General features: G+C 66.5%; 28 protein-coding genes and 1 tRNA gene. 7 read left to right on the top strand and 22 right to left on the bottom strand.

Going from position 1 to position 41,609, the window contains the following annotated elements; all coding sequences use genetic code 11:
- Positions 1-198 precede the first annotated feature (198 nt).
- On the bottom strand, positions 199-1,119 hold the full coding sequence (locus AC07UW_RS20535) for a LysR family transcriptional regulator (protein WP_495212763.1): 921 nt from the start codon (positions 1,117-1,119) through the stop codon (positions 199-201).
- Between the two features lie 140 nt (positions 1,120-1,259).
- Between AC07UW_RS20535 and AC07UW_RS20530 the strand changes: the two genes are divergently transcribed.
- Positions 1,260-1,961, top strand: coding sequence for a pirin family protein (locus AC07UW_RS20530; protein ID WP_025878940.1), 702 nt, complete (start codon positions 1,260-1,262; stop codon positions 1,959-1,961).
- Positions 1,962-2,015: 54 nt separating this feature from the next.
- Here AC07UW_RS20530 and AC07UW_RS20525 read toward each other — a convergent pair whose 3' ends face one another.
- Complete coding sequence (locus AC07UW_RS20525) at positions 2,016-4,211, bottom strand: TonB-dependent siderophore receptor (protein WP_025878939.1); 2,196 nt, start codon at positions 4,209-4,211, stop codon at positions 2,016-2,018.
- A 155-nt stretch (positions 4,212-4,366) separates the two neighbouring features.
- Positions 4,367-5,062: an alpha/beta hydrolase gene (locus AC07UW_RS20520; protein WP_312786421.1), complete on the bottom strand. Its 696-nt coding sequence runs from the start codon at positions 5,060-5,062 to the stop codon at positions 4,367-4,369.
- A 187-nt stretch (positions 5,063-5,249) separates the two neighbouring features.
- On the opposite strand from AC07UW_RS20520, the gene AC07UW_RS20515 reads away from it, so the two are divergent.
- Positions 5,250-6,389: an MFS transporter gene (locus AC07UW_RS20515; RefSeq protein ID WP_032976527.1), complete on the top strand. Its 1,140-nt coding sequence runs from the start codon at positions 5,250-5,252 to the stop codon at positions 6,387-6,389.
- 3 nt (positions 6,390-6,392) lie between these two features.
- Here AC07UW_RS20515 and AC07UW_RS20510 read toward each other — a convergent pair whose 3' ends face one another.
- The gene (locus tag AC07UW_RS20510) at positions 6,393-7,544 is read right to left on the bottom strand and encodes an alpha/beta fold hydrolase (RefSeq protein ID WP_495212762.1); all 1,152 of its coding nucleotides are present in this window, start codon (positions 7,542-7,544) and stop codon (positions 6,393-6,395) included.
- Between the two features lie 183 nt (positions 7,545-7,727).
- Here AC07UW_RS20510 and AC07UW_RS20505 point away from each other — a divergent pair, with 183 nt between their 5' ends.
- From AC07UW_RS20505 to AC07UW_RS20490, 4 genes are all read left to right on the top strand, one after another.
- Positions 7,728-9,074, top strand: coding sequence for a c-type cytochrome (locus tag AC07UW_RS20505; RefSeq protein ID WP_032976535.1), 1,347 nt, complete (start codon positions 7,728-7,730; stop codon positions 9,072-9,074).
- On the top strand, positions 9,071-9,997 hold the full coding sequence (locus AC07UW_RS20500) for a c-type cytochrome (RefSeq protein ID WP_495212761.1): 927 nt from the start codon (positions 9,071-9,073) through the stop codon (positions 9,995-9,997). Before AC07UW_RS20505 ends, AC07UW_RS20500 begins: the two co-directional genes overlap by 4 nt.
- Before the next feature lie 117 nt (positions 9,998-10,114).
- Positions 10,115-12,493, top strand: coding sequence for a TonB-dependent receptor domain-containing protein (locus AC07UW_RS20495; RefSeq protein ID WP_088101371.1), 2,379 nt, complete (start codon positions 10,115-10,117; stop codon positions 12,491-12,493).
- 10 nt (positions 12,494-12,503) lie between these two features.
- Complete coding sequence (locus AC07UW_RS20490) at positions 12,504-14,612, top strand: phosphocholine-specific phospholipase C (RefSeq protein WP_495212760.1); 2,109 nt, start codon at positions 12,504-12,506, stop codon at positions 14,610-14,612.
- Positions 14,613-14,667: 55 nt separating this feature from the next.
- Here the strand turns inward: AC07UW_RS20490 and AC07UW_RS20485 are convergent, their stop codons facing one another.
- The 4 genes from AC07UW_RS20485 to AC07UW_RS20470 form a co-directional block, all read right to left on the bottom strand.
- A complete protein-coding gene (locus AC07UW_RS20485) occupies positions 14,668-16,263 on the bottom strand; it encodes an alkaline phosphatase D family protein (RefSeq protein WP_495212759.1) in 1,596 nt (531 codons plus the stop codon).
- Positions 16,264-16,274: 11 nt separating this feature from the next.
- Positions 16,275-19,208 carry a TonB-dependent receptor gene (locus tag AC07UW_RS20480; protein ID WP_495212758.1) on the bottom strand — a complete coding sequence of 978 codons (2,934 nt, stop codon included), beginning with the start codon at positions 19,206-19,208 and terminating at the stop codon, positions 16,275-16,277.
- Between the two features lie 141 nt (positions 19,209-19,349).
- Positions 19,350-20,387: a FecR family protein gene (locus AC07UW_RS20475; protein WP_223494790.1), complete on the bottom strand. Its 1,038-nt coding sequence runs from the start codon at positions 20,385-20,387 to the stop codon at positions 19,350-19,352.
- Entirely contained in the window at positions 20,384-20,899 is a 516-nt protein-coding gene (locus AC07UW_RS20470) for an RNA polymerase sigma factor (RefSeq protein WP_025878928.1), read from the bottom strand. The genes AC07UW_RS20475 and AC07UW_RS20470 overlap by 4 nt, the downstream gene beginning before the upstream one ends.
- A gap of 272 nt (positions 20,900-21,171) precedes the next feature.
- Between AC07UW_RS20470 and aceE the strand changes: the two genes are divergently transcribed.
- Positions 21,172-23,844: a pyruvate dehydrogenase (acetyl-transferring), homodimeric type gene (aceE, locus tag AC07UW_RS20465; protein WP_495212757.1), complete on the top strand. Its 2,673-nt coding sequence runs from the start codon at positions 21,172-21,174 to the stop codon at positions 23,842-23,844.
- 57 nt (positions 23,845-23,901) lie between these two features.
- Here aceE and AC07UW_RS20460 read toward each other — a convergent pair whose 3' ends face one another.
- The 14 genes from AC07UW_RS20460 to folP all read right to left on the bottom strand — a co-directional run bounded on the left by AC07UW_RS20460 (position 23,902) and on the right by folP (position 41,394).
- Complete coding sequence (locus AC07UW_RS20460; protein ID WP_223494788.1) at positions 23,902-24,384, bottom strand: LuxR family transcriptional regulator; 483 nt, start codon at positions 24,382-24,384, stop codon at positions 23,902-23,904.
- A 171-nt stretch (positions 24,385-24,555) separates the two neighbouring features.
- The gene (locus tag AC07UW_RS20455; protein ID WP_495212756.1) at positions 24,556-29,286 is read right to left on the bottom strand and encodes an ATP-dependent helicase; all 4,731 of its coding nucleotides are present in this window, start codon (positions 29,284-29,286) and stop codon (positions 24,556-24,558) included.
- 288 nt (positions 29,287-29,574) lie between these two features.
- A tRNA-Ser gene (locus AC07UW_RS20450) sits at positions 29,575-29,667 on the bottom strand.
- A gap of 78 nt (positions 29,668-29,745) precedes the next feature.
- Positions 29,746-29,949, bottom strand: coding sequence for a carbon storage regulator CsrA (gene csrA / locus AC07UW_RS20445; protein WP_025878924.1), 204 nt, complete (start codon positions 29,947-29,949; stop codon positions 29,746-29,748).
- Positions 29,950-30,097: 148 nt separating this feature from the next.
- On the bottom strand, positions 30,098-32,746 hold the full coding sequence (gene alaS, locus AC07UW_RS20440) for an alanine--tRNA ligase (RefSeq protein WP_313116228.1): 2,649 nt from the start codon (positions 32,744-32,746) through the stop codon (positions 30,098-30,100).
- A 105-nt stretch (positions 32,747-32,851) separates the two neighbouring features.
- Positions 32,852-33,343 (bottom strand): recombination regulator RecX, encoded by a 492-nt coding sequence (gene recX, locus AC07UW_RS20435; protein ID WP_025878922.1) that lies wholly within the window; start codon positions 33,341-33,343, stop codon positions 32,852-32,854.
- A 110-nt stretch (positions 33,344-33,453) separates the two neighbouring features.
- Positions 33,454-34,491 carry a recombinase RecA gene (gene recA, locus AC07UW_RS20430; RefSeq protein ID WP_025878921.1) on the bottom strand — a complete coding sequence of 346 codons (1,038 nt, stop codon included), beginning with the start codon at positions 34,489-34,491 and terminating at the stop codon, positions 33,454-33,456.
- A gap of 201 nt (positions 34,492-34,692) precedes the next feature.
- Positions 34,693-35,328, bottom strand: coding sequence for a transcriptional repressor LexA (gene lexA / locus AC07UW_RS20425; RefSeq protein ID WP_025878920.1), 636 nt, complete (start codon positions 35,326-35,328; stop codon positions 34,693-34,695).
- A gap of 211 nt (positions 35,329-35,539) precedes the next feature.
- A complete protein-coding gene (gene ubiB / locus AC07UW_RS20420) occupies positions 35,540-37,222 on the bottom strand; it encodes a 2-polyprenylphenol 6-hydroxylase (RefSeq protein WP_495212755.1) in 1,683 nt (560 codons plus the stop codon).
- A gap of 35 nt (positions 37,223-37,257) precedes the next feature.
- Entirely contained in the window at positions 37,258-37,752 is a 495-nt protein-coding gene (locus AC07UW_RS20415) for a CinA family protein (RefSeq protein ID WP_088101362.1), read from the bottom strand.
- A 96-nt stretch (positions 37,753-37,848) separates the two neighbouring features.
- The gene (gene hflX, locus AC07UW_RS20410) at positions 37,849-39,159 is read right to left on the bottom strand and encodes a ribosome rescue GTPase HflX (RefSeq protein WP_140225894.1); all 1,311 of its coding nucleotides are present in this window, start codon (positions 39,157-39,159) and stop codon (positions 37,849-37,851) included.
- A gap of 14 nt (positions 39,160-39,173) precedes the next feature.
- Positions 39,174-39,449 (bottom strand): RNA chaperone Hfq, encoded by a 276-nt coding sequence (gene hfq / locus AC07UW_RS20405; protein WP_025878916.1) that lies wholly within the window; start codon positions 39,447-39,449, stop codon positions 39,174-39,176.
- Positions 39,450-39,544: 95 nt separating this feature from the next.
- Positions 39,545-40,498, bottom strand: a complete 954-nt coding sequence (gene miaA / locus AC07UW_RS20400; protein WP_495212754.1) for a tRNA (adenosine(37)-N6)-dimethylallyltransferase MiaA — start codon at positions 40,496-40,498, stop codon at positions 39,545-39,547.
- Positions 40,498-41,394 (bottom strand): dihydropteroate synthase, encoded by an 897-nt coding sequence (folP, locus tag AC07UW_RS20395; RefSeq protein WP_495212753.1) that lies wholly within the window; start codon positions 41,392-41,394, stop codon positions 40,498-40,500. Before folP ends, miaA begins: the two co-directional genes overlap by 1 nt.
- Positions 41,395-41,609: the final 215 nt, after the last annotated feature.

Here is a 41,609-nt window from a genome sequence, read left to right as displayed (position 1 = left end):
GTTGCGGGGGTGTAAGCGCCATGGATGGCGCGCCCAAGCCTCCATGGACGGATTCACGGCGTCCCCCGCAACCGGACCCACCCCGCCATCCCACGGAATGCCCGCTGTTGCTTTGGCTTTGGCTTTGGCTTTGGCTGTTGCCGTTGCCGTTGCCGTTGCCGTCGATTCGGCGGGTGCAGGGCGCAGCCCTGCCGAATCCTACCCCTCTGCCATCGCATGCCACCATTGCGCCAGCAGCTCCGGCCGCCGCAGGCGCTCGCGCCACCAGCGCAGGGCCGCGCCATCTTCGCCGGTGCGCCAGGCCAACCAGAAGGTCTCTTCCGGCTTGTGCTCCTCGACCTCGCGGATCACCAGCTGGCCGCGCGCCACCGCCGCGCGCGCGCAGGGCTCGGGCAGGAAGCCGAATCCCAGCCCCTGGCACTGCAGCTTCAACTTGCTGGCCATGTCCGGCACGGTCAACGTCTCCTGGCCCATCAACAGCCCCACCGTTCGTGGCAGCAGCCGCCGCGCCGAGTCGGACACGGCGATCGCGCAGTACGGCGCCAACTGCTCGCGGCCCAGCACACCCGGTACGGACGCCAGCGGATGCCCGGGTGCCACCGCAAACACAAAATCAACGCTGCCCAGCGGCTCGACCACGTAGCCCCCGCCACTGGGACCCTCACCGGGAGCCGCGACCAACAGGTCGGCGCGCCGGTCCAGCAGCGCTTCCCAGGTACCGGACAGTGCTTCGCCAAACAGGCGCAGCCGGGTGGGCGCCGCCACCTCGCGGAACGCGGCGATATCCGGCCCCAACAGCCAGGTCGGGAACACCGAATCCACCGCCAGGGTCAATTCCGCCTCCCAGCCCGACGCCACCCGCCGCACCCGCAGTTCGAGCTCCCGGGCCGCACGCAGCAGGTGCCTGCCCTCCTCCAGCAGCGCGCGCCCGGCCTCGGTCGGCTCCGCCCGCGGCCCGATCCGGTCGAACAGCTGCACCCCAAGGTCCTCTTCCAGCTTGGCCACGGTGTAGGAAATGGTCGAAGGCACCTTGTGCAGGGCCTTGCCGGCGCCGGCAAAGGAGCCTCGGCGGTCGATCGCGTCCAGGATCTGCAGGGCATCGAGGCTGAGCTTGAGCATTCGAAATTTTCGATGATGGCTGTCAAAACTATCCGTTTTTCAAACCCAAGGTGCAAGCGGATACTTCTCTTCAACGGGGAAACACAGCGGCTACCCGCCCACCCCGCCCCATCGAAACCATCGAACAAGGAGATTCCATCATGCTGCAGATCCGCAAGAGCGCTACCCGTGGCCTGGCCGAGCATGGCTGGCTGTCCTCGCGCCATACCTTCTCGTTCGCCAGCTACTACGACCCCCGCTATGTGAGCTTCGGCCCGCTGCGGGTCATCAACGAAGACAAGGTGATCGGCGGCCAGGGTTTCGGCACCCACAGCCACAGCAACATGGAGATCGTCTCCTACGTGCTGGGCGGCGCGCTGGAACACAAGGACTCGATGGGCACCGGTTCGGTGCTGCGCTACGGCGACGTGCAGCGCATGAGCGCAGGCAGCGGCGTCAGCCACAGCGAGTTCAATCATTCGGCCAGCGATCCGGTGCATTTCCTGCAGATCTGGATCTTCCCGGAGGCCGAGAACATCGCGCCGTCGTATGAGGAGACCCACTTCACGCCGGAGAGCAAGCGTGGCCAGCTGCGCCTGATCGCCTCGCCGGATGGCGCCGATGGTTCGCTGCATATCCATCAGGATGCGCGCATCTTCGCCACCATCCTCGATGGCGAGCAGAAGCTGCACCACGCCCTGGCTGCCGGCCGCGGCGCGTATGTGCAGGTGGCGCGTGGCCAGCTGCAGGTCAACGGCATCACCCTGGAAGCGGGTGACGCACTGCAGGTCAGCGACGAGGCACAGCTGACCTTGGAAAACGGCAACGACGCCGAAGTGCTGGTGTTCGACCTGAAGCTGTAACCAGCATGCCCGCGATGCCATCCGGCATCGCGGGCATGTCCTGTTGCAACGCGATCAGAACTTGTACGTCACTGCCAGCCGCACGTTGCGCGGCTCGCCCCAGGTGTAGGTGCTGTACCAGCTGAAGATCGTGTAATAGCGCTTGTCCAGCAGGTTGTTGACGTTGACCGTGGCCGACAGGCGATCGTTGAACTGGTACCGGGCCATGGCATCCAGCAGCCAGTACGGCTGGGTGCGATGAACCACCGACGTGCCACTGGCCGGGTTGGTGATGTCGCCGAACGTGGAGTCCTGCCAGCGCGCACCGCCACCGACGGTCAGGCCCTGCCAGTCACCGCGCAGGCGGTAGCTGGTGTGCAGGCTGAACTGGTTTTCCGGCTCCAGCGTGGTCACCTTGCTGCCGGCCTGGCGGGCGATCTTGTGCGCAAAGCCACCCTGCACCTGCCAGCCCTCGGCCAACTGCCCGGACATCTCCAGTTCGTAGCCCTTGGTGCGTACGCCCATCAGTGCGCGATAGGCGTCTTCTCCGTTGGGCGTTTTGCCGCCTGTAGGCTGGGCGAAATTGTCCTGGTCGAGCTGGAACAGTGCCGCGCTGGCATTGAAGCGGCCGTCGAGGAACTCCGCCTTCAGGCCCATTTCATAGCTGCGGCCTTCCAGCGGATCCAGTGCCTTGCCCTGTTCGTCGCGTTCGCTGTGCGGCTTGAAGATGGTGCTGTAGCTGGCATACACCGAATAGTGCTGGCCAAGGTCGTAGACCACGCCGGCATAAGGCACGAACACGCCCGTCTCGCGCGTCTGCGGCGAACGGTAGCTGGCCAGGCGGCTGCCGACGATCACCTTCAACGGGTCGGCCACGTCGAAGCGACCGACCACGTACAGGCCGTTCTCGCGGGTCACTTCATTGTTGCCATAACCGCGCTGCCATTCCGGCTCCGGGATGTCGCCCTTCCAGCTGTTGTAATCGGCAACGGCGGTCGGGTACCCGGGCTGCGGCGAATAGCCGGTGTTGGTCCAGCGCTTGCGCGAGGCACTGCCGCCGACCACCAGTTCATGCTGGCGACCGAACAGGCCGAAATTGCCGCTCAGATAGAAGTCGGCCGCGTTGCTGACCGTCTTGCCGACGTACTTGCCCAGCCACAACGAGACGCCTTCGCCGGTGACCGGATCGGGATTGCCACCGGCCGCACCGGCCAGTGCCGCATCGTAGCCGTTGACCTGATGGTTGAGCTGCAGCTTGGCTACCCAGTCGTTGTCGAAGGTATGTTCCAGCGTGGCAAAGCCGGTGCGCACGTATTGCCGCCAACCGCTCCAGTGGGTGCCGTTGTTGAACGAGCGCGGCATGTCGTTGAAATTGCCTTGGCTGTCCAGCAGCGGGATGCCGCCCCAGGTCGAGCCCTTGGGATCGCTCTCCAGCACGTCGCCACCGACTGTCAGCAGCGTGCGTTCGCCCAGATCGGCTTCCAGCACGGCATAGCCGACCTTGCTGGTGCGCTGGTAGAAGTCCAGATTGGAATGCTTGTCCTGCCAGGCACCTACCGCGCGCCCACGCACGCGGCCATCGGCAGTCAGCGGTCCGCCGACATCGACTTCGGCACGGTAATCGTCCCAGCGGCCGACGCCCAGCGTCGCACTGCCGGCAAATTCCTTGCCCGGCTTCTTGCGCACCAGGTTGATGGTCGCGCCGGGGTCGCCCATGCCGGTCAGCAGGCCGGTGGCACCCTTGAGCACTTCGATGCGGTCGTAGATCGCGGTATCGCTGAGCGTATTGCCGGCCGAGTACGCCGAGTCGCGTGACATCGGAATGCCGTCGTACTGGAAGTTCTGCACGGCAAAACCACGTGCGTAGTACTCGGTGCGCTCACTGTCGTAGGTGACGATGCTGATGCCCGGGGTCACCCGCATCACGTCATCGATGCCATCCAGACCGAAGTCGTCCATCTGCGCGCGGGTGATCACGCTGATGGTCTGCGGGGTCTGCCGCGGGGTCAGTACCAGGCGGGTGGCGGTGGCGATGGTGCCCGGCGTGTAGGCACCGCTGCCTTCGGTGATGGTGCCCAGCTGGTTGGCGGTGACCTGCACGGTCTGCAGCGTCTGCGAGGGCGTCCTGCCCTCTTCTTCAGCCGGCGCCGATTGCGCCGAGGCGGCGCCGGCAGTGGCCACTGTGGTCAGCAGAAGACCATTGGCAAGGGCCCTCGCCAATGGGCGGCGACGCAGGGACAGCACGGAAAAACGAACAGGCACAGACGACACGACGGGACCTCCACGAAGGGGTGGGATCCTCTGGCGGCGGCTCGAGGGGAAGGGGGGAATGCGGCCAAGGGCGGCCGGCGCAGGAGTTTACTCTCCTGCGCCCCCGCTGTCGTGGTGGCGCCAGTGCCTGACCAGGGACTGCTGCCTGGCGCTAGTCAGCCGTCGACGGCAGCCACGGCCTCCAGGATCAGTGCTGCCACTTCGGCCGGATGCGAGGCCAGCGAGGCATGGCTTGCCTCCAGCTGCAGCAGGCGCTTGGGCTGCATCCGTTCGGCCATGGCCTTCTGGTTCTGTGGCGCGATCATCCGGTCCTGGCTGGAAAGCTGGTACCAGCTCGGCTTGTGCTTCCACGCCGGATCGCTGATCGCATCGCCGAAGGTGCTGGCCAGCGGCGCCTTCTGGGTCACCGCCATCACCCAGCCTTCGTCGGCACTGAGGTCCTGGCAGAAGCTCTCATGGAACTTGTCGGCACGCAGCCACAGATAGCCATCGCTGTCCGGAGCGAGGTTCGGTGCTGCTTCGGGCAGGTGCTGCTGGGTGATGCCACCGGGGCTCTCACCACTGTCCGGCGCGAATGCGGCGATGTAGACCAGCGCCTGCACATTCGGTTGGTTGCCGGCTTCGGTGATCACCGCGCCTCCGTAGGAGTGCCCGACCAGTACGACCGGGCCATCGATCTGGCGGATCATCCTGCGCGTCCGCTCGGCGTCGTTGACCAGCGAGGTCAGCGGCAGTTCGACCGCCTTCACCTGGTCGTGGCCCTTGCGGTGCAGCTCCAGGATGACCTTGCCCCAGTGTGCGGCCCCGCCCCAGAACCCATGGACGAGGAGGATGGTCGGTGTGGTGCTCATGCGCTGATCTCCGGCGGCGGCCGGGCGGAATGCCGACCGTCGGGCTACTTTGCGCTGGCGACGTTAATCAACGGTGACGCATCCGGACCACTGCATTCGTATGCGTCGCCCGATGTCATCCATGGCACTTGCCGATGGCTTCTGAAAACGTTTTCATGAAGAGGATCTTCTGGAGCCTTCCTCGCGCATGACGCCCTCTTCTCCCCGCGCCCAGCAGCACGCGACCCGCGCTGCGTTCTTCATTCCCGGCTTTGCCACCGCTGCCTGGGCACCGATGGTGCCCTTCGCCAAGGCCAAGGCTGGGTTGTCCGACGCCAGCCTGGGCGGGCTGCTGCTGTGCCTTGGCCTCGGCTCGCTGCTGGCGATGCCACTGGCCGGTGCGTTGACCGCGCGCCTGGGCTCGCGCCGCTTGATGATTGCGACCACGGCCTTGATCCTGCTCGCCCTGCCACTGCTGACGCTCGCCCCCACGCCGCTGGCACTGGGAGCAACGCTGTTCGTGTTCGGCGCGGGTGTGGGGGCGATGGACTGCACGATGAACATGCAAGCGGTGGCCGTCGAGCGCGATGCAGGGCGGCCGATGATGTCCGGCTTCCACGCGTTCTACAGCATCGGCGGCTTCATCGGCGCCGGCTGCATGACCGGCCTGCTGGTTCTCGGCACGCCCCTGTGGCTGGCGTCATTGGTTGCCGTGGCGGCGATGCTGCTGGTGGCCCTGTTGTCGGCACCGCACTGGCGCCCGCAGCGCATTCTGCATGACGGCCCGATGCTGGCCCTGCCGCACGGCGTGGTGCTGTTCATCAGCGTGCTCGCCTTCGTGGTGTTCCTGGCCGAGGGTTCGATGCTGGACTGGAGCGCGGTGTTCCTGGCCGAAATACGCCACGTGCCGCGCGACCAGGCCGGTGCCGGTTTTGCCGTGTTCACGCTGGCGATGACGGCGATGCGCCTGTTCGGCGATGGCATCGTCGAGCGCCTTGGCCGCACCCGTACCATCGTCATTGGCGGCATCACCGCTGCGGCCGGTTTCGCGCTGGCCACGCTGGTGCCCTCCTTCGCCATGGCGCTGGTCGGCTACGTGCTGGTGGGCCTGGGCTGCGCCAACATCGTGCCCGCCCTGTTCTCGATGGCCGGCCAGCAGCGCGCGATGCCGGAGAGCATTGCGATCACCGCAGTCACCACGCTGGGCTATGCCGGCATTCTTGCAGGCCCCGCAGCGATCGGCGCGCTCGCCCATGCCACCAGCCTGGGCTTTGCCTTCCTGTGCGTGGCAGCGATGCTGCTGGGTGTAGCGGCATCTGCACGTTCGCTGGCCCGCCGCCTGCCCTGAAGCTCAGCCGCGTGCTGGGGTTTTTGCGGGTGTATCGACGCCATGCACCAGCCATTCGGCCTGGGCCGGCAACTGCGGTGCCGGACACGCGGCTTTCGGATGGTGCTCGTCGCGCGCCATCCAGTCATCGACCACCCCGGCCAGCAGGTCCAGCCGCAGCGGCAGGGTGATGTGATCTTCGCCGCGCATCTCGATGTAGTGCGCACGCGGATTGGCCTGCGCCAACGCGCGGCCTTGGCTGACCGGAATGTGCTGGTCGCCCTGCCCGTGCAGCAGCAGCACGCAGGCACGGGTATCGGCCAGCGCGCGGGCAACATCCACCTTGTCCAGATCCACGTCGATGCGGCGGCTGGCGGCGGCCACCACCTGGTTGATGTCCTGGCTGCCGTAGCGCCAGCGTGCATACGAAGCGATGGCCTGTGCCTTCAACCCTTCCGGCTGCAGGCCCATCAGATGCGGAATCATGGTGCGGATCGCAACCCCGGCATTGGCGAACGATTCCATCGCCACCACGCCGGCGACCTGGTCGCCCAGCTTGTCGGCGGTGAACAATGCGGTGGCAGCGCCGTAGGAAACACCGAACAGGTACAGCGGGCCGGTCACTTCGCCGCGCGCGCGCAGTTCGGCGATGACATCCACAACATCGTCCGACTCATAGGTGCCGTAGCCGGAGGTACCGGCGCCGGACTGGCCATGGTTGCGCAGGTCCAGGGTGATCACGCGGTAGCCCGACTCGGCCAGCTGCAGCGACCATGGCAGCATCGAATCACCGTTCATCATCCAGCCGTGCAGCAGCACCACGGTGCCGCGCGGTGCCTGCGCGCGGAACGGCTGCGGTACGGACAGGCTCAACCCGGTATCCAGCGGCAGGCCGTTCTGGTGCTGCTGCGGCAGGTAGTGGTAGCGCGCACCGTAGTCGCCCGGATCGAAAGCACGCCAGAAGATCGGCACGCCATCACGGCCCGGGGCGAAGCCATGCCGGTTCGGCAGCGCGGCCACAGCTGCGGCGATACGCGGTTGATCAAGCAGGGTCGAGACGCCACCGGGCGCGATCAGACGATCGCTGAGCGAGGTGGACGAGGCCGTCATCGAAGAAGAGCATGCAGCCAGCCACAGGCCGGCGCACGCCAGCAAAAGCAGCAGCAGGCGCTTCATGGGCAGTCAGGGGAAAAGTGCGACAGCGTGGCAGGTTAGCGGCCACGCCCGGCGCCATCTATCGCAGCTGGATGACGGGTTGATGACAGCGCAGGATCGATTCAGCTTGTCACAATGTCGCGACCGGCCAAAGCATTGATCCGGATCAATGAACGCCATCGCACGAATGGCCACAGTGCCGGCATGCGCACCCCGTTCAAGCTCGCCATTGCCCTGGCCGCCACCTTGGCCGCCGCTTACGGCATCGCCCGCAGTACACCGTACTGGTTCGCCCCACCGCAACAGGCCGAGGTCGACATCCACGACCCGGCCCTGATCGAACAGGGCCGGTACCTGTCGCGTGCTGCCGACTGCGCCGCCTGCCATACCGCACCGGGCGGCAGGCCGTTCGCCGGCGGCCTTGGCATGCAGACCCCGATGGGCACGCTGTACTCGACCAACATCACACCGGACACGGAGACCGGCATCGGCGCATACGACTACGCCGATTTCGAGCGCGCGGTGCGGCGTGGCATCCGCCATGACGGCCAGCCGCTGTATCCGGCCATGCCCTACGCCTCGTACGTGATCGCCAGCGATGCCGAGATCAAGGCGCTGTACGCCTACTTCATGGGTGCGGTGCAGCCGGTCCGGCAGGACAACGCCGACAGCACGATTCCGTGGCCGGCAAACATGCGCTGGCCGCTTGCCTGGTGGCAGCTGTTGTTCGCACGCCCGCGCAGCTTCAGCCCTGATCCCACCCTGGATGCCGGCCAGCAGCGCGGCGCCGAACTGGTTGAAGGCCTGGCCCATTGCGGCGCGTGCCATACCCCGCGCGGGCTGGCCTTCCAGGAAAAGGCGATGGCCGACGATGGCAGCCGCCAGTTCCTGTCCGGCTCGGTGCTGGAAGGCTGGTACGCGAAGAACCTGCGCAATGAACAGACCGGCCTGGCCAGCTGGAGCGAAGCTGAGATCGTCGAGTTCCTGCGTACCGGCCGCACCGATCGCTCCGCAGCTTTTGGCGGCATGGCCGATGTGGTCGAGCACAGCACGCAGTACCTGTCCGACGCCGATCTGCTGGCGATGGCGCGGTACCTGAAGCAGCTGCCGGCCCGCGAAGGGCGCAGCGCGCAGTGGACGCCGGGCACCGACACCACCACCGCCGCACTGCGCGGTGGCGACTACCGGGTGGCCGGTTCGCTGGCCTACGCCGAACACTGCCAGGCCTGCCATCGCGCAGATGGCCGCGGCATGCCACGGGTCTACCCAGCCCTGGCGGGCAACTCCATCGTCTTCGCCGATGATCCCAGCTCGCTGGTGCAGGTAACCCTGACCGGCGGGCGCACGCCACATACCGCGCATGACCGCATGGCATTCACCATGCCGGGCTTCGAGCAGCTGCCCAATGCGCAGCTCGCCGACATCCTCACCTTCATCCGCAACAGCTGGGGCAACCAGGCCAGCGCGGTCACTGAACTGGACGTAGCACGCATGCGCCGGGTGGTGCGTGACAAGCCGGCGCATGTGGTCCCGCAGGAGACGGCGCAATGAGGCGTTCGAAGAAGCGTTCGACAGCGTTGATCGCCAGCGCGGTCGTTGCGGTGTTGCTGGCCGGTGCTGGCACGCTGCTGTACCAGCACCTGTACCCGGACCTGGACGCGGAAGTCGCGAGGACCCTGGACATCCTCGACAGCCACGGCCAGGTGGTGGGCCAGTACCACGTGCCCAGTGCCGAGGAGATCGCCAGCCTCGGCAACGCCGACGCGGTGATGTTCGGCCGTCGCCTGCTCAACGAGACCGCACGCCTGCTGCCGGACAACGTCGGCAACGATCTGAACTGCAATTCGTGCCACATGGCCGAGGGCAAGCGACCGTTCGGCAACCACTACTTGAACACCGGAGGCGGCAGCTACCCGCGCTACATGCCGCGACCGGGCAGGGAAATCGGCCTGGCCGAGCGCATCAACGGTTGCCTGCAGCGATCGATGAACGGCAAACCGCTGACCAAGGACGCGCCGGAGATGCGTGCGATGCTGGAATACATGGCGTGGCTGAGCCGCCCGGTACCGGAGGGTGCGCGCGTGGCCGCGCCCAGCGAAGGGCCGATCGACAGCACGCTGACACCGGACCCGATACGTGGACAGGCGCTGTATGGCGCGCAGTGCGCCGCCTGCCACGGCGACAACGGCGAAGGCCGGCGCGATGCCAGCGGCGATATCGCCTTCCCGCCGTTGTGGGGCGAGCGCAGCTTCAACATCGGTGCCGGCATGGCGCGGCTGTACAAGGCCGCAGGCTTCGTCAAGCACAACATGCCGCCGGCAATGACCCGTGAACCGCCACTGGGCCAGCAGGTGATGCCCGACCAGGACGCGGTCGATATCGCCAGCTACTTCATCAACCAGCCGCGCCCGGACTTCGCCGGCAAGGCCAAGGACTGGCCGCGCGATCCTAAACCCAAGGACGCGCGCTACTGAGCAATTCCCCGGTCTTGCCGGCCGTCACACAACACACTCCCTGCATCTGCGCGTCACCGCCATGTCATCGGCGCTGCCGACACTCCCGGACTTTCCTCCCTTGAAGGTCCGGTTTCGATGCGAACGATTGCGCGCTTTCCCCGTATCTCGCTGCTTGCCCTGCTGATTGCTCCCGCACTGGATGCCCTGGCTGAAGCACCGCAGGGCGATGTGGCCGATACGCGAAGCGCCGACGCGCGGACCCTGGACCAGGTGCAGGTGATCGGCCAGGCCACCAGCTATGCCAAGACCTCGGTGCGCCAGGAAACGTTGAACCGGCAGACCGTGTTGAGCAGCGTCAATGGCGCGCTCAACGAAGTGCCCGGCGTGGTCGTCAGCGAAGCCGATGCCACCGGTTCGTCGGTGTGGGGCACGCAGATCAGCATGCGCGGCTTTGTCACCAACCGCGACACCCAGCAGATCGGCACCACCATCGATGGCCTGCCCAATGGTGGTTCCGGCTATGGCGGCGGCTCGCTGGCCAACCGCTACATCGACACGCTCGACCTGGAAACGGTGGAAGTGAGCCAGGGCACGGCCGATATCTCCTCGCGCTCGAACGAAGCACTCGGTGGCACGCTGAACTTCCTCACCAGCGACCCACTGCAGGAGCAGCGACTGCGCATGGTGGTGGGTGCCGGTGACAATGAAGCGCGCAAGTACTACGTACGCTACGACACCGGCCTGCTTGCAGGACACACCCGCGCGTGGATCAGCGCATCGTCGGCGCGCGTGCACGACTGGATCGATGGCACCGGCCACACCAGCAACGACAACATCGCCGGCAAGTTCATCACCGAGCTGGACCGCTGGACCCTGACCGGCTACCTGTCCTACAACGATGCCGACGAGCCGGAGTACACCAGTGTTTCGCCGAAGGGGTTCGCCACCAACCCCGACCGCGACGGCCTGGTCGGCACCCTGACCGGCATTCCGTATCTGGACCAGAACTACCGCTCCGGTTCGCGCGCACTGCGCGAGAACACGTTCGGCTACCTGCGCGCGGCCTTCGATGGCGGCAACGGTTTCAAGGCCTCGATGGCCGCCTACGGGCACCGCATGCAAGGCCGCGGTGACTGGCTGCCGCCGTACCTGGCCGACGTCAACGACGACGGTGCCGGTCGCCCGCAGTCGGAGTACCTCGGCGGCAGGACGGTCTACGGTGGCAGCAATCGCGGCCAGATCTACTTCGTGAACCCCGACGGCAGTTCCGCCCAGCGCCTGGCCAGCTGCACGCCGCGACTCGGCTTCAGCGCCGAGTACGACCCCAACTGCTACGCCGGCAACGTGCAGGGCGCGCAGTCCTACCGCCACTCCCACTACGACAACGATCGCGTGGGCGTGACCGCCGACGTTGAATGGCGGCAGACCTTCGGCGCCATCGACAACACCGTACGCGGCGGGCTGTGGGTGGAGAAGCTGGACCGTTCCGTGCGCCGCGACTGGCACCGCCTGCTCAACGTCGGCCAGGACATCGCCTTCGACCACCAGCCCTACTGGGTGCAGTTCGAGGACAAGTACAAGGTCGACGAGCAGATGTACTACGTCGAGGACGTGGCCCGCTTCGGCCCGTTCAGCGCGCGCCTGGGCGTAAAGCAGTTCTTCGTCGACCAGTCCCGCCGCCGCGTGATCGGCGCCGCCGAGAATGTGAAGTCCGACTCAAAGTCCGATCCGCTGCTGTCCACCGGCTTCACCTGGGCCCCGGGTGTGGAGGGTATGGAACTGTTCGCCGGCTACTCGCAGAATTTCGCCGCTATCCCGTCCGGGGTGCTGGGTGAAACCGATCCCCAGCGCTTCCGCAACGTCGAACCGGAGACCGCCGACAACATCGAACTGGGCATGCGCATCAGCCGCTGGCCGCTGACCGCCTCGGTCACCCTGTACAACATCAAGTTCGACAACCGCATCGTCTATCTGCCGGCCGGCCTGGTCAGCGGCATCGACTACCTCGGCGAGACCGATGGCGTCTACGAGAACTTCGGCGGTGTGGAGAGCAACGGCCTGGAAGCGGCCTTCGGCTACGGCTGGGACAATGGCTGGCGCATCAATGCGGCCTACACCTACAACCGTTCCAAGTACCTGGGCAGCGGCAACGACGCGCGCGACACGCAGCTGGGCATCGTCGATGGCGCCAAGGTGATCGGCCAGCCGGAGCAGATCCTGGTGGTGTCGGCCGACTGGCAGGGCGAGAACTGGAACTTCGGCCTGTCCGGCCGCTACCTGGGCGAACGCTACCTGGATGCGGCCAACGTCAACAAGCTGCCCTCGGCCACCGTGTTCAACGCCAACATCGGCTTCGACCTGCAGGGCCTGTCGCCGCGCCTGAAGGGCATGGGCGCCAACCTGGTGGTGAGCAACCTGACCGACAAGCGTTATCTTGCGGGGGTGGACGGCCGCGACAACGCCTTCATCGGCGCCCCGCGCACCGTCGGCATCTCCTTCCGCGTGGACCTGTGAGTGTGACCCTGTGACTGATACCGGCCGACGCCGACTGTTGCAGGCCGGCGTCGCCGCCGGCCTTTCGCCGCTGCTGCCCAGCATCGCCCGGGCAGCAGCGATCGCCCCTGCTTCGCGCACGCGCAGCCTGCAGGACCTGCAGCACATCGTGGTGTTCATGCAGGAGAACCGCTCGTTCGACCACTACTTCGGCACGTTGCCGGGCGTGCGTGGCTTCGGTGACCGTTTCGTTGCCCCGGCATCGCCGCTGCCCGGTGGCGACCGCCCGCGCAGCCTGTGGCTGCAGCCCGACGCCAGCGGACAACGCGCCATCGCCCCCTTCCCGTTGGATACCGCTGCGCACTTCGGCTACATGCGGGTGGAAGGCACGCCCCACACCTGGCCTGATGCACAGCAGGCGTGGGACCACGGGCGCATGGCGCACTGGCCCAAGGCCAAGCAGAACCATTCGATGGGCTACTTCCAGCGCAGCGACATGCCGTTCCAGTTCGCCCTGGCCGATGCGTTCACGCTGTGCGATGCCTACCACTGCGCGATGCAGGCCGGCACCAACCCGAACCGCGTGTTCCTGTGGACCGGCCACAACGACGCCCAGGGCCAGGCAGGCGGCCCGGTGATCGCCAATTCGCACGACAATTTCCCCGAGCTGGGCGGCCATCCGGACTCGTACCGCTGGGCCAGCTATGTCGAGCGGCTGCAGCAGGCCGGCGTGTCCTGGCAGATCTACCAGGACATGGCCGACAACTTCACCGACAACCCGCTTGCCGGGTTCGAGACCTTCCGCCAGGCGTACCGCGGCGCCCCGGGGCATGACCCGGAGCTGCGCGCGCGCGGCGTCAGTACCCGTGGCCTGGCGCAGCTGCGCGAGGACGCGATCAGCGGCCGCCTGCCGCAGGTCAGTTTCATCATCGCCGACGCAGCCGGCAGCGAGCACCCCGGTCCGTCCAGCCCCGCGCAGGGCGCCGCCTATACTGCGCGCCTGCTGGATGCATTGACCGCCGATCCAGAGGTGTGGAGCCGTACCGCCCTGCTGCTGATGTTCGATGAGAACGATGGCTTCTTCGACCATGTGCCGCCACCGGCACCGCCCTCCCCGCTTGGTGCCGGCTGGGCCGGTGCGTCGGCGGTCAGCACCGAGGGCGAATACCACCGCCACCCGGCACCAGGCGACGAAAAATACGATGCCGCCGAGCTGCGTGGGCGCCCCTATGGGCTTGGCCCGCGCGTACCGTTGTATGTGATTTCACCGTGGAGCCGCGGCGGCTGGGTCGACTCGCAGGTGTACGACCACACGTCGGTGCTGCGTCTGATCGAGCGCCGCTTCGGCGTCGCCGCGCCGGACATCTCGCCGTGGCGGCGTGCGGTCTGCGGTGATCTGAGCAACGCCTTCGACTTCGCCCAGCGCGACACCCGCCCCTTCGCCAAGGCGCTGCCCGATGTCAGCGCTGTCGCCGCGCGCGCCGCCGCCCTGCCCGGCCGTACCGTGCCCGCGCTGCCCGATGGCCTGCATCCGGCCCGCCAGGAGCCAGGCGTACGTCCTGCACGGGCACTGCCCTATCGGCCGCAGGTGCAGGCCACATCGGTGGATGGCGCTGGTCTCACCCTGCAGCTGGCCAGCGATGGCGCCGCGGCCGTGCTGCATGTCTACGACCGCCTGCGCCTGGACGCCGTTCCGCGCCGTTACACCGTGGTACCGGGTGCCCCGCTGCAGGATCGCTGGCCGCTGGATGCGCAGGGTCGTTACGATCTCTGGCTGCTGGGACCGAATGGATTCCATCGCCATTATCGCGGCGATGGCACGCTCGCGCCGCTGCACGGGCACGTGGAGCGCACGGACGGCCAGATGCGCCTGACACTGCGCAATCCATCGCCTTCGGCGCGGAAGGTCCAGGTGCAGGCCGGCGCCTACGTCGGCCACATGCCCACCCGCGAACTGCAGCTGGTGGCCGGCGCGGAAACCGTACTGGCCTGGGATCCCGCACCAACCGCAGGCTGGTACGACCTGATCGTGCGCTCGCAGGGCGTCGAGCAACGCCTCGCCGGACGCGCCGAAGACGGCCGGCCTGGCACCAGCGACCCTGCCATGGGCAGCGAACCACTGCGCTTCGATCACGGCTGAAAGTGATTCTGTGGAGCCGGGCGCGTGCTCGGCTCCACAGCGTGGAACATCCCGCTCAGGCCTCCTGCAACCCCGGCCGGCCGTGCTCCACGGCATAGCGCTTCCAGCTCTGCAGCGCGCCGTTCGGCTGCATGACGGTATCGAGCGTCTTCATGTCACCGATCCAGGCATCACGGGTGACCTCGCACAGCACATAACCACGCTTGTCCGTCGTCGCCTTCAGGTGCGGACTGTGCCGCAGCTGGTTCTCTGCATAGGCATCCACGCCCTGCCCGTCCGCACCCGACGTGATCGAGGTGGCCAGGAACTCACTGGAAATCACCCCGGAATCGGCGTTGTCCTGCACCAGGTCGCTGGCATAGTGGCGGTGCGCATCGCCACAGGCGGTTACCACGTTGCCGAAGCCCACCTTCTGGATGTGATCGAGCAGGCGCCGGCGGCTGGATAGATAACCGGACCACTGGTCGTCGGAGGCCTGCACCACGCCGTCCTTCTCGCGCAGGTAGTTGCCCAGCGAAACCTGGTGGGCGATGGTGTGCCAGCGCGGCGCGGCATCGACCAGGCCGTCGAACAGCCATTGCTCCTGCTTTGCGCCAACAATGCTGCGTTCGGGAGATTCCACCTGCCCGCGCTGCGCGATGTCCACCTGCTTGCTGCGGTACTGGCGGGTATCGAGCAGGTGCAGGTCCAGCAGCGTGCCATAGCGCGCGCGCCGGTACATCTGCATATGACCATCGCGCGGGAACGACGACGCGCGCAACGGCATGTTCTCGTAATACGCCTGGAACGCCTGTGCGCGGCGCAGCAGGAACACTTCACTGGGCGTGCCGTCCTGGTCCTCGGCGCCGGCCCAGTTGTTGTCCACTTCGTGGTCGTCGAACGTGACGAACCACGGCGACGCGGCGTGCGCGGCCTGCAGGTCCGTATCGGTCCTGTACTGCGCGTAGCGCCGGCGATAGTCGTCGAGCGTGTAGGTCTGCGGGCCAACATGGTTGCGCAGGTTGGTGAACGGCTGGCCGTTCATCCTGCGCACGCCAGGCTGGCTTTCGCCCTCGTAGATGTAATCGCCGTAATGGAACACGAAGTCGAGCGGCTCCTCGGCAATGTGCCGCCATGCACTGTAGTGCCCCTCCTCGTAGTGCTGGCAACCGGCCACAGCGAAGCGCACGCGGTCGACCCGTGCGTTGGCCGCAGGCAGGGTGCGGGTGCGGCCAATCGCACTGGCATGGCCTCCCACGGTGAAGCGGTACCAGTACGGTCGCCCCGGCAGCAGGCCGTCCAGTTCCACGTGCAGCGCATGGCCAAGCTCGGGGTGGGCCAGCGCGGTGCCCTGCCGCACCACGGTGCGCATGCTCTCGTCGGCGGCCAGCTGCCATGCCACCGCCATCGGCCGGGTTGGCATGCCGCCGCCGAACACCAGTGGCTCGGTGGCCAGCCGCGTCCACAGCACCACGCCGTCGGCCGACGGATCACCCGACGCCACGCCGAGAGTGAACGGCGTACTGGCAAAGCGCGGCGATGCGAGCAGATTGCGCGGATTCAGCGCTGCCACATCGTTCTGCGCGGCCAGCGCGCGGGCCGTTCCGGCCCACGCACCCAATGCGGAAAGTCCGGACAGGGCAAGGAAACGCCTGCGATTGATCGTATCCAAGACGGTCGCCTTCAGTTGTAGATGATGTGGAAGTAGAAGAAGCGGCCGTAGTCATCGATCTCGGTGCGGAAGCGCCCGTTCGGACCGGTGCTGTAGGTCGGCTGGGTATTGAACAGGTTCTTGGCCTCGTACTTCAGCGTCACGTGCTTGCTGACCTTGTGGCTGAAGGCCAGGTTGAAGGTCATGTACGGGTCGTAGTACGAATCCAGCCACTGGGTATCGCCGAAGTCGACCAGCATCCGGCTGCGGTAGGTGCCGGATACGCGCAGCTGCGAGCTCTTCCATGGCATGCGCCAGATCACCGAGCCGTTCACCGACCAGTCCGGCTGGTACAGCAGGCGGTCCAGGCGGCGCTCGCTGCCGTCGCTGATGCGGTAGTGGGTCTGCCCGTCCAGGCGGGTGGCATTGAGGTACATGTCGAAGCGGTGGCGGCCCCACTGCAGGTTGCGGTTGGCTACCGCGAACTCGACACCGCGCAGCGTCGACTCATCGGTGTTCATCGGCTGGGTGATCCGGTAGCGGATGTCGCCGACGTTCTCGAACGTGGTCAGGGTATAGATGTCGTCCTTGATGACCTTGTCGAACAACGCCACCGAGACCAGGCCGTTGTTGCCGTTGAAGTACAGGTCCCAGGCAAGATCGAGGTTGGTCGAGCGGCGCGGCTGCAGCGAGGCATTGCCCTGCTTGATGGTGCAGAAGCCTCCGCCCAACTCGTCGTCGCCGCAGCTGGTGCTGGTGGCCTGGGCGATGTTGCTGGGCGTCGGCCGGCCCAGCGTGCGGCTGGCGGAGAACCTCAGGCGCTGGTCTTCGCTCAGCTTGAAGGTGGCGTTCAGCGACGGCAGCAGGTTGTTGTAACCGCCACTGCTCTTGCGGAACGCCGACGTGTAGGTGGTGCCACCATCATCACTGAACGGGCTGAACGCATCGAAGGTGGTGTGGTCGTAGCGCAGGCCGCCGATCAGCAGCAGCCGGTCCCAGGCGTAATGCGCCGACACGTAGGCGTTGGCAATGTCTTCCACGTACTTGTAATCGCTGGTGAAGTCGGCATTCGGGTAGGCCGCATCGTTGTTGCCCAGCTTCGGGTAAAGCTCGTCATGCCACTTGCGGTTGTCGATCAACGGGAAACCGGGAACGCTGCCAAGCAGGGTCGAACCCGGGTACAGATAGTCATTCAAGGTCGCGCTGGTCTTGTAGTAATCGAAATCGATGTCCTGCCAGATCTTCAGGTGGCGATACTCGGCACCGGCGGCCAGACCGAAACCGCGCGCGTCGGCATCGATGTTGTAGCTGAAGTCGGCGCGCAGGTTGTCGATGCTTTCCTTGGCGTCGCGCGGCGAGATATAGGCCTGCGCCGGATTGAGCTTGAAGGCCGAGCTGGTCAGCAGGCTGGAATCGGAAACACCCACGGCGTTCGGAAAACCATGGCTGTCGTTGGCATAGTCAACGAACAGGTTGCTCGGGTAGGCGCGCACGCCCCAGTAGACCTGGTTGTTGTGGAAGGTCTCTTCGGTGTGGCCGGCACGCAGGGTCAGCCGCGAGAGGTCACCGATATCCCAGTTGAAACTGGCGATCGCGCCGCGGTTGCTGCGGTCCCAGCGGTCGTGGCGGTTCTTGATGTAGATGCTGTTGATCTGGGTGGTGCCACCATCCTCGCTCTGGTTGCGTATCGGGAACTTGGCGTTGCCATACAGATCGGTCTTGTTCATCGTCGAGTTCTCGTAGAACCGGTACGAGTACAGCAGCAGCGAGGCATAGAACGGGGCGTCCGATGGCTTCCATTCCAGCTTGGCCGAGCCACCGAAGTTGGTGATGTAGTTGGTGTAGGTGCCGGTGCTGAAGTTTCCCGGCGCGCGCAGGCCGTTCCAGCCTTTCGCCTCGTCGGGGCCAGTGGTTCCATCGGTGAGGTACTTGCCGGCATCGTTGTAGTAGTAGTTCGATTCCACCCAGCGCTTGACGCTGTTGCGCGAGCGCTGTTCGTAGCGCGCGACCGCGACGATGCCGAACTGATCGTCGCCGCCGAACTGGTTGGAGAACACTGCCTTGGCGCTCTTGCCGAAGTGGCCCAGGGTCTTGTGGTCGCCACCCGCGCTGCGCCCCACATTGGTCTCGGCCGTGGAATAGATGCCGGCCACATCGGCGAACACGTACTTGCCGGAGCGGTCAAAGGCGCTGCGGCTGATAATGTCGATCACACCACCGATGGCATCCGGTGCCTGCTCGGCGCTGAAGCTCTTGTAGATGTCGGTGCGGGTGCCGATGTCGCTGGGAATCAGCTGCAGGTTGTTCATGCGCTCGCCGGAGCCACTGCCGCCCACGCTTGCGATCGCGATGCCGTCGATGGTCGTGTAGTTGAGATTGGCCTGCACGCCGCGCACGGTCACGTAACGCGGTTCGCCCGCATCTTCCACCGCACTCAGGCCGGGCGCGGCCATCAGGCTCTCGGCCAGCGTCTCATCGCCATAGCTGTCCATCTCGTCGTAGATCACCGAATCCTTGATCACCGGCGAGGTCTTCTTCTGGTCGATGACCTCATGGGCGGCGATCACCTTGACCGTGCCCAGGGTCGGGGCCACCACCGCTTCCGGTGGGCGCGATGCAGGTGCGGCCGGCCGGCTTTCCCGCGAGACCGGTGCCGCGTCGATGGCGATCACGTTGCCGTCCACCACCGTGTAGCGCAGGCCGGTGCCGGCCAGAAGCGTGTCCAGCGCCTGCTTGACGGTGGCTCCTCGCGGTACCGCGCCCGCCATGGGTGCAGCGCCCGCGCCGGCATACAGGAACTGCACGCCCGAACCGCGTGACAGCTGCTCCAGCGCCTGGCTCAGCGGCTGCGCGGCGATCGCTGCGGTGATCCGGGTCTCAAGCCCATTGGCCGACGCCACCTGTGCATGCGCACCCAGACAGGGAGACAAGGCCAGTACCACCGACAGATAGAGCTTCTTGCGCATCACGGTTCCTTGGAGGAGAGAGGACTGCTGGTACCGCGTCGGCATGCGACAGCGGCTTCTCCCAAGTAAGAGCCGGCATCGGCGGAAGTGGAGAACGCCGATTCGATGAATTTTTTCTGACAGCCGTTCGCCGAACCGCGATCAGCGGCTGGACACCCATACCGTGTCCGCTTCGCGGCGGATGACGAAGCGTGCGTCCCGCTGCAGGAATGCCTGCAGCGCGGCGACCCGGTGCGCCTCCAGGCTGCCGGACAGGCGCGCCGCCCGCGCCGCGTCATCGGTCAGCCGCACCTGTACCTGGTTGTGGCGGTTGAACGCAGCCGCCACCTCGTCCAGCCGCTCATCGCGGAACGACACCCGGCGCTGCTGCCAGTCCAGCAGCATGGACACCGGTATTTCCAATGGCTGCACCGCATGGCTGCGGTGATCGACCTGGACCACCTTCCCGGCAGGCAACTGCGCCAGCCGTCGTTGCCCGCTGCCGGCGGTCCAGACCTCCACTTCGCCCGACACCACGCCGATGCGCGTGCTCTGCAAACGGCGCGACACATCGAACACGGTGCCAATGTCGCGGATCTGCAGATCGCCAACCTGCACCTCGAACGGCCGGCGATCCGCTGCGATATCAAACGTGGCCTCGCCGCTCAGCAGTTCAACCCGACGGCTGAACCAGCCGATGTTCACCCGCAGACGGCTGTCTGCGTTCAGGCGCACCTGCGTCCGGTCAGCCAGCACCACCTCACGCAGTTGCCCGTGGCCGGCGATCAGCATCTGTTCGCGAGGCATCAGCCACGGCACCAGTCCGGCCACCAGCAACAGGCAGCAGGCCACCGCAGCCACCCGCCTCCAGAGTGGCCGGCGTGATCGCGATGCGACCACGGCGCGCGGCACGGGCACCGGTACGGCAAACAACGGCACGACTTTCGCCGTTGCCGGCAGCTCCGGCAATGCGGCCCTGTCCCCCTGCTCCTGTCCGTACGCCACCATCACCGCGCCTACCTGCCGGTGCACGTGCAGGACATGCAGGTACGCGCGTATGTGTTCGGGAGAGCGCTTCATCCATGCCATGAACTCGATGCGCTGAGCGGCGCTCAGGTCACCCTCGCGGTTGCACAGGAACCAGTGCGCGGCCTGCTCGGCCACCTCGTCATCCATCGCTGCAGGCTCCTGCCGGTTCATCCATCCTTCCCGGCGCCGAGCGCCTTCCTGCAGGCATCCAGTCCCTTGCCGATGTGCTTGCGCACCATGTGCACCGACACATCCAGCTGTGCCCCCACCTGCCGGCAATCCAGCCCATCGCGATAGTGCAGCTCCATCACCCGCCGCGTCGTCGGCGGCAGTTGCGCGATGGCGCCGCGGATTCCGCTCCAGCGCTGCGCCCGCTCGAAATCAGCTTCGATGTCCTCCTCGCTGCGGAGCACCTCGGCCAGCAGGTCGACGTCCTCGATCTGCGGCAGGCCGGAGCGCGAGCGTGCCTGTTCACGCGCCAGGTTGGCCGCCACCGCGAACAGATAGGCTTCGGGATTCTCGATCGCCTGGGCATCTTCGCCGGTACTGCGCAGCAGCCGCAGGTAGACCTCCTGGGCCAGGTCCTCGGCATCGGCAGCCTGTGAACCACGCCGAAGGAAGAAGCCACGCAGCAGGCGGCGCCGCAAGGCGTAGCTCTTCTCCCAGATCCTGACGCTGTTCACAACCGACCAACCACCCCGAGGCTGGAAAACCCAGCAGGGTGCACACCAACGATGACATCCGCATTGCAGCGCTGCATGGCCAAGCGAAGGTTCGCGCAGACCCAATCGTCGCCCGTCTACCCGCCAGCCGATACGGCGCCTACGCTTGTCTCCTCGGCAGCCACCACGGCCGCCCCCGCGCCACGGACCTGCCGGCGCGACTCCGCTCCAGAGCTGTCGCCCTGCCGGCGGTGCCGTGCAGGTGCAGAACCGGCGCTCTCTGGAGACGCAGCATGAACCAGGCACACTTCCCTCTCGACGCCGATCCGCAGGAAACCCGCGAATGGCGCGAGTCCCTGCAGGCGGTGATCGAGGCCGGCGGCCGCCCCCGCGCGCACTATCTGCTGGACCAGCTCGATGCACTCGATGTGCAGCAGCATGGCGACCTGCACACCCGCGCGTGGACCGCCTACACCAACACGATTCCCCCCGAACGCCAGCCCGCCTACCCGGGTGACCTGGCCATCGAGCGGCGGTTGAACGCGATGATCCGCTGGAACGCCATGGTGATGGTGCTGCGTGCCGGCAGGCATTCCAATGTCGGCGGCCACATCGCCACCTACCAATCCGCAGCAGTCATGTATGACGTGGGCTTCGATCACTTCTTCCGTGGACGGACCGAAACCTTCGACGGCGACATGATCTACATCCAGGGTCATTCGGCCCCGGGCATCTACGGCCGGGCGTACGTGGAAGGCCGCATCAGTGCCGAGCAGATGGACAACTTCCGCCGCGAAGCCGGACGCGAGGGCCTGTCCTCGTATCCGCACCCGCGGCTGATGCCCGGATTCTGGCAGTTTCCCACCGTGTCGATGGGCCTGGGCCCGCTGACGGCGGCCTATCAGGCCCGCTACATGCGCTACCTGGAATACCGGGGGCTGAAACAGCACCAGGGTCGCAAGGTCTGGGCCTTCCTCGGTGATGGCGAAATGGACCAGCCCGAATCGCTGGCGGCCATTTCGCTGGCCGGGCGCGAGCGCCTGGACAACCTGGTGTTTGTGGTCAACTGCAACCTGCAACGCCTGGACGGACCGGTGCGTGGCAACGCCAAGGTGATTCAGGAACTGGAAGGCACCTTCCGCGCCGCCGGCTGGAACGTGATCAAGGTGATCTGGGGCAGCGGCTGGGACGAGCTGCTGGCACGCGATCACAGCGGGCTGCTGCGCCAGCGCATGATGGAGTGCGTGGATGGCGACTACCAGACCTTCAAGTCGCAGAGTGGCGCCTACGTGCGCGAACACTTCTTCGGGCGCTATCCGGAACTGCTGGCGCTGGTGGCGGACATGAGCGACGACGAGATCTGGGCACTGGCACGCGGCGGCCACGATCCGCAGAAGGTATTTGCCGCCTACCAGCAGGCGGTGAACACCAGCGGTCGCCCGAGCGTGGTGCTGGCCAAGACGGTGAAGGGCTTCGGCATGGGCGAGGCCGGCGAAGGCCAGAACATCAACCACCAGCTGAAGAAGATGAGCGCCGACGCGCTGCGTGCGTTCCGTGACCGCTTCGACCTGCCGGTCAGCGACGGGCAGCTGGAAGAGATGCCCTACCTGCGCCCGCAACCGGGCAGCGCCGAGGCGCTCTACTTCGCGCAGCGTCGCCAGGCGCAGGGCGGCCAGCTGCCGGCACGGCTGACCCAGGTGGATCCGTTGCCGCTGCCGCCGCTGTCCACGTTCAACGTGCAGTTGCAGGGCAGCGGTGATCGTGGCCAATCCACCACCATGGGCTTCGTACGCATCCTCACCACCCTGCTCAAGGATCCCGAACTGGGCAGGCTGGTGATCCCGATCGTGCCCGATGAATCGCGTACCTTCGGCATGGAAGGGCTGTTCCGCCAGATCGGCATCCATTCCTTCCTGGGCCAGCTGTACACCCCGCAGGACGCCGGCCAGCTGAGCTATTACAAGGAGTCCAAGGACGGCCAGATCCTGCAGGAAGGCATCAACGAATCCGGCGCGATCTGTTCGTGGATCGCAGCGGGCACCGCGTACAGCAACCACGGCCTGGCCACGATTCCGTTCTACATCTTCTATTCGATGTTCGGCCTGCAGCGCGTCGGCGACCTGGCCTGGGCAGCGGCCGACGCGCGCACCCGTGGCTTCCTGCTTGGCGCCACCTCCGGCCGCACTACCCTGATGGGCGAAGGCCTGCAGCACGACGATGGCCACAGCCACGTGCTGTCCTCGGTGATTCCAAGCTGCGTGTCCTACGACCCGACCTACAACTTCGAACTGGCAGTAATCATCCACGACGGCCTGCGCCGCATGTATGTGGACCAGGAAGACATCTACTACTACATCACCCTGCTCAACGAGAACTACCCGCACCCTGCACTGCCTGACGGCGCCGAAGCCGGCATCCTGAAGGGACTCCATCTGCTGCGTCCCGCCGCTGCCGACAGCACGGCACAGCCTCGCGTGCAGCTGATGGGCAGTGGCTCGATCCTGCGCGAGGTGCTGGCCGCCGCCGATCTGCTGCAGCAGGATTTCGCCATCGCAAGCGATGTCTGGAGTGCCACCAGCCTGACCGAACTGCGCCGTGATGGCCTGGCTGCCGAGCGCTGGAACCTGCTGCATCCGGCCGACGAGCCGCGCGTTCCCTACGTGCAGCAGTGCCTGCAGGACCATGCCGGCCCGGTGGTGGTGGCGACCGACTACATGAAGATCGTCGGCGACCAGATCCGCCCCTTCATCAACGACCGGCGCTTCATCGCACTCGGCACCGATGGCTTTGGCCGCTCGGACACTCGCGAATCGCTGCGCACGTTCTTCGAAGTCGATCGCCACTTCATCGTACTGGCGGCACTGAAGGCCCTGGCCGACGACGGGCATGTGGAACGGGGCCTGCTGCAGCAGGCGATCGACCGGTACGGCATCGACACCGGCAAGCGCGATCCCGCCGCGGCATGACAGAACAGCAACGGCACCCGCAGAGCAAGCTTCTGTGGGTGCCGTTGCATCACATCACTACGGCAGCCGCTTGAACAGGTTCGTCTGCAGGATCGGCGTGCCGTCATGGCCGAAGAAGGCCTTGGTTTCGGTCATCGTTGAACGATCGGCGGCCACCGTGTACACGCGGGTGGACGCCGGCGCGCCGTGATCGACCAGCTGCATCACCAGCGTATTCGGCGCCGGCAGTTTCAGCGTTGCCTGGTTGGCGCCGTAGCTGCCGGTCAACGCCGCAGGCGTACCGTCCAGCGCCAGCGTACCGTCGGATTTCATGGTCTTGCCGTCATGCAGGACGATATCCACGTGCGAGCTCCACCTGCCCGCACCGGCATCCTTGAATTCCAGTACGACCTGTTGCGGCCGCTGTGCCTCAGGGAGTGCGGAAGTGGCGATCTCCAGCGACCAGCGGCCGAGCAGGGGCGAAGGCGGAGCGTCGGCTGCCTGCGCCGTCGATGCCTGCAGCGAAAGAAGGGACAGCAGCACAGCAGAAAACAGCTTCATGTGAGTCTCCTGTCGAGTGAAGAACCGTCTGCGCAACGTGCACGATGGCCACACTACCCGGACTCTGCAGCCACCGGGGCAGGCGCGTAACGAACTGCATCACAGTCCGGCAATCCGATCCGGGGCCAGGCCCCACGGGGGTGAGCATTCATCGAGGTGATTCCGCCGCGCTCAGCCGTTCCATCCCAGCCCGCGCGGCTCGTTGCTGAAGCCTGCGGCCCGCAGCGCGTCCACCAGCGCACCGCGATGCACCGGCACATCATTGATCCGTTCCAGGGTGAAGGACAGGCGCCGCCCCCGGCGCAATGCCACGGCCAGGGCCTGTGCAGCGGCAACCAGAGTATTGGCCGCATCCCCTGCTCCGCCCTCGATCCAGCTGGACAGTTGCCGCCCGCCCTGCGCCAGGTACAGCAGCAACCGGCCGTTGCCGATCACCACCATCGCACCGGAACGCCGCAGCGGACGTGCACCGGCCACCGGCTGCGGCCACGGCAGCAGGCTGCCGAAGGGATTGGCCGGATCCAGCGCTGACAGCGCGACGACCGACAGCTCACGCGGCACACGCTCGGACAGCTCGCGCAGATGGTCGATGGTGCCGCGCTCTGCAAACTGTGCTCCGCCCAGCCCCGCCACGAAGCGGCCGCGCAGGACCTGCCCGGCATCTTCCATGCCTCGATAGACAGGCTGCAGTGCAGGGAACCCACCGGTTACCGCTTCGGTCATTGCCGCCGCCCGGGTCACCACCCGGTAGCGATCAAGCAGGCCTTCGCCCAGCGCCAGCGCGCGCACCGTGTCGTTGCTGCGATCGCGGGGCAGCAACGACCATCGCCCCGCCAAGGTCGGCCCGCTGGCAATGGCCGGGTCCAGCGCCGTGGCCCGCGCGTCCAGCGTCGGCATGAAACGGAAACCCCGCGTGCGCCGCGAGGCCGACGCAACGCGCGCCCGCTGCTGGCGCACACCGGCCAGGGCCCGCAACGGCGACCACAGGTCGCTGCTCACTTCGCCCCTCCAGGCCAGCTGCCATAGCGCCAGCTGGAAGTCCTCGGCCGCCGCCGCACTACCGGCCAGGCGTGACTGCACCTGCGTGGCCAGCTGCCGCGCGAAGTAGGCGCCTCCATCGGCCAGGACCTGCACGATCGCGTCCTGCATCGGTGTACGTAGCGCCGGATCCGCTTCCGGCAGCAGCGGCAACGTTTCGGCGGCATGTTCCTGCAGGTGCAGCGACACCAGACCGTCGTCGTCACCCAGCCGCCCGTGCCCTGCCCACAGCACCCTGCCGGTGGCCAGCAGCTCATCAAGCAGGGCCGGTGCGTAGTCGCGCACCCGGGCCGGCAGGACCTGGTGTTCCCACACCGAAACCGGCAGCGGCAACCCCGCCAGCTGCTCGACCACACGGGCAACGCCGTCGCTGCCCTCAAGCATGGCCGCAACGGCACCATTGCGGGCACGCCCGGCGCCGCCTTCCAGCAACACCCCCTGCCCCTCCAGCAGCAGGCGCACATAGGCTGCCGGTGGCACCGGCCGGGTGGCTTCACGTGCGGCCTGCAGCGAACGCAGGCGCAGACGCTGCAACACATCTTCGCTGACCCATTCGTGCACTACATCCGGCGACGGATGCCCCCCCTCATTTCCCTGCTGTCGCCGCGCTGCGCCGAAATTGCCACGCAGCACCCGCCCCTGCTCCTGCAGCCTTTCCAGCGCGCCGTCGACCACCGCCACACCCAGCCCGAACCGCTTGGCCAGCGCGCTGCTGGTGAAGGGCGCATGCGTACGTGCGTGGCGGGCCAGCAGATCGCCGAGGGGATCGGGCATGCCTGCAAGAAACACCTCGGGCAGCCCGCCCGGCAGCGCCGTACCCAACGCATCGCGCACACGTGCGGCGTCCTCCGCGGCGACCCACTGCATGTGGCCGGCAATTGAAGCCGGGATGGCGCGCTGCTGCGCCTGCAGCGCTGCCAGGTGCACTTCCACGCATTCCGGATCGGACAGTCGCAGCGCCAGGTCCGATGCAGGCAACGGCCCAAGCTCGCGCAGCAGGTCGGACACGCCTTCCATGCCGTGGGCCCTGCGCGCAGGTTCCAGCCGCTGCAGTTCACGTTCAACCTGATCGACCACCCCTGCATCCAGCAGTTCGCCCAGGTCTACCTGGCCCAGCAGCTCGGCAAGCAGGCCACTGTCCAGTGACAGCACCGAAGCGCGGCGCTCGGCCAGCGGCACGTCCGCCTCGTACATGAACTCGGCGACATAGCCGAACAGCAGATTGGCCGCGAACGGCGAAGGCACCTCGGTCGCGACGTCCAGCAACTGCACCTGGCCGCGTTGAACGCGTTGCATCAGCGCGTCCAGCGCATCCAGGTCGTAGACATCCTGCAGGCACTCGCGGGCGGTCTCGATCAGGATCGGGAACTCCGCATGGGCCTGCGCGATTTCCAGCAACTGGCCGGCGCGCAGGCGCTGCTGCCACAGCGGCGATCGACGCCCCGGCGTGCGTCGCGGCAACAGCAGTGCGCGCGAGGCACACTCGCGGAAGCGCGCCGCGAACAGTGCCGAATGACCGACGGCCGCGGTGATCGTGCGGCGCAACCGTTCCGGTTCGAACACGAACATGTCCGCCCCCGGAACGCGCCCGGTACTGTCGGGAATCCGCGCGATGATGCCATCGTCGCTGGCGACCACGGCCGGGTCGATGCCCCAGCGCTCGCGCAATCGTGCTGCCACCGCCAATGCCCACGGATCATGCACGCGGCGGCCATACGGCGAATGCAGCATCACCCGCCAGTCGCCCAGCTCGTCGCGGCAGCGTTCCACCACCAGGCGCAGATCGGTGGGCAGCACGCCCGTCGCCTGCCGCTGCTCGGCAACCAGGCCGAGCATGTTGCTGATCGCGTTGGCGTCCAGGCCACTGGCCTGCAGGCGTGCGTGCAGTGCCGGCGTCGGGATGTCACTGCTATCGATGTGCGCCTCCAACGCGGCGAGAAACGCGCCGACGGCCTGTCCCAGTTCGGCAGGGCGGCCGACACCTTCGCCACGCCAGAACGGCAGGCGCGCCGAACGTCCGGGTGCGGGCGTCACCACCACCTGATCGTGGGTGATCTGGTCGATCCGCCATGAGGTCGCGCCCAGCGTGATCACATCATTCACCCGCGACTCGTGGACCATCTCCTCGTCCAGCTCACCGACGCGACGCGATCCGGCCCGCTCTTCTCCTTCAGGCAGCACCACGCTGTACATGCCACGGTCGGGAATGGTGCCGCCGCTGGTAACCGCCAGTTGCTTCGCACCAGGGCGAGCGCTGAGCTCACCGCTCTGCCGGTTCCATACCAGCCGCGGCCGGAAGCCGGCGAAATCCTCGGACGGATAGCGGCCGGAAAGCATGTCCAGCACGGCGTCGAAAGCACTGCGCGGGAGTGAGCGGTACGGCGCGGCACGGCGTACCCGCGCATACCAGGCATCGGCCTGCCACGGCTCCATCGCCACCGCCGCCACCGTCTGCTGGGCCAGCACATCAAGCGGGTTGCGCGGCGGAGCGATGGCCTCGATGCGTCCGGCCAGCATGCTGTCCACCACCACGGCGGCATCGATCAGGTCGCGCCGCGTACGCGGATACACCAGACCGCGGGACATGCCGCCCACCTGGTGGCCGGCGCGACCAACGCGCTGCAGGGCGCTGGCCACCGACGGCGGTGCGGCCACCTGTATCACCAGGTCAACCAGCCCCATGTCGATCCCCAGCTCCAGGCTGGACGTGGCCACCACGCAGCGCAGTGCACCCGATTTCAGCGCCTGCTCGATCTCGCCGCGCTGCTCCTTGGAGACCGATCCGTGATGCGCGCGTGCAATCAGTGCCGGCGCAGCGGAGACCCGGTTGACCGTACTGCCGGTGAAAGAGCCATAGGCCAACCCGTTACCCGAATCGCCACGGATTGCGCCGTCTTCGCCACTGCGTCCGGCGTGCAGCTCGTTCAGGCGCGCGGTCAACTTTTCGGCTACGCCACGCGAATTGGCAAAGACAATCGTCGAGCGATGGCGCAGCACATTGTCGAGAATGCTTGCCTCCACGTGCGGCCAGATCGAGCCGATCCGCGCGCCGCCGTCGCGCTCTCCGGGCGTGCCCTGCGTAGTCAGGCTGGACATGTCTTCCACCGGTACCACGATGCGCATCTGCAGCTGCCGCGCCGAGCCGGGTTGGACCACGCTCACCGCGCGGTCGCCGCCCAGGAACGCCGCCACCTCGTCGACCGGCCGCACCGTGGCCGACAGGCCGATGCGCTGCGCCGGCTCGTGCAGCAGCGCATCCAGCCGTTCCAGGCTCAGCGCCAGATGCGAACCGCGTTTGCCACCGGCCACTGCATGGATTTCATCGAGAATGACGGTATGCACATCGCGCAGGATCTCGCGTGCCTGCGAGGTCAACATCAGGTACAGCGACTCGGGCGTAGTGATCAGGATGTCCGGCGGCCGCCGCACCAGGCCTGCACGTTCACTGCTGGAGGTATCGCCGGTACGCAATGCGACTGTCAGCTGCACCGCCGGCTCGCCGCGTCGGGCGCGCTCGTCGATGATGCCCTGCAGCGGCACCTGCAGGTTGCGCTGCACGTCGCTGCCCAGCGCCTTGATCGGGGACAGGTAAAGCACGCGGGTGCGCCGCACCGGCTTGGCCGACGGCGCTGCACGCGCTTGCCGATCACGCTCGGCGAACAGCTGGTCGATGGCATGCAGGAATGCGGCAAGTGTCTTGCCCGATCCGGTTGGCGCGATGACCAGGGTATGTTGACCGGCACCGATCGACGACCAGGCCTGATCCTGCACCTGCGTGGAGGCGTCGAACGCGGCACGGAACCACGCCTGCGTCGCCGGACGGAAGCGCTGCAGCGGGTCCTGCGGGGAATCAGGCGGCGTCATGATGCGTCGATCATACCCAGCTGCGGCCCGTTGGCCGGACCTTCGCAGGCGCTGGCTGCATCAGGCAGCTGATCCGGGGTCGACAACAAAGGCCCGGAGCGTAGCCATCCTGCCGTCACGGAAACGCCAGACGTCGCTGCAGGAAGGTGGCCTTCTTCGCACTGGTCATCGCGTGCTCCGCTCGGCGGTCATGCTGCGAACCTAGCACCGCGATCGTCGGCCGCAGGTCAACGCTACGCACAAAGAAAACGCCCGCAGATCCAGGATCTGCGGGCGTTCTTTTGCATCTGGCGGAGCGAGAGGGATTCGAACCCTCGATAGAGCTTTTGACCCTATACTCCCTTAGCAGGGGAGCCCCTTCAGCCGCTCGGGCATCGCTCCGGGGTTTTCTCCGCGTCTGGTGCGTTGCACCTCAGCGGGGCGTGAATCATAACGTTAATCACGCGCGAAGGTAAAGCCTTATTCCGCAGAATTTTCACCACCGGTGCTGCCGGCTTCGTCACCACGCTGGATGCGCTGGTAGATCTCTTCGCGATGCACGGCGACGTCCTTCGGCGCAGTGATGCCGATACGCACCTGGTTACCCTTGACGCCAAGCACGGTGACGCTCACCGAGTCACCGATCATCAGGGTTTCGCCGACGCGGCGAGTCAGGATCAACATTTTTTTAAGTCTCCATGGAACCGTGTGGAAGGGTATCCCCCACCGGCTTGACGCTCCGTCAAGAAGCGCGCCCACGACAAAGGGAAAAGATTCGCAATGGTACCGTCAGCCGTCCCGCTCCTACAAGGAGGGGGACGGCAGGGATTCATCACAGGCGGGGGCTGACCCATTCGACGACCGCAGCCAGCGCGGTAGCAAGGGCGGGCCCGTCCTCGCCACCACCCTGGGCGAGGTCCGGGCGTCCGCCGCCCTTGCCCCCGATCTGACCGGCGATATGGGACAACAGTTCCCCGGCCTTGACCTTGCCCATTGCACTGCCGTTCACGCCCGCGACCAGCGCCGCCTTGCCGTCCTGGGCACCGGCCAGCACGATCACCGCGTCGCCGAGCTGCTGCTTCAGGCGGTCCATGGCATCGCGCAGGGCCTTGGCGTCGAAGCCTTCCAGGCGGACAGCCAGAACCTTCACACCGGCGACCTCGACGGCCTGGCCGGACAGGTCGGCGGTGGCGCCAGCGGCGACCTTGGCCTTCACGGCCTCCAGCTCCCGCTCCAGCTGCTTCTGGCGCAGGCCCAGCGCACGGATCTTTTCGACCACGTCGGCAGCACTGCCACCCAGCAGCTCGGCGGCCTCGGCCAGACGGGCCTCCTCGGCATCCACGTAGTCCAGTGCGCCCTGGCCGGTGACGGCCTCGATACGACGCACACCGGCCGAGACACCGCCTTCGGAGGTGATCTTGAACAGACCGATGTCACCGGTCCGGTTGACGTGGGTGCCACCACACAGCTCGGTGGAGTAGTCGCCCATCTTCAGCACGCGCACGTTCTCGCCGTACTTCTCGCCGAACAGGGCCATCGCGCCGAAGTCCAGCGCTTCCTGCATGCCCATGTTGTGCACTTCGGCGGCGTTGTTGGCGCGCACCTGCTGGTTGACCTTGCGCTCGATGATCGCCAGTTCCTCGGCGCTGATCGGCTGGAAATGCGAGAAGTCGAAGCGCAGGCGATCCGGCGCCACCAGCGAGCCCTTCTGCTGCACGTGGGTGCCAAGCACTTCGCGCAGGGCAGCATGCAGCAGGTGGGTCGCCGAGTGGTTGAGGATGGTGGCGCCACGGCGCTCGCCATCGACCTGGCCGGACAGCACGTCACCGATCTTCAGGCTGCCCTGGGTGAGCTTGCCGACGTGGCCATGGAACTGGCCCGCGAACTTCTGGGTGTCACTCACCTGCAGCTGTACGCCGGCAGCGGACAAGGTGCCGGTGTCGCCGACCTGGCCACCGGACTCGGCGTAGAACGGGGTCTGGTTGGTCAGCACGATGACCTCGTCACCGGCCTGGGCAGCTTCCACCGGGCGGCCATCCTTGAGGATCGCCACCACGCCGAGGCCGTCGGCCTGCAGGCGGTCATAGCCCAGGAAGACAGTCGGCTTGAGCGTGGCGACCAGATCGGCCGACAGCGTCACGCCACCGCCGAACTTGCCGGCGGCACGCGCGGTCTCGCGCTGCGTCTCCATCGCGGCGTTGAAGCCGTCAATGTCCACGGTCAGGTCACGCTCGCGGGCGATGTCCTGGGTCAGGTCGAGCGGGAAGCCGTAGGTGTCGTACAGGCGGAACGCGTCCACGCCCGGGATCACGCCATTGCTGACCTTGGCCGCAACGTCGTCGAAGATCTTCATGCCCGAGTCAAGCGTCTCGGCGAAACGCTCTTCTTCTGCCTGCAGGGCACGCACCACGGTATCGGCCTGTGCCGGCAGTTCCGGGTAGGCCTCGCCCATCTGCTCGACCAGGGTCGGCACCAGCTTGCTGAAGAACGGCTGGCGCACGCCCAACATCCAGCCGTGCCGCAGTGCGCGGCGGATGATCCGGCGCAGCACGTAGCCGCGGCCTTCGTTGGACGGCAGAACGCCATCGACGATCAGGAACGAACAGGCGCGGATGTGGTCGGCGATCACGCGCAGCGACTTGTTTTCCAGATCAGCGGTGCCGGTCAGCTCCGATGCCTTGCGGATCAGCGCCTGGAACAGGTCGATCTCGTAGTTGGTATGTACGTGCTGCAGGATCGCGGCCAGGCGTTCCAGGCCCATGCCGGTGTCCACGCACGGTGCCGGCAGCGGCATCAGCGTGCCGTCCTGCTGGCGATCGAACTGCATGAAGACCAGGTTCCAGATCTCGATGAAACGGTCACCGTCCTCGTCCGGCGAGCCCGGCGGACCACCGGCGATATGGTCACCGTGATCGTAGAAGATCTCGGTGCACGGACCGCACGGACCGGTATCGGCCATCTGCCAGAAGTTGTCCGAGGCGAACGGCGCGCCCTTGTTGTCGCCGATGCGGACGATCCGGTCTTCCGGAATGCCGATCATGTCGCGCCACAGTGCGTAGGCCTCGTCGTCGGTCTGGTAGACCGTCACCAGCAGGCGCTCGGCCGGCAGCTTCCAGACCTGGGTCAGCAGCTCCCAGGCCCAGGCGATCGCATCCTTCTTGAAGTAATCGCCGAAGGACCAGTTGCCCAGCATTTCGAAGAAGGTGTGATGGCGGGCGGTGTAACCCACCTGGTCGAGATCGTTGTGCTTGCCACCGGCACGCAGGCAGCGCTGGACGTCGGCCGCGCGCACGTAGCTGCGCTTTTCCGCGCCCAGGAAAACGTCCTTGAACTGCACCATGCCGGAGTTGGTGAACAGCAGGGTCGGATCGTTGCCCGGCACCAGCGGCGCCGACGGCACGATGGTGTGGCCTTTGCCCTTGAAGAATTCAAGGAAGTCGCTGCGGATCTGGGATGTCGTGAATTTGGCGGATGCGTTCATGGGGGCTGGCAGTCTGCGGGCCGGGGCCCGTGCCGCCGGCCGCAGTGGCCAGGGTCGAACGGACCGCCGAAACCCCAAAGGGTATCAGGCCCGGCGCCATCAGTCTCAGTCGTCCGGATCGTAGCGGGTCGCGCGGCGGATGCTGTCGCCATCGAAGCCCCGGCGGGCCAGCAGATCGGCGGCCTTGCGGCGCTGCGCGAGGTCCTGCGGACCGGCCTCACCAAAGCGGCGGCGGACCAGATCCCGGGCATTCTCCGTCCAGTCGCCCTCGAAGGTATCCATCGCGGCAGTGATCTGCTCGCTGTCCAGCCCGTGGGTTCCCAGCTCGGCACGTACATGGATGGGGCCATAACCCGTATTGGCGCGCATGCGCACCAGATTCTCGGCAAACCGGGTGTCGTCCTGCCAACCTGCCTCGGTCAGCTTGTCGACCGCCGCCTGCGCAGCCTCGTCCTCGATGCCCCGGGACGTCAGCTTGCGGGTCAGCTCCTTGCGCGAGTGCTCACGACGGACCAGCAGGCCCAAGGCGCGCTGGACAGGCGTCTGTTCGCGTACGCGGCGCTTACGGCCGGGTGCCGGGGCGTCGGAATCGTTCATTCTCGCCTTCAATCAAATGCGCCGTCCCTGGCGCGTCCCCCGTCGGGGAAACCGAATCTGCAGGACAGGGCGACGTCACTGACGGCGCCGCCCTGCCCCACAGCAAGCCTTTACTCGTCGTCGCCTTCGTCTTCGCCTTCCTCACGGACGGCTTCGGTCGGCTGGAACTTCTCGCGCAGCTCAGCCTCAAGCTTGGCGGCAACCTGCGGGTTGTCGCGCAGATAGCCACGGGCGTTGTCCTTGCCCTGGCCGATGCGCTCTTCACCGTAGCTGTACCAAGCACCGGCCTTCTCGACCAGCTTGGCTTCGACACCCATATCGATCAGCTCGCCTTCGCGGCTGATGCCTTCGCCGTACAGGATCTCGGTGATGACCTGCTTGAACGGGGGCGCCAGCTTGTTCTTGACGACCTTGATCTTGGTCTGGTTGCCGATGATCTCGTCGCCCTTCTTGATCGCGCCGATACGGCGGATGTCCAGGCGCACCGAGGCATAGAACTTCAGCGCGTTGCCGCCGGTGGTCACTTCCGGGCTCTGGCCCGGCATCATCACGCCGATCTTCATGCGCAGCTGGTTGATGAACACCACCAGGGTGTTCGAGCGCTTGATGTTGCCGGTCAGCTTGCGCAGCGCCTGGCTCATCAGACGCGCCTGCAGACCCGGCAACTGGTCGCCCATCTCACCTTCGATTTCAGCCTTGGGAGTCAACGCGGCGACCGAGTCGACCACCAGGATGTCCACCGAACCGGAGCGCACCAGCATGTCGGCGATTTCAAGCGCCTGCTCACCGGTATCCGGCTGCGACAGCAGCAGATCGTCGACATTGACGCCCAGCTTGCCTGCGTAGATCGGGTCCAGCGCGTGCTCGGCATCGATGAAGGCGGCGGTTCCACCCAGCTTCTGGCACTCGGCGATGGCCTGCAGGGTCAAGGTGGTCTTGCCGGAGGATTCCGGACCGTAGATTTCCACCACGCGGCCCTTGGGCAGGCCACCAATGCCCAATGCGATATCCAGCATCAGAGACCCGGTCGGGATCGCCTCGACGGGCTCGACCACGCGGTCGCCCATGCGCATCACCGAGCCCTTGCCGAACTGCTTTTCGATCTGGCCCAGAGCTGCAGCGAGGGCGCGCTTCTTGTTCTCGTCCATCGGATTGGTCCTTGCAGAGGTCACGTCGTTGGAGGTGCTGTCTTTGGAAGTCTTCTTGGCCATGGGTTCACTTTAAGGCTGGCGTATCGCACAGGCTGAGATTCTGCCCGGCGTTCGGAAAAAAATTATCGGACATCCGTACCAACCTCAGCAGAACCAGAGAATCGCCACAAAAGACCGCGGGAATTGCAGGATGAATCGTCAACGGTTCGGTCGCAGCAGCCCGCAGTACAGGCCCTCGATCGAGAAATCCTGGTCCGGAAGCACGTCAATCGGCTTGTAATCGGGATTGCGCGGCAGCAGGCGGATGCGATCCTTGGCGATCTTCAGCAGCTTGACGGTGATCTCGTCATCGATGCGGGCCACCACGATCTGCCCGGAATGGGCATCGCGGGTGCGGTGCACACCGATCAGGTCGCCATCGAAGATGCCTTCGTCGATCATCGAATCGCCCTGCACTTTCAGCAGGTAGTCCGGTGCCGGCGAGAAGAACACCCGGTCCAGCACAACGAAATCATCCGAGCCGATGTCGGCGCCGATCGGCAGACCCGCAGCAACCCGACCCAGGATCGGCAGACGCAGGACGCTGTCGGGCAGGCCTGGCTCGGCGAGCTTCTCCACCGGCGGCGCCTGCACCAGACGGATGCCGCGGGCCTGGCCCGGCACGCGACGGATCGCCCCGGCCTGCTCCAGCGCCTCCAGGTGATACTGCGCTGCGCGTACGCCCTTGAAGCCGAAGGCACGCGCGATTTCAGTCTGCGAAGGGGGTGCGCCTTCGCTCTCGATACGCTCGGCGATCAACTGCAGGATCGCCTGCTGGGTGTCTGTCAGGTCCATGGTTAGTAGTATTACTACTAACACCCGGGACTGCAAGTGCCGAGGGCGATTCCGGCAGGAGCGAAAGCCGCCGGGCATGGCCCGGCGCTACCGGGAATGCGGCGTGGCTGGTTGGGGGCGGCAAAGGCAGAAGCAGCCGACCAGCGGTCGGCGCTACAGGAATCGCTGCGCGATGCCGCGGTTCCCGGCGGGAACCACCGCGGCAAGCACACTACGTGTGCTTGCCGCTTCTCCAGATCGAGAACAGGATCCACACCCCGCAGAACCCTGCGCCGATGAAACCGCACACGCCCAGCGCCAGCAGCCAACGGCTGGAAACGCCTCCTACGCTGTGCATCACGATCGAGGAGCCGATGATCAAGGCTGCAGTGACGATCCCCATCACCAGCCGGTTCGCGGCGCGGTTGACCTGGTCGCCGAAGCCCTGCAGCGCGGTGGTCTCGACCTTCAGCTGCAGCCGGCCACGGCGCGCCGCCTGGACCAGCTTGCGCAGGTCCCGCGGCAAATCACCGGCGAAGTCGATCATGCCGAGCAGGCTGCGTCGGCCACGCTTGAACAGCGCCCGCGGCGCATAGCGCTGCAGTACCACCCGCTCCAGGAACGGGCGCGCGGCGCTGGCCATGTCGAAATCCGGGTCGAGCTGGCGGCCCATGCCCTCCAGCGTCAGGAAGGCCTTGATCATCAGCGCCAAGTCTGCCGGCAGGGTCAGGTTGTAGCTGCGCAGCAGCTGGGTGATGTCGCCCAGCATCAGGCCGATGCGCAGGTCCTTCAACGGCACGCCGCGGTACTGGTCGACGAACAGGCTGATGTCGTGCTGCAACCGGTTCTCGTCCACTTCCACGCCACCGGCCCAGTCCAGCAACACATCGGCCACGCCCTGCGGATCCTGTTCGACCAGACCATGCAGCAGCTGCGCGACCTGGAAGCGACGCACCTCCGACAACGCGCCGACCATGCCGAAATCGATCACGCCGATGCGGCCGTCGCGCAGGTAGATGATGTTGCCCGGGTGCGGATCGGCATGGAAACTGCCGTCCTCCAGCACCATCTTCAATACGATGTCGGCGCCACGCCGGGCCAGTTCGCGGCGGTCGATGCCGGCCGCATCGACACCGGCCAGATCACGTCCGGCAATGCCGTCGACGAAATCCTGGACATTCAGGCTTTCGCAGGTCCATTGCCAGTGCACCGCCGGAATCAGGATGTCGTCACGGCCCTCGAAGTTGCGCGCGATGCGCTCGGCGTTGCGGCACTCCGCGGCAAAATCCAGCTCGCGGCGCAGCGACACGGTGAACTGCTGCACCACCTCGGCGGGCCGGTAGCGGCGCAGATCCGGCAGCCGAGCCTCAACGATTTCGGCCAGCCGTGCCAGCAGGCGCAGATCGGCTTCAACCACGTCACGGATACCAGGGCGGCGCACCTTCAGCACCACTTCGCGGCCATCACGCAACCGCGCCCGATGGGCCTGGGCCAACGAAGCTGCGGCCATCGGGGCTTCATCAAGGAAGGCAAACACCTGCGACGGCGGTGCACCGAGATCGGCCTCGAGCTGTTCGCGGATCTTCTCGTAGGGCAATGCCGGGACCGCGTTCTGCAACTCGGAGAGTTCGGCGATCCAGTCCGGCGGCAGCAGGTCGACGCGGGTGGCGAGCACCTGGCCCAGCTTCACGAACGTCGGCCCGAGATCCTGCAGGGCGCTGCGCACGCGCACCGGCGCGGTCATCCGCAGCATCTCCTGCCGCTCCTCGTTCCAGTGCAGCAGTCGGCCGGCGCGTTCCAGTACCGTGGCCAGGCCGATGCGCCGCACGACGTCGCCGAAGCCGTAGCGGATCAGGACGGCGGCAATTTCCTGCAGCCGGCCAAGGTCACGGACGGTGCCCAGCGTCTCCCACATCGTTGCCTACTCCGGTTGATTGCCGGAGCAGCATGTCACAGCTGGGCGTCGATGCCGTGCAATGCCGCCGCTACGGTCTGCCGGCGGATGGCTTCACGGTCGCCATCGAACTGGAACAGTTCGGCCCGGGCATAGCCGCCACGGCGCTTCCAGCCGATCCAGACACTGCCGACTGGCTTGTCCGGGCTGCCACCGCCCGGCCCTGCGATACCGGTCACCGCCACCGCGATGCCGGCACCGGAATTGACCAGCGCCCCGGAGACCATCTCCAGCACGGCTTCGCGGCTGACCGCACCGAACTGCTCCAGCGTCTGCGCGCGCACGCCGAGCAGGCGCTGCTTGGCTTCGTAGCTGTAGACCACCATGCCGCAGTCGAAGAACGCCGAGGATCCGGCGATGTCGGTCATGCACTTGGCGATCCAGCCGCCGCTGCAGCTTTCAGCAGTCACCAGCTGCAGCGAAGCCTGTTGCAGGCGCTGGCCCAGCGCAGCGGCCTGGGCATTGAGTTCGGCGTCGGTCGGGAAGGACATCGGGGTAGCTGAAAAGTGAAGAACCTGCACGTTGTACCGCAGATGGCAGGGTGGTGTCGCGGCCGCAGGACATGCCGGCCAACGGCCGGCACTACCTCACCATTCGGGCAGCTTCTCCGGCAGCAGGGCCCGGATCGGCTCGCCATCGGCGCTGGCCGCCAGCTTCTCGGCCTCGGCGACGGGAAGATCGACCTGCAACAGCCAGCCTTCTTCATCAGCCTCTTCACTGCGGACCACTTCCAATTGGTGCAGGCGAGCGCGAAGGCGGCCGGCACTGGGTGGCAGGCGCAACTCGCCGGTGACGTGCTGCAGCCCCAACCGCTTGCCGAGCACGGCCTGCAACAACTCGATGCCCTGCCCGTCGCGTGCGGAAATCCACACCCGCTCACGCCGCGATTCATCCGGCACGCCGTCCTGGCCGTCGTGGCGCACGTCGGCACCCTCGATGCGGTCGATCTTGTTGAACACCAGCAATTGCGGAAGGTCGCCGGCACCGACGGCGGTCAGCACTTCGTCGACCTGGGCGATGCGCTCCTCGCGGTGCGGATCGGCGGCATCGACAAGGTGCAGCAGGAAATCCGCTTCCCGCGCTTCAGACAGGGTCGAGCGGAAGGCCGCCACCAGGTCATGCGGCAGGTCGCGTACGAAACCAACCGTATCGGCCAGCACGACGTTGCCACCGGGCACGGCGATCCGGCGTACGGTCGGATCCAGGGTGGCGAACAACTGGTCGGCCGCATAGGCCTCGGCGCCGGTCATCGCATTGAACAAGGTCGATTTGCCGGCATTGGTGTAGCCGACCAGGGCCACGCGCGGCAGTTCGCTGCGCACACGCGCACGACGCATCTGGGTGCGCTGTACTTCGACTTTTTCCAGCCGCTTCTGCAGCTGTTCAACCCGCTTCTGCAGCAGGCGACGATCGGTTTCCAGCTGGGTTTCACCCGGGCCGCGCAGGCCGATCGAACCACCACGCTGGCGCTCCAGATGGGTCCAGCCGCGCACCAGCCGTGTCGACATATGCCGCAGCTGGGCCAGCTCGACCTGCAGTTTGCCTTCATGGCTGCGCGCACGCTGGGCAAAAATGTCCAGGATCAGGCCGGTACGGTCGATCACCCGGCGCTCGAGGAAACGCTCCAGATTGCGCTCCTGGCCCGGGCTCAACGCGTGGTTGACCAGGATCAGGTCTGCGCCGGTGGCTTCGGCGGCGGCCTTGATCTCATCCAGCTTGCCGCTGCCGATCAGGGTCGACGGGTTGGGGCGATCCAGCCGCGCGGTGATGGTCACCGCGATGCTGGCCCCGGCCGAGCGGGCCAGATCACCAAATTCTTCCAGCACATCGTCTTCCAGCTTGCCGAAATGCGGCTGGATCAACAGGGCGTGTTCGCCCTTTTTCGAGCGGTCAAACATTCACCGCTCCAACATCATTCGTCTGCTTCATCACCCGCCTGACCATCCTCACCTGATTGCACGTACCCACCACCCGGGCCGACCTTGACGTTGCGCGCCGGCACTACGGTGGAAATGGCGTGCTTGTAGACCATCTGGCTGACGGTGTTGCGCAGCAGGACGACGAACTGATCGAACGATTCGATCGTGCCCTGCAGCTTGATGCCGTTGACCAGGTACACCGAAACCGGCACGCGCTCGCGCCGCAGTGCATTCAAGAAAGGATCCTGCAGCGATTGCCCCTTGGACATTGCACACTCCTGATTATTGTTCTTATTGGTAGCCGGCGGTTGCCGCGGCCCCCGAGCCGCTTGCCGGCCCATGATGGTACACGGCCAGCGTCGGTTCAGCGTGCAACGAAGGTCGACACCGCGCCTGCGAGGCGCTCCCCATCCATATGGGGGTCGAACCAGCGCGCATCAAGCTCGCCGCGCAGCCAGGTAAGCTGGCGCTTGGCCAGTTGCCGGGTGGCGAAAATGGACTTGTCCCGGAAGCGGGCCGCGTCCCCGTCCCCGTCCAGGTACTCCCAGGCCTGGCGATACCCCACCGCGCGGACGGCGGGCAGGTCCAGCGGTGCGGCCACCGCCCGCATTTCCGGCAATGCACGCAGGCCGCGCACTTCGTCGAGGAAGCCCTGCGCGAGCATGGCGTCGAAGCGGGCCTCGATGCGCTGGTGCAGGACGGCGCGGTCGCGCGGCGCCAGAATCAGCTTCAACGTGCGCACCGGCAACGGGGCCACCCCGGGGCGGCGCTGCCATTCACTGATCGGCGTGCCGGTCAGCCGGTAGACCTCCAGCGCCCGCTGGATGCGTTGCGGGTCGGTGGCATGGATGCGTGCTGCGGCGGCGGGGTCAACGGCGGCCAGTTCGGCGTGCAGCGCTGCCCAGCCTCGCTCGGCGGCCTCGGCGCTCAGCACGGCGCGCATCGCCGGGTCGGCCTCCGGCATCGGCGACAGACCCTGCAACAGCGCGCGGAAGTACAGGCCCGTGCCGCCGGCCAGGATCGGAGTCTTGCCACGGGCGACGATGTCGGCCACCACGCGGGCGGCGTCGGCGGCGAACTCGGCGGCGGAATAAGTCTGCCAGGGATCGCGCAGGTCCAGCAGGTGGTGCGGTGCCTGCGCGCGCTCGGCCGCATCCGGCTTGGCCGACCCGATATCCAGTCCGCGATAGACCAGCGCCGAATCAACGCTGACGATTTCACCGTCCAGCTGCTGCGCCAGCGCGATCGCGGTGGCGGTCTTGCCGCTGGCGGTCGGCCCCATCACGGCGATCGCCAGCGGCCGCTGATCCACTGCCATCAGTCTTCGTCCGGCCAGCGGAGGGTCGGCTTGGCGTCCACCCGCACGGCAGGTACCGCCTCGACCGCCTGCCAGACCTTCAATGCATCGACCGTCGCTGCCACATCGTGCACGCGCACGATACGGGCGCCGCGCTGCACGGCGATCAGGTGTGCGGCCACCGACGCAGCGACACGCTCTGCCGGCGACTGACGACCGGTCAGCTCGCCCAGGCTGCGCTTGCGCGACATCCCAGCCAGCATCGGCACGCCCAGTTCAAGGAAACGCTCCGAGCGGGCCAGCAGCATCATGTTGTGGGCCGTGGTCTTGCCGAAGCCGAAGCCGAGGTCGATCACCAGATTCTTCTTGGCGATGCCGGCCATCTCCGCGGCGAACAGCCGCTGCACCAGGAAGCCATGGACCTCGGCGACCACATCGTCGTACTGCGGGTCGGCCTGCATGTGACCCGGTTCGCCCTGCATGTGCATCAGCACCACCGGCACGCCTGCGTCCGCCGCCGCCTGCAGCGCACCGTCCTGGCGCAGGCCGAAGATGTCGTTGATCATCCCGGCGCCTGCAGCAACCGCGGCACGCATCACCTCCGGCTTGAAGGTATCGATGCTGATCGGGACCGCCGTGCGCGCTGCCAGCTGCTCGATGACTGGCACGACACGACGCAGTTCTTCGTCGATCGACACCGGCGCCGCGCCCGGACGGGTCGATTCGCCGCCGATGTCGAGCAGGTCGGCGCCCTCCTCCACCAGCTTCAGGCCATGCGCGACCGCCGCCTCGGTGGTGTCATGGGCACCACCATCGGAGAACGAATCCGGGGTGACGTTGACGATACCCATGACCCGGGCACGGTCCAGGCGCAGGATGCGGCCGGCGCAATCGAGCTGGGGCGAGATGTCGAACATGGTCAATCCTGCAGGCAACGAAGGTTAGTTTACGGCGGCAGGGCTGCGCCCTGCACCCGCAGAGGCCAAGGCGCAAGCCACAGCAACAGCGGGTTTCCGTGGGATGGCGGGGTGGGTCCGGTTGCGGGGGACGCCGTGAACCCATCCTTGGGGGCTTGGCCGCGGCATCCATGCCGCGGACACCCCCGCAACCGGACCCACCCCGCCTTCGACAG

The sequence above is a fragment of the Stenotrophomonas sp. GW821-FHT02D01 genome, assembly GCF_059421765.1.
This window is presented reverse-complemented; position numbering and strand designations above follow the sequence as displayed.

What these genes read in the sequence shown, in the direction of transcription:
- AC07UW_RS20535 (WP_495212763.1), bottom strand. Translation starts at nt 1,119, where the DNA reads ATGCTCAAGCTCAGCCTCGATGCCCTGCAGATCCTGGACGCGATCGAC.
- AC07UW_RS20530 (WP_025878940.1), top strand. Translation starts at nt 1,260, where the DNA reads ATGCTGCAGATCCGCAAGAGCGCTACCCGTGGCCTGGCCGAGCATGGC.
- AC07UW_RS20520 (WP_312786421.1), bottom strand. Translation starts at nt 5,062, where the DNA reads ATGAGCACCACACCGACCATCCTCCTCGTCCATGGGTTCTGGGGCGGG.
- AC07UW_RS20515 (WP_032976527.1), top strand. Translation starts at nt 5,250, where the DNA reads ATGACGCCCTCTTCTCCCCGCGCCCAGCAGCACGCGACCCGCGCTGCG.
- AC07UW_RS20510 (WP_495212762.1), bottom strand. Translation starts at nt 7,544, where the DNA reads ATGAAGCGCCTGCTGCTGCTTTTGCTGGCGTGCGCCGGCCTGTGGCTG.
- AC07UW_RS20505 (WP_032976535.1), top strand. Translation starts at nt 7,728, where the DNA reads ATGCGCACCCCGTTCAAGCTCGCCATTGCCCTGGCCGCCACCTTGGCC.
- AC07UW_RS20500 (WP_495212761.1), top strand. Translation starts at nt 9,071, where the DNA reads ATGAGGCGTTCGAAGAAGCGTTCGACAGCGTTGATCGCCAGCGCGGTC.
- AC07UW_RS20495 (WP_088101371.1), top strand. Translation starts at nt 10,115, where the DNA reads ATGCGAACGATTGCGCGCTTTCCCCGTATCTCGCTGCTTGCCCTGCTG.
- AC07UW_RS20480 (WP_495212758.1), bottom strand. Translation starts at nt 19,208, where the DNA reads ATGCGCAAGAAGCTCTATCTGTCGGTGGTACTGGCCTTGTCTCCCTGT.
- AC07UW_RS20475 (WP_223494790.1), bottom strand. Translation starts at nt 20,387, where the DNA reads ATGAACCGGCAGGAGCCTGCAGCGATGGATGACGAGGTGGCCGAGCAG.
- aceE (WP_495212757.1), top strand. Translation starts at nt 21,172, where the DNA reads ATGAACCAGGCACACTTCCCTCTCGACGCCGATCCGCAGGAAACCCGC.
- AC07UW_RS20460 (WP_223494788.1), bottom strand. Translation starts at nt 24,384, where the DNA reads ATGAAGCTGTTTTCTGCTGTGCTGCTGTCCCTTCTTTCGCTGCAGGCA.
- AC07UW_RS20455 (WP_495212756.1), bottom strand. Translation starts at nt 29,286, where the DNA reads ATGACGCCGCCTGATTCCCCGCAGGACCCGCTGCAGCGCTTCCGTCCG.
- csrA (WP_025878924.1), bottom strand. Translation starts at nt 29,949, where the DNA reads ATGTTGATCCTGACTCGCCGCGTCGGCGAAACCCTGATGATCGGTGAC.
- alaS (WP_313116228.1), bottom strand. Translation starts at nt 32,746, where the DNA reads ATGAACGCATCCGCCAAATTCACGACATCCCAGATCCGCAGCGACTTC.
- recX (WP_025878922.1), bottom strand. Translation starts at nt 33,343, where the DNA reads ATGAACGATTCCGACGCCCCGGCACCCGGCCGTAAGCGCCGCGTACGC.
- recA (WP_025878921.1), bottom strand. Translation starts at nt 34,491, where the DNA reads ATGGACGAGAACAAGAAGCGCGCCCTCGCTGCAGCTCTGGGCCAGATC.
- lexA (WP_025878920.1), bottom strand. Translation starts at nt 35,328, where the DNA reads ATGGACCTGACAGACACCCAGCAGGCGATCCTGCAGTTGATCGCCGAG.
- ubiB (WP_495212755.1), bottom strand. Translation starts at nt 37,222, where the DNA reads ATGTGGGAGACGCTGGGCACCGTCCGTGACCTTGGCCGGCTGCAGGAA.
- AC07UW_RS20415 (WP_088101362.1), bottom strand. Translation starts at nt 37,752, where the DNA reads ATGTCCTTCCCGACCGACGCCGAACTCAATGCCCAGGCCGCTGCGCTG.
- hflX (WP_140225894.1), bottom strand. Translation starts at nt 39,159, where the DNA reads ATGTTTGACCGCTCGAAAAAGGGCGAACACGCCCTGTTGATCCAGCCG.
- hfq (WP_025878916.1), bottom strand. Translation starts at nt 39,449, where the DNA reads ATGTCCAAGGGGCAATCGCTGCAGGATCCTTTCTTGAATGCACTGCGG.
- miaA (WP_495212754.1), bottom strand. Translation starts at nt 40,498, where the DNA reads ATGGCAGTGGATCAGCGGCCGCTGGCGATCGCCGTGATGGGGCCGACC.
- folP (WP_495212753.1), bottom strand. Translation starts at nt 41,394, where the DNA reads ATGTTCGACATCTCGCCCCAGCTCGATTGCGCCGGCCGCATCCTGCGC.